The organism is Armatimonadota bacterium (assembly GCA_031081675.1).
In the GTDB taxonomy this organism is placed as follows: domain Bacteria; phylum Sysuimicrobiota; class Sysuimicrobiia; order Sysuimicrobiales; family Kaftiobacteriaceae; genus Calidihabitans; species Calidihabitans tengchongensis.
Map to the genome: position 1 here is coordinate 89,714 of JAVHLZ010000002.1, position 47,725 is coordinate 137,438.

Here is a 47,725-nt window from a genome sequence, read left to right on the forward strand (position 1 = left end):
GTGGTGTTTCTGGTCACCCTGCCGGTGGCGGCCCAGGCCCTGGGGCTGGAGGTGACGTCCGCCCTCCCGGTGCTGTCGGCGGTGGCGGTGGCCCAGAACGCGCTGTTCGTGGGCCTCGCCCTGTATGTCGTGCGTCGGCGCTACCGCCTGCCGGGGTCGGCCGTGGGCCTGACCCTGCGGGCGTGGCCGCAGACGGCGGCGGTGGGGCTGGCGGTGGGCGCGGCCAGCGTGTCCCTCAGCGTGGGCGCCGAGCACCTGGCGGTGTGGGCCATCGGTCTGCTGGTGGGCCGCGAGCGCGCCGAGGCGATGGCGGAGGCCGAGCACGCCCGGGACGTGCTGGCGGGCATCCTGCGCGGGCCGCTGACCGGCGTCGAGCTGGCGTGGGTGGTGGTGCTGGTGTGCGTGCTGGTGCCCGTGGGGGAAGAGCTGTACTTCCGGGGGCTCCTGTACGGAGCGCTGCGCCCCCACAGCCCGGCGCTGGCCACGGCGGTTTCCGCCGTCGTCTTCGCGGCCGTCCACCAGCAGGTGATACACTTCCTGCCCATCCTCCTGCTGGGCGTGGTGCTCGCGGTACTGTACCAGCGCACCGGCTCACTGGTCGGGCCCATGGTGGTCCACGGCATCAACAACCTCGTGGCCGTCCTGGCCATCCTGAACAACTGGAATGTGTGAGTGGCGCCCGCCGGTCGGGTGTACAATGGTGCCGGCCGTGCTAGGCGGGGAGCTAGCGGTTCCCTGTACCCGCAATCCGCTATAGCGGGGCTGAACTCCCGTCCGAGGCGGCGCCGTTCAGGGTCTGGCCGGGACACGTGGCGACGAGGACCGGGTCCTGCGCGCCGGGACCTGACCAACCCCGCCAGGTCCGGAAGGAAGCAACGGTACGTCAGATCTCCCGGGTGCCGCAGGGCAGCCCGGTCGGAGCCGGCGACCCCGATCCCGCCTGGGCGGCGGGCGTCGACGACGGGTGCACGGCCGCTCCCAATAGAAAGGGAAGAGGGAAGAGGGAAGAAGGAAGAAGGGAGAAGGGGGCGGCGGTCAGGGGCGGGAGGTCAGGAGTTGGAGGCCTTGTACCGGGCGGGTGACGGTCGCGCCCGACGGCACCGGTCACCCTGGACGGCTACCTGCCGCGGCCGCCGACCAGCAGCCGGGCTCTGGGGAAAGGCCAGTATATGAGCACGGCCTGCCCCACGATGAACTCCGACTTCAGGGGCCCGAACGCCCGGCTGTCCTCGCTGTTGTTGCGGTTGTCGCCCAGGACGAACACCGCGTCGTCGGGGATCACGACCGGACCGAAGCTGCCCTGCGGCCTGCCGTTGAGGTACGGCTCGTCGACCGGCGTCCCGTTGACGATCAGCCGGCCGTCGCGGATCTCCACCGCATCCCCCGGCAGCGCCACGATCCGCTTGATGTAGTTCCGCTGCGGGTTGAGAGGATAGCGCAGGACAATCACGTCTCCCCGATGGGGTCCGCGCAGGCGGTAGGAGATCTTGTCCACCAGGACGCGGTCGTGGGGGAGCAGGGTGGGTTCCATCGAGTACTGTTCCACCTGGAATGCCTGGGCCACCGACACCATGATCAGCTGCGCGAGGACGAAGGCGACCACCACCGTCCGGACGAACTCCCAGACGCTCCGGCGGATCTTCCGCAATCCTTCCCGGCGGTCCATGGCGCCCTTTAGAATACCGCGAAGCGGCCCGCGCGTCAGCCCGCGTCCCCGCCGGGAACGGAGCGGTCCCCTCCGCCGGCCGGCGTCCCGCCGCTTCATCGCAGCGATGAGGGTCTGACCCCAAAATTTTCGCGGTCCGCGGCTATCTGATGGCAGACACCGTATCCGCACGGCGTGTGCCTCGGATCACAGGAGGGCCGTGACCGGGGTCGTCGCCGGACTGGTCGCTTCCCGGTACAGTGGCCGTGCATCGCATTCAGAGGTCGTGAGGAGGACGGGAATGCACGGGCCATATGGTCTGAACAACATCGCCGATCAGCTCCACCAGGACGCGCAGGCGGCGGCCGACCGCCACCGACTGGCCATGGAGGCAGAGGCCGAGGGCGCCCGGGCGGCCGCCGCCAGATACGAGGGCTTGCGCAGGTTGGTGTCTCAGCTGACGGTGGCCGCCCGGTGGGCCGTCCGGACAGTTCTGGGGTAGACCGAGGAGGGATGACCGTGAATCCGGGGCGGGTAGCGGCCAGGGAATTCCGTTGCGCGTTGGCCGAGCTGTGGCGGGTGGCCGATTACGCCGCTGAGGCGGAACGGATCTTCCGCAGGCTGCGCGCCGCCGGCGGCGCGTCCGGAGGGGAGGAGAGGTCCGCCACTTACGGGAGGCCCGACTTCAGGGGGCAGTCCACTGCCGCAGTCGTGAGGGATCCGGCAGGATGATCCTCTTCCCCCGCAGATCCACCAGGCCCTGAGCCCGAAGCATGCCGAGGGCGCGGTTCACCCGCTCGCGGGTCGCCCCCACCATCGTAGCCAGGTCCGTCTGGGTCAGGTCCAGATCGATCTCCACCCCGTCCCGGCGGACTCCGTAGCGGTCGGCCATCTCCAGCAGCGTGCGCGCCAGCCGGGCGCGGATGTCCAGGAACGCCAGGCTCTCGGCGTACTCGGTCACGTGGCGGAGCCGGCTGCTCAACAGTTCCACCAGGGCGGCCGCGAGCGAAGGCGTGGTGCGGAGATGACGGAGGAATTCCTCCCGGCCGAGGGTGAGGACCACCGTGTCCTCCAGGGCTTCCGCGCTGGCGGACCGCGGGCGGCCGTCCAGCAGGGCCAGCTCTCCGAAAACGTCCCCGGGCCCGGCGATCTCCACCGTGAGCTCCTCCCCGCCCGGCGCCGGCAGAAAGATGCGCACGCGGCCGGACTCGACGATGTACAGGGCGTCGCCGGCCTGGTCCTTGTGGAACAGCATCGTCCCCCGGGAGAAGCTGCGGCGCCGCAACTGCTGGACCAGCCCCGTCAGCAGGTCGTCCCCCAGGGAGGCGAACAGGCCCACCCGTCTGAGCGCGTTCAGGTCCGCAGGCATCGTGGGGATGGCGTTCGGGGCATCCGGTTGAACTCCTCCGGTCCGGATGGCGCTTCGCATCCAGCCTCCCCCGCACCCCCCTCCGCCTCGTGGGTGCCAGACGGCGGCTCCTTGATGGCGGTGGGGGTGGGATTTGAACCCACGAGGCGGTGTTAGCCGCCTACGCGCTCTCCAGGCGCGCCGGATCAGCCACTCCCGCACCCCACCGCGAGTAGATGATAGGCGCGGCCCGCGGGGAGTGTCAAACGACGCCCGGGGTTCGTGATGTGCCCGTTACACGCGGCGGATACAGGTAGGCCATCATGCGGGCTGGCCGTTTCCGGCCTCGGGGAGGGGTCAGGGCATGTGGATGCGGCGGGTTGCGCTCTTCGCAGTGCTGGCGGCGCTGGTGCTGGCGGTCGCACCGGCGCAGGCGCAGTCCCGGCGGGTCATTGAGATCCGGATGCGGTCGTATATGTTCGTGCCGAGCCTGATCACGGTCACCCAGGGCGAGACCGTCGTTCTGGTCCTCATCAACGACGACCCCGACGGGCGCACCCACAGCTTCGCGGCTCGCTGGCTGGTGGGAAAGCAGGTCAATTTCCGCGGCACCCTGTTCCGCGAAGGGGTCGACGACGAGCGCCGTTTCTTCGCGGTGGCTCCCGGCCAGCAGGCCGAGATCGAGTTCGTGGCCGACCAGGTGGGGTCATTCCCCTTCGTGTGCGGCGTCTTCGACCACGGGGCGCGCGGGCAGGCTGGTGCGGTGAACGTGCTCCCCCGTCCGTGAGAAGGCATTGAGGGTGCGGCCGGGGACCATGTCCTGGCGGGGGAACCCGTCCCCCACTTCTGAGGGGCCCCGCCGGAATGCCCCGGCCGCCTGTCTTTTCGGTCGCGGCGCGGGCGGAGCCCGCCTCAATACGCCGGCGGGGCGTAGACGTTGACGGTCACCAGAGGCTCAGGTCCCGTGCCCCGGATCTCGTGGGCCTCCCCCGCCTCGATGAGCAGCAGGGTCCCGGGCGTCAGACGAATTCTGCGGCCCTCCACGATGGCCAGCCCCGTTCCCGAGATCACGTACAGCCACTGATCCTCGTGCGGGTGGCGGTTGTCGGTTCCTCCGGTCGTCTGGCCGGGACGCAGGACCATGGTGGCCGCCTGCGATCGGGGGGTGCCGGCCACGATTCGGAAGAACCCCCTGGCGCCTGCAACCTTCACGGCTTTCACGGCGTCGCCCTCGCCTCCGGCCGACGGTCCGAAAGGAAGTGTGCCTGGGCGTTACAGTCATGCGGACCCCGGGGAGGGTGTTCGCGCTTTCAACCGGCATCTGGCGGAGGGGGTGGGACTCGAACCCACAAGGGGCTTGCGCCCCGCCGGTTTTCGAGACCGGTCCCTTAGCCAGTTCGGGGCACCCCTCCTGCCTCCCTGATTATAGGACAGATGGGGATCGGGCGCAGGAGCGGTCTGGACCGCGGGGGCCGGGATTACTTTCCGTCGTCGGGCGGGCGTCCCCCGCCCGGGGCGGAGCCAACGGCCATGGACAGGTACTCTGCAGCCGCCGCGTGGTCTCCTCGCTCCCTGAGGAGCATCCCCAGTTCCCGGGCGGTCTCGCCCAGTTCAGCCGTCAGCCGCAGGCGCCCGAACAGGTCCACCGCCTGTCGAAGGTGGTCGACCGCCGCCTTCCACCTGCGCTGGGCCTTCGCCACCCGCCCCAGGGTAGCCAGGCATCGAGCGCGCTGGGCGGCATCCTTGTGGGCCTCGGCCAGGGCCAGAGCCTCCCGGGCGTGTCGGTGGGCCTCGGTGACCTTCCCCATGCGGATCAGCACCCGGGCCAGGTCATCCAGGACCGCCGCGCGGGTGCGGGCATCGCCCGTCCGTTCTGCCGCCGCGCGGGCGTGCGAGAGGATCTGGTGGGCCTCCTGGACTTCGCCCACCTCGGCCAGCAGGCGTCCGAGCAGTTGCAGGGCAGACGCGTGGGCGGCGCCATCCTCGACGGGAAGCAGGACCTCGCGGGCGGCGCGCAGGGCGGCCAGAGCCTGCGGCTGACGTCCGCCGGCCAGGTGCAGCCGGGCCAGGGCCAGATGGGCCCGCCCCAGTATCACCGGCAGGTCCTGGCGCCGGGCCACCTGGATCACCTCTTCGAAAATCCGCTGGGCGCGCCCGGGGCGGCCTCGCCGGCCCAGGACCTCCCCGTAGCTGAGCAAGGCCTCGCACCCTTCCAGCGAGCGGAGCGTGCGCGTGGTCCGGAAGGCCGCCAGCGCGTCTTCGAGGTTCTGGCGAGCCGCATCTTCGTCGCCCCGGCCCAGGCTCAGGGACGCCAGCCTGGACAGGATCCGGGGCTCGTAACGCGTGAGGGCCCGGCGGCGGACCCAGGCCAACCCCTCCCGGAGGATCCGCTCGGCGTCCCGGGGGCGTCCCTGGGTCGCGGCCACGTCCGCCCGGGCCAGCAGCAGTTCGGCCTGCAGGTCCGGGGTCTCGCCGGCCAGGGCCTCGGCCGCCACCAGCAGGCGTTCCGCCTGGGCCGGCGCCGTCGCGGCCGACCGGGCCAGGGCCAGCAGGTTGAGGGTAGTCTCCCGGGGGAGCTGCGAGGGGTCCAGCACCAGCAGAGCCAGGGACGTCTGCAGCCGGTCTGCGAGGGCCACCAGGGTGGAGACCGAGGGATACGTGCGCCCCGACTCCAGGAGGCTGATGAAGCTCTTGGTGAGGTTGGGCCGGGCGATGTCGGTCTGGGTCAGGCCGCTCACGCGGCGGGCCAGCCGGATGCGACTGCCCAGCCTTTTCAGCCACTGAGGAGCCCGGGGTCCGCGTGGGTCCGTCATGATGAGATGGCGTTTCTGCGCCGGATATCGCGCCCCTGCTCCTGTGCGGGCAAGGTCAAGCATCCCGCATCTTTTTGTCCACCGCCGGGATGTGAAGTTGCGCAAAGAACAACCTCGCTATCTTGACCGGGCGCCGGGGAGTGTGTTAGGGTGTGCCGCAAAGACGGCTCCTTTAAATCCCGTCCGGTGAGGCGGGTAAGGAGGTGGCAGAGATGAGCCTTTCGGCCGGCCCGGCGCTGGAGCGCCCGGGCCTTTCGGTTGCCCCCCGCGGTGTGCCCCCCGAGGATCCTGTGGCTCTGGTCCTGCTGCGGGCTGATGTGATGCGCGCAGTGCGCGACGTCCTGACTTCCCAGGGATTCGTGGAGCTGGATACCCCCGAGATCACCGCCGGCACCGGAGCCTGCGAGAGCGTGCCCACGGTGTTCGGCCTGGACTTTCTGGGCCGGCGGATGTTCCTGCGCCAGACGGCCCAGCTGGACCTGGAGGTGGCCCTGGTGCGCTGGGGGATCCCCCGCGTGTACACCGTGGGGCGGTCGTTCCGGGCCGAACCCCGCGCCGACGGCCGGCATCTGTGCGAGTTCACCCTGGTGGAGGCGGAGGCCCGGGAGTGGGACCTGGATGCGCTGGTCGCCCACCAGCAGGATCTGGTGCGGGCGGTCATCACCGCCGTCTGCGACCACCCGCTGCTGCCCCCCGGGCGCGGGGACGCCCTGGCGGCCGACCTGCAGCGCCTGACGGTGATCACCTACGACGAGGCCGTCTCCCTGCTGGGGAAGGCCTGGGGAGAGGACCTGACCGCCGCCGACGAGGCGGCCCTGACGGCCCGGTTCGGCATCACCTGGGTCGTCCGGTATCCCGCCCCGATCAAGTTCTTCAACATGCACGATACCCGGGCCAACGGCGGGCTGACCGTGGACTGCTGCGATGTGCTGCTGCCGCTGGCGGGGGAGACGTTCGGGTCGTCGGTCCGCGAGCACGACCCCCAGCGCCTGCGGGACAAGCTGTACGGCAGTCCCATGTACGCCCAGCTCCTCGCCGCCGGCGGGCAGCCGGACGTCTTCGAGCCCTACCTGGCGCTGTTCGACGGACAGCCTCAGCGGCGGGCGGGCTACGGGCTGGGGTTTGACCGCCTGATGCAGTACCTGCTGGGCGTCCCGGACGTGCGCACCGCCATTCCCTTCCCGGTGGACGCCACCTACGGGCAGAGGTGACGGGCCGCTCATCGCGTGGGGGCGACGTCTGAGGTCGCCCGGAGAAGGGGAATGCAGCCGCTGAGAGTTTGCGGCCGCTCCCGGGGGGACGGTGCCGCCGTTGCCTGTTCCCTTCTTGTCACGCTTTCCACACCCCCGGAGCACTCATCTCGACCGAGGATGGCTAACGGTTGCGCGGGATCGGGTGCGGGGGAACGCCTTCTCGCGCCCGTCGTCTATCCAGGTAGGCCCGGAGTCTCCCCAGGCTGTTCTGCCAATTGCTCTGCACTTCCCGCGCGGCCGCTGAGATATCCCTCGCCCGCAGGGCCTGCAGGATCCGTCTGTGTTCCTCCACCGAGGCTTCAGCCACCAAAGTACCGCCGAAGTACAGGACTTCCACACGGCGAATCTTCGCCTTCAACCACTCCAGGGTCTGCCTCAGTTCCGGATGGTCTGCCCGATGGATGAAAACTGCGTGGAACTCCTGGTCCGCCATGGAGGCCCCCACGGGATCTCGGCGGGCCAGCGCGCGGCGTAGCGAGGCGTTGGCTTCGTCCATGGCCTTGAGGTCGTCAGCAGTCAGGTGGGGCGCCGCCAGCCGTACGGCCAGCGCCTCCAGGGTCCACACCATGGGGTAGATCCGTTCCGCCTCAGGGATGTCTATGGGAGCTACGCGGGTCCAACGGTTGGCTGCGGTGTGGATCAACCCCTCGTCTTCCAGCCGGCGCACGGCCTCACGCAGCGGTGTCCGGCTGACCCCAAGACGAGCGGCCAGCTCGACGTCCCGGATGGTTTCGTTCGGCCGGAGAGTCCCATCGAGGATCCACGTCTTAAGCGTTGCATAGACGCGCTCCCGGATCAGCTGCCGTTCGATGCGAGGAACCCGGGGAGGGAGGGGCACGGATTCACCATCCGGCACTGGTCGTGAAACGTGACATCTGATATACTAAACCCATCTATGCGGGTTCGCAAGGGCCTTCGCTTTGGCCGGGGGTTACGGGCAGGCGACGCACCGCACGAGGAGTCGGGGAGGCCGGGTAAGCGGTCAGCGGTAGAGGAGGGGAATCCAGGTGAGCACGCCGCCCACGTCCACCGCCACCATGCGGGCGTGTGTCTACTATCAGTATGGCGGGCCCGAGGTCCTGGTCTCTGCGGAGGTTCCCCGCCCGGTCCCCGGACCCGGGCAGGCCCTCGTGCGCGTCCGGGCAGCGGGGGTTAATGCCTTCGATCTCATGGCCCGCTCCGGCCGCTACCGCCCTAACCCAGGATTTCCCCACATCCTGGGGGCGGATTTCGCCGGAGAGGTGGCGGAGGTGGGTCCGGACGCTCCATCCGCAGTCCGGCCGGGCCAGCGTGTGACTGCCTGGTGGGTCGTTTCCTGCCAGCAGTGTGAGCAGTGTCTCAGCGGCCATCCCAACAGGTGCGCTCTCAACTACAGGTACCTGGGAGCCCACCTGCCGGGGGCGTACGCTGAGTATGTTCTGGTCCCTGCGGGCAATCTCATTCCTCTTCCCGAGGATCTGACCTGGGAGGAGGGAGCGGCTATCCCCACCGTCTTCGGAACTGCCTGGCACATGCTCGTGAGCAGAGCTAACGTGCGGCCAGGGGAAATCGTTCTGGTTCACGCGGCCAGTGCGGGGGTGAGCACGGCGGCCATACAGATCGCCAAGCTCGTGGGTGCGACCGTTTTTGCCACAAGTAGTGAGGACTGGAAGCTGGACCGGGCCCGAGCCCTGGGAGCGGACGTCACCATCAACTACGCCACACACGATTTTCAGCAGGAGGTCATGCGCCTTACCAACAAGCGTGGGGTGGACGTGGTCGTGGAGCACGTCGGCGGAGAGGTATGGGAGAAGTCCATTCGCAGTCTGACCCGCGGGGGGCGGCTGGTCACCACGGGAGGTACGGCAGGTTACGACGTGACCATGAACATCGCCTACGTGTTCCATAAGGAACTGACTATCCTCGGCTCCAACAGCGCCACCAAACGGGAGCTAGAGGTCATGATGCCCCTCTTCCGTGCTGGTCGGCTGAAGCCGGTGGTAGATCGCGTCTTTCCTTTGGAGGAAGCTGCCGCAGCGCACCGGTACATGGAGTCTCGAGCCCACTTTGGGAAGGTGGTGTTGCGCGTGCCCTAGTCTGTCCTGTCTGGACGTGGTGTGCGCACGCGAGGGGCTGACGTGGACGAACAGAGGGCGGTCACTGTTTGGAGGCTCCAATCGGGAGTGGGCGCCAGCACCGGCGGGTGGTTTTCAACCATATCTTCGAGATTCGGACTTGACCACCTGGGGCGGGGCTTGCAGGTGAGTGCCTGCCCTTCTACGATCGGGAGCCGTCCCGCCAGACTGTCGCCTCACGGACCGGGGCCACGGCCATCGTTTTCAGCGCCCGGTTGGGGCCTCGAAGTACAGGTCTCGTCCGACTTGGCACCCTGAGGCGGTGCGACGATGGCCGACCTGACGTTCCGCGACCCACTTGAGGGCGTTCGCGCAACTGCCCGAACGATCCTCACTGAACCCGAGGCCAAACGGCTGCTTGCCGCGCTGGGAATTTCTGTCCCTCGCGGCGGGGTGGCGCGTACTGCGGAGGAAGCTGAGGCTGTGGCCCGGGAGCTGGGTGTGGTGGTCCTCAAAGTGGTGGCTCCGGGAGTCACGCACAAGAGTCGTCTGGGGTGGGTCGCGTGTCCGATCCCCCCTGGCTGTGTCCGGGAGTGTTTTCGGTATCTCATGGATCGTGCCGTACAGGCGGGTTCTCCGGTCCAGGGAGTGCTGGTGGAACAGTACCTCCCCGGGGACGTGGAGTGCATCGTGGGATACGCCCGTCTTCCTCGCTTCGGTCCGGTGATCATGTTTGGCCTGGGGGGCCTCACGGTGGAGGCGCGGGGAGAAGTTCGGTTCCGCTTGGCCCCGCTGGGGCCTGCGGAAGCAGATACGCTGGTCTCCGAAGTGGGAGATGGCAGCCGGGGATGGGTGAGAGCCCTCTCTCCGAAGGGGCGCGATGCGCTCATCCATACCCTGGTAACGGTGGGCGGAATCGCTGCCGATCCTCGACTCTCGGCAATACGCGAAGTGGACATCAACCCCCTGGCGGTCAGCCGAGATGGTTGCGCAGCCCTGGACGCCCTCGTAATACTCGAACCTCCGGAGGCCTAGGGGTGCGCGACCTTCGTCCCCTGCTGTCTCCGCGGTCCGTTGCCGTCGTGGGCGCTTCCACGAATCCGGCCAAGGCGGGAGGTATCCTGTTCAAGAACCTCGTGGATGGAGGATTTTCCGGACCCCTCTATCCTGTCAACCCTCGAGCCGACACTGTACTCGGGTACACAGCCTACGCCCGGGTGGGTGATCTCCCCGCTGCCCCGGATCTCGCTTTCGTCGTCCTCCCACGGGCCGCTGTCTGTCCTGTGGTGGAGGAGTGCGCCGCTGCCGGCGTGCGGGCGGTGTGTATCATCACCTCCGGGTTCGGAGAGGCGGACGCCGAGGGCCGTCGGGAGCAGGCGCGCCTCGTTGATATCATCCGCCGCAGCGGCATGCTGGCCATCGGGCCCAACACCATCGGGCTCGTCGTTCCTCATCGTCGGCTCTATGGATCCTTCGTTCCCTTCCCCTCGTGGACGCCGGGTCCCATCGCCATCTTCGCGCAGACGGGGATCTTCGCGGGCGCGGTCATGCTGCAGGAAATGTCCCGTCCCACGCAGCGGCCGGGCGTCCGCATGAGCGTAGACGCCGGCAATAAGATCGACGTCGATGAGATCGACTTCCTCCACGCAGCGGCAGGAGATCCCGAGGTAGGCGTGGTCGGTTTCTATCTCGAAGAAATTCGGGACGTCCGCGCTTTTTTGCAGACGGCCGGCCGGGTCGGTGAAACGAAGCCAGTGGTGCTGCTCAAGCCGGGCCGCACCGTCCCGGGGGCGTCGGCCTCCGCCTCGCACACAGGGGCCCTGGCGGTCGACGATCGGGTTCTGGACGGCGCCCTCCGCCAGCATGGCGTGCTGCGGGCGGAGGGCGTTGAGGACTTCCTTCTCACCCTGCGGGTTCTCGCATGGTCGTCACCTCCGGCAGGACCCCGCGTGGCTGTGGTCAGTTACAGTGGGGCCCTTGGGGTCATGGCGGTGGATGAGATCGTGTCCGCTGGCCTGGAACTCGCCGAGTTCGCCCCGGCAACGCGGGAACGCCTAGCCACTCTCCTCCCGGCCTGGCAGGTTCCCGCAAATCCTGCGGATCTCTGGGTCGCTCTTGAGGTTCACGGGAACCGCCGAGGCCACGAGGCAGCGCTGGAGGCAGTCCTGGCCGACCCCCACACCGACATGGTCCTGGCCATCCTGCTGGCTCCTCCCAACGCTGACTTTCCTGACGTGCGCGAGGTCTTTGCCGGTCTGCGCGAGCGCCATCCCCACAAGGCTTTCGTCCTGGTCATCTACGGGGGAGAGGTTCGGGAGCGCTGGCTACACGCGCTGGAAGGACTGGGCGTCCCCGTTGCGCCCAACCCCCGTGTGGCTGTGCGGTCGCTCGCGGCCCTGGCGCGCTGGGCGGCTGTTCGGCGTCGGACAAAAGCGGACATCCCCACACCCGGGAGGACTGCATGGGAACCGTGACCCGCATATCCGTTGCTCCCAGCATCCTGGAGACGGTGGGCGCCACGCCCATGGTCCAATTGAGGCGTGTGACCGCAGGGGTGCATGCCGCTGTCCTGGCCAAGCTTGAGTACTTCGGCCCCAGTGGCAGTGTCAAGGACCGGATCCTTCCCTATATGGTGGCCCAGGCGGAACGGCGCGGTGAGCTGCGTCCGGGGATGACGATCATCGAAGGGACCACCGGCAATACCGGCATCGCCACGGCTATGGTGGGGGCGGCCAGGGGATATCCGGTGGTCATCGTCATGCCCGAGGGGATGTCCGCCGAGCGCAGCGCCGTGATTCGGGCGTACGGTGCGGAGGTGATCTTCACGCCCGGAGGCGAAAGCGACGTCGACCTGGTCGTACGGAAAGTGCGGGAGATCGTCGCCGCGGCCCCAGATCGGTACTGGGTGGTCGACCAGTTCAACAACCTGGACAATCCGGAGGCGCACTACCTGACCACCGGACCGGAGATCTGGGAGCAGGCGGGCGAGGCGGTGGACGCTTTTGTTGCGGCGGTTGGCACGGGAGGAACTCTCACGGGGGTCGCCCGCTATCTCAAGGAACGTAAGCCGACCGTACGTGTCTACGCTGCCGAGCCGTCGGAGTGCGCCATCCTTTCGGGTGAAAAATGGGGTGTTCACAAAATTGAAGGCATCGGGGACGGGTTTGTGCCGCGAGTGCTGGACCTACGCCTCCTCGACGGCGTGGTGCGCGTCCGCTCGGAGGAAGCTATCGCCATGGCGCGGCGCCTGGCGCGGGAAGAGGGCATCTTCTGTGGGATCTCGGCCGGGTGCAATGTCGTTGCCGCGCTCCGCCTAGCCGGGAGGTACCCTGACCTCCGCACTGTGGTCACCCTCATTCCGGATAACGGTCTGCGCTACCTCTCCACGGAGCTTTGCGGCGTCGTCCGGACGCTGGAGGTTCCGCTCCGCGACCATGCTCTGGACGCCGAGTCGCGCGCGCGCCTGTCCCAAGTCCGCCTGGACGTCATCTGACCACACTGAGGGAAGGGAGGTGGTTCTGTGAAGAGGCTGTCGACCATGTGGTGGCCGGTCGTCCTGGGCGCGGTAGTCGTCGTGGGGACGGGTCTGCCCGCTGGCGGTCAGCCGCTCCGCAAAGTCATCTTCACCACGGACTTCGGGTTCAACGGGCGGCACGCCTACTTCTACGTGGCCCTGGATCGGGGGTATTACCGGCAGGAGGGCCTGGATGTGGAGATCGTGCGCGGCGGCGGCTCCGCCGATGCCATCAAACAGGTAGGCGCCGGGCGGGCGCTGATAGGGTTTGCCGACGCGGGGACGCTCATCCTCGCCCGGGGCAACGACGGCGTACCGGTTAAGCTCCTGGCGGTCGTCTACGCCCGACCTCCGCACGCCATTTACGCTTTGCGGGACTCGGGCATCCGATTCCCCCGCGATCTGGAAGGGCGAACCGTGGCCGATACGGCCGGGAGTGCCGTCCCTGCTCTTTTCCCTGTTTACGCCAAGTGGGCCGGCATCAACAAGGATGCCGTTCGATGGGTCTTCACGGACAGCGCGGCCCTGCCGGGCCTCCTCGCCACGGGGCGGGTGGATGCCGTGGGACAGTTCATCGTGGGAGAGCCGCTCCTGCGCAAGCGTGTGGCGCCCAAGGAGCTGGTCCGTCTGGCCTACGCCGACGTGGGGCTGGACTATTACGGTAACGGTCTGATCGCTGCGGAGGAAACCATCCGGCGACAGCCCGACGTGCTGCGTGCCTTCGTCCGCGCCACCGTCCGCGGTATGGAGGAGGCCTTCCGGGACCCCTCCGAGGCCGGACGCATCATCAACAAGTACCACCCGCAGATCGAACCGGACGTCGGCCAGGGGGAAACGGAGGCGGTCCGCGAGCTGGCCACGACACCGCTCACCCAACAGCGTGGCCTTGGATACGTTGATCGCCTGCGGGTGTGGCGGACGCTGCAAGTCATCAGCGATGTCTTCACCCTGCGCCTGCCGGTGCGGGTCGAAGACATCTATGTTCCGGGGTTCGCCGGAAGGCCGTGACGCGTCTCGTCCAGCATCAGGGTGTATCAGGGGCCGGGGTGACCAGTGAGGAACCGGTGGAGGCGCGGATGATCGTCGTCAACGGCGTCTCGAAGATCTACTTTCCCCGCCGGTCGCCCCCCATCCGGGCTCTGGAGGACGTCAGCCTCTCCATCGGCGAGCGGGAGTTCCTCACCCTCGTGGGGCCATCGGGATGCGGTAAGTCCACCCTTCTCAAGTTGATCGCGGGCCTGCAGTCCCCCACCACCGGGACGATCTTCCTCAACGGCCAGGTTGTCGCCGCTCCCTCGCGGGAGGTGGGCATCGTTTTCCAGGATCCGGTACTGTTACCGTGGCGGTCTGCGCTGGACAACGTTCTGCTGCCGGTGGAGATCCTGGGCCTTGCCCGGGCCCAGTTCGTGCCCGCTGCCCGTCGCCTCCTCGCCCTGGTGGGCCTGGGTGGTTTCGAGCGGCACTTCCCTCGAGAGCTTTCCGGGGGTATGCAGCAGCGGGTGGCCATCTGCCGATCCCTCATCTACGATCCTGCCGTTCTTCTGATGGACGAACCCTTCGGCGCGCTGGACGCCATGACGCGGGAGGAATTGGGGTTCGAGCTGTTGCGCATCTGGACAGAGTACCGTAAAACCATTCTTTTTGTCACCCACAGCATCCCGGAGGCGGTGCTGTTGGCGGACCGCGTGGCCGTCATGACCCCACGACCGGGACGGGTGGCCAAAGTCATCACAGTCCGTCTGCCCCGGCCACGCACCACGGAAATGGCTTTCTGGCCGGAGTTCCGGGAACACGTCGAGGAAATCCGCGAGCAGGTCTTCCACCGTGGGCGGGAGGCACGACCGTGAAGGTTCCGCTCCGGGAGACACCCTGGCTACCGGTCCGCTGGGCTGTTCCCGCCATCCTCCCGGTCCTGACGGTGGTGGTTGTCGTCCTTCTGTGGGAGGGTGTCGCTCGTTTGCTGCGGGTACCCGTCTGGATCCTTCCATCCCCGTTGTCTATCGTCCAGGCTACAGCCGCTTGGGGATCCCGCCTTCCCTACCACGTCGGGGTCACCCTCTACGAAACCCTGGCGGGTTTTGGCATAGCCATTGCCGTGGGCATTCCCCTGGCTGCGCTGGTGGTCCATGTCCCGATCTTGTACAGCACCTTCTATCCACTCCTGCTTGGCCTGCAGTCAGTACCCAAGGTGGCCATCGCTCCCCTCCTTCTCATCTGGCTCGGCTACGGGGAATTACCCAAGATTGTAGTGGTTTTCCTCGTCTGCTTCTTCCCCATCGTCGTGAGCACGGTCACGGGACTGACCGCGGTTCCCCCTGAACTGATGGACCTCGTTCGCTCGCTCTCTCCTTCCACCTCTCAGGTCTTCGTGAAGATCCGCTTTCCCACATCTCTGCCTTACCTTTTCGTGGGGTTGAAGGTGGCCATCACCCTGGCGGTCATCGGGGCGGTGATCGGCGAGTTCGTCAGTGCGGAGCGTGGTCTGGGCTACCTCATCCTGGCTGCAACTTCGCAGCTCAACACGTCCTTGGGGTTCGGGGCGCTCGCGCTGCTCACGATCATGAGCATCCTCCTGTACTACGGTGTGGAGGCCCTCGAGAGGCTCATCTCCCCTTGGGCTCGGAGCTGAAGGAGTGGGGAACGATGCCCGGCGCCCCTTCCCTTCGACCCCACCAGAGCGGCGGCAGCGGGGCGGTGGTGCTGCTGGTAGACCGCGCGCGGTCTGAGTACCTTCAGCTCCCCGAGGCCGTCTTCGCCGCCCTTGAGCACTTCGGAATCCCTTACTACCTCTGGGATATCGGCTCCCAAGACATCACTGCCCTGGATCTCTCCTCAGTGGCTGCGCTTGTCGTCGCCCAGGAACATCTGGGTCCCACTTTGTCGTCGACCGCCGTTGCGCATATCCTGAGCGGCGTGGAACGCGATGGGACGGGGCTCGTCATTCTCGATGGGGATCTAGCCGGTTACGATCCCCTCCTCCGTCACGCGGTGGGTCTGCGGGGCGCCGGGAGATCTGGTCAGATTCCCACATCTGATGCCGACGGGATTGTCATCACCCGATCCGATCACTTTATCACGTCCACGCAGGAGGCCGGCGTCGTCCACCGGCTGCGCACTCCCGCCCCCCTCACTCTCGCTCGGGCCGAAGAACCGGATCTTGAGGTTCTCGCGATATCCCTTACCGAGGCTCCTGCCCTCGTCGCTCGCCGGATGGGTGCCGGACGCGTCGTGCAATGGCTGGTGTCCCCCAAGATCTGGACCCGTTCCTACCTGGGCCATGCCCACGGGTTGGACGACCTCTTCTGGAAGAGCATCGTTTGGGTCGCTCGCAAACCCTTCGCTATGTTGCGGATGCCCCCGTTTGTCCGCCTGCGCATCGACGACTGCCATGGGCTGTGGCGCTCCGCTGCGGATTTGGCCTTTGTGGACGTGCTCAACGAGTTTGGCCACCGCCCGACGTTGTGTGTCTGCCTGAGAGCGCTCACGCCGGAGGGTGCCGCCCGGGCGCGGCAGCTGTTCGTCGAGGGGCGCGCCGACTTCGCTCCCCACACCCTGGCCCCGGGGACGGGCCTCTTCTACGGACCGGGCGATCGCCCATACACGGTTGAGGAAATCCGTGTTCTTATGGCGGAAATGGACGACACGTTTCGCCGATGGGGTATTGTGCCATCACGAATCCTCAGCGACCACGACCATGAGTGGACTCCCGCCGTCGTCCCCTTCCTGCGGGAGCGAGGCATCGTTTTCAAAATGAACGTGACTTTGCCGGGGGAGCGGTGGGGGGACATCCACGAGGACTGGCGCCCGGCCCCCTATGGCTCCATGTCCTATGCTATGGACTTCCTGCCGGCTCCTTATGACGACTTCTTCGTTGTATTCAACCACTACCCAACCTTCGATGCCGCCAGGGCTTATCTCCCAGGGGGGGAACGCTTCCTCTACAATCGCGCTGGCGGATTTGGGGAACAGACGTGGGACTTCCTTAACGGCCTCACCCTCCCTTTGCGTCCGGCGAACGATGTGGATGCCGCTGCCCGGCGGCTGGCGGAGCACACCCGTCTGGGGCTGAACAGTCTTTTCTTCGGAGGATCCATCACTCACTCGCACTTCACCCAGGCGCTCGCTCCCGGCGAGTGGCGCGCATTGCTGGAGCGGTACGAGGCGCTGACGTCGAGGCTGCCCAAGCGCAACGTCAGCTACGACCACATCGCCCACTACGCCCGTGCCCGGCACACCACCCGCCTGATCCGGGTGGATCGCACTCCAACGGGCGAGGTGAGTTGCATACTCGCCGGGCGGACCCCGATGCCCCTGGAGGTGGCAGTCTACGCGGACCGCAAGGGCGAGGTTGTGGAACACTGGGCGGAGGTCCCACCATTCGAGGGGGCCCTGACGGTCGTTCTATGAGGGTCCGCCAGCGGCCGTGGCGGGCCCTCTCCCTCTGGGAGGCCCCCCGGTGTCCTCGGCGCGTCCTCTGATGGCTGTGCGCGTGGTGAGCGCGTGACGTCGCTCCCGGCCCTGCTGCTCTCAGCCCGGAAAGCAGGAAGTCTTCCCGCCGCACCGTAGCAGCCCGGTGATGGCGCGTGGAGTGGTCGCCTGAAGATTGAGGGACCGGGTGCTTCCTGGAGTGGGGCGACTGCCGTCGGTGCTGGAGCGGATCCCCCGCGAGGTCCCCGCCGCCACCCGCCTCCTGAGACGGCTGCGGTCCCGCCGGCGGGATCCGCTGCTGCGGATACTGGTGGGCACGGTGCTGTCTCACCAGACCACCTCCCGCCAGGCCCGCGAGGCCACGGCCCGCCTGTGGGGGCGGCACCGAACCCTCCGAAGCCTGGCGCGCGCCCGCCCCCGGGAGATCTTCCCCATGATTGCCGGCATCGGGCTCGGCAGGCTGAAAGCCCGCCGCCTGGTGGCCCTGGCGCAGGCCATCGAGGACCGGTGGGGAAGCGTGCGCGCGCTGGGCCGGTACCTGCGGACGGCCCCCCTGCCAGACGCCTGGCGCGCGCTGCTGGAACTGCCGGGGATCGGCCCCAAGTCGGCGGCGGTGGTGCTGCTCTTCAAATTTGGCCGTCCGGTGTTCCCCGTGGACACCAACATCCTGCGGGTGGCGCGGGACCTGGGCTGGGTGGACAGGCGCGCTGGCCCGGAGCAGGTGCGCCTGCGGGTGGAGCGTGCACTCCCCCCGGATCCCCGCGTCCTGTTGAAAGCCCACGCATACCTGCTGGCGTTGGGCCGGGCGACGGCGCGGGGCCGGAGGCGTGACCTGCTGGGGCGGCTGGGCGGCGGGTAGCCCTCCCACTCCCCGCCGTCCCGCAGGAGACGGTTGCCGGGGTGGCGTAATGCCACGGGGGGATTCCCGCGCGCATATTCCCTTGGGGTAGTCACCCCGTGTGGCGGAGGCGATCATGCGTACAGGGGCTTTGCTGGCGCTGACGGTTCTGGCAGTCGCCGCCCTGTCGGCCGGCGGGCTGGCCGGGCCGGCGTTTCCCGACCGGCCGGTGGAGATCATCGCCCCGGCGGGGCCCGGCGGCGGGTGGGACACGCTGTCCCGGATGACGGCCAAGGTGCTGGCCGAGGAGAAGCTCGTCACCCAGCCCATCACCGTAACCAACATGCCCGGAGGGTCCGGGGCGGTGGCCATCGCCCACGTGGTCACCCGGCGCAAGGGGGACGCCTACACGCTCGTGGCCTTCTCGCCCGCGCTCACCCTGACCATCGTCAACCGCAACACGCCCTACACCTACCGGGACGTGACCCCTCTGGCCTCCCTCACCACGGACTACGGCGTGCTGGTGGTGCGCCGGGACTCCACCATCAACAACCTGCGGACGCTGCTGGAAGTGCTGAAGCGGAATCCCGACGCCGGCGTGGTGGCCGGGGGGTCGGCTCCGGGCAGCATGGACCACATCATCTTCGCCAAGGCCGCGCGGGCCGGGGGCGTGGACCCTCTGAAGGTGCGCTACATCCCCTATCAGGGCGGCGGGGAGGCGCTGGCGGCGCTGCTGGGCGGCAGCGCCTCGGTGCTCTCCACCGGCGCCTCGGAGGTCCTGGCCCAGGTCCAGGCGGGCACGGTGCGCGTGCTGGCCATCTTCTCCGAGCAGCGACTGGGCGGGGCCTTCCGCAACGTCCCCACGGCCGCGGAACAGGGGTTCAATGTGACGTTTCCCATCTGGCGCGGCTTTTACGGCCCCCCGGAGATGCCGGCGGCCGCCGTCCGCTTCTGGGAGGAGACGCTGGTCCGGATGACCCGGACCAAGGGCTGGGAGAAGGTGCTGGCCGACACCCAGTGGTTCCCCTTCGTCCTGACCGGCGACAGGTTCCGCCGCTTCCTGGAGGAGGACACGAAGAACTTCGAGACGCTGTTGCGTGAGCTCGGGTTTGTGAAGTAGCAGGCCATGACCTTTCAGGGCGAACCGGTCGCGCGCCCGGGGCGGGGCGGGCGCAGCGACCGGTTCGCGGCCGTCGTCATCTTCCTCGTTTCCTCCCTGTACATCCGCTACGCCCTCACGTTCCAGCCTCCGCGGTTTCGCAGCGAGGCGCTGGGCCCGGCGACATTTCCCCTCATGATCGGCGGGCTGATGGTGGTCTGCAGCGTCCTGCTCTTCGTTGAGTCGCTGCGCCGCGCGCCGGAACCTCCGGCGGCGTGGCGGCGCTCTCTGCCAGCCCTGGCGCTGTGGGGCCTTCTGCTGGCCTACAGCGTGGTGCTGGAGCGCCTCGGGTTTCCTCTGGCCACCGCCCTGTTTCTGGCGCCGAGCTTCCGGCTGCTGGGGGTACGGCCGTGGTGGCGGTGCCTGCTGTATGCGGTGGCCGTCACGGCGGCGGCCTGGTACGCCTTTGCCGCCCTGGACGTCCGCCTGCCCCGCGGGGAGTGGTGGCGCCGGTGAGCGACACCTGGCAGCACCTCCTGTTCGGCTTCCAGGTGGCCCTGCGCCCGGAGAACCTGGCCCTGGCCCTGGCCGGGGCGGTGGTGGGGACCATCGTCGGCGTGCTCCCCGGCATCGGGCCCGTGGGCGGGATCGCCCTGCTGCTCCCGCTGACGTTCAGGTTGCCTCCCGCCTCGGCCATGATCATGCTCACCGCCGTCTACTACGGGACCATGTACGGGGGATCCACCACCTCGATTCTGATGAACGTCCCGGGCGAGGCGTCCTCGGTGGTGACGACCTTTGACGGGTACGCCATGGCCCGCCAGGGCCGGGCGGGCCCCGCCCTGGCCATCGCCGCCGTCGGCTCCTTCATCGCGGGCACCCTCTCCACCATTGCGCTGACGTTCTTCTCGCCGCTGCTGGCCACCTGGGGCCTGGCGTTCGGGCCGCCCGAGTACTTCGGGCTGATGGTGTTCGGCCTGTCGGCGGTGAGCAGCCTGGCGGGAGAGTCTCTGGTCAAGGCGCTGCTGTCCATGGGCTTTGGCCTGATGCTGGCCACCGTGGGAACCGATCTGGTGACGGGCGTCCCCCGGTACACCTTTAACATCCCCTACCTCCTGGACGGGATCGATTTCGTCGTGGTGGTGATCGGCCTGTTCGCTGTCTCGGAGGTCATGGTCTCCGCGGAGGCGGCGGTCGGTGAGGTGCGGGTCCCGGTGAAGATCGAGCGCATCTGGCTCAGCCTGAAGGACTTCGTCCAGTCCTTCTGGGCCATCATCCGCGGCAGCGTCATCGGGTTCTACATCGGGATCCTGCCGGCGGCGGGGGCGACCATCGCGTCGTTTCTGGCCTACAGCGTGGAGAAACAGCTGGCCCGGGACCCCTCGACCTTCGGCCGCGGCGATATCCGCGGGGTGGCCGCGCCCGAGTCGGCCAACAACGCCGCCGCGGTGGGCAACATGATCCCCATGCTGACCCTGGGGATCCCCGGGTCCTCCACCACGGCGCTGATGATGGGCGCACTGCTGGTCCTCAACGTCGTTCCCGGGCCCATGCTGTTCCAGCAGCACCCCGATGTGGTGTGGGGTCTGGTGGCCAGCATGTACGTGAGCAACCTGGTGCTGCTGATCCTGAACCTGCCCCTGGTGGGCCTGTTCGTGCGCATCCTGTACGTGCCGGAGCGGGTGCTGCTGCCCGCGATCCTGGCCATCTGCGTGGTGGGGACCTACGCGGTGAACTTCAGCGCCTTCGACCTGCTTACCATGACGGTGCTGGGGCTGGGGGCCTACTACCTGCGCAAGAACGACTACCCTCTGGGGCCGGCGGTCCTGGGGCTGGTCCTGGGCGACCTGATGGAGCAGAACCTGCGCCGGGCGCTCATCATGAGCAAGGGCAGCCCGGCCATCTTCGTCGCCCGGCCCGTGTCCGCGGTGCTGCTGGCGCTGTCGGTGCTGTCCCTGTGCGCTCCGGCGCTGCTGCGGCTCGCGCGGCGCCGGAGGTCTGCCGAGGCGGCGGCCGGGTAAGGGCCCGGGCAGGCCGCGCCGACGGGCCGCCTCCCGCGGCGGGAACGTGCTCGCCCGGTGCAGTCCGGTGTCACGAGGCCGTTCTTCCCCTGCACCCACAGACCGGCAGACTGCAGCTCTGAGCATCGCCCCACCCCGGGCACGCCAGGCCGCGGAGCCGGTCAAATCCCGCGGCGTGTCAGAACCGCAGTCCCGCCCGGGCGATTCCCTGGACGAAGTACCGCTGCAGGGCGAAGAAGACCACCAGCACCGGCACCACCGCGAAGGTGGCGGCGGCCATCAGCAGCCGCGGCTGCGTCCCCCACTCGCTGGAGAAGGCCAGCAGGCCCACCATGATGGGCCGCATCTCGGGCGTGTTGGTGACGATCAGCGGCCAGGTGAGGGCGTTCCAGGACCCCAGGAAGGTCAGCACCGCCACCGTGATGAAGGCCGGGGTGCTCAGGGGGACCACCACCCGCCACAGGAAGGTCAGGTGGGAGGCGCCGTCGATGGTGGCGGCGTCCTGCAGCTCCTGGGGGATGGTGGCGAAGTGCTGGCGCAAAAAGAAGATGCCGAAGATGCTCGCCAGCCAGGGAACGATGAGGGCGGCGTAGGTGTTGAGCCATCCCAGCCGGGTGATGGTGATGTAGTTGGGAACCAGCTGGACCTCGCCCGGGACCATGAGGGTGCCCAGGAAGATCATGAACAGCGCTTCGCGCCCCGCAAAGCGCATGCGGGAGAAGGCGTAGGCGGCCAGGGCGGAGGTCACCAGCACGCCGGCGGTTTCGGTGACGGCGATGATGGTGCTGTTGAGGAAATACCGGGCAAAGGGCGCGTGATTCCAGGCGTCTGCGTAGTTTTCCCAGGCCAGACGCGACGGGATCCAGGTGAAGGGGTCGGTGAAGATCTCCTGCAGCGGCTTGAGAGAGGTGGCCACCATCAGGTAGTAGGGGAGCAGCATCACGGCCGAGCCGGCAAGCAGGACTCCGTGAGCCGCCAGGGTGGCCAGCGACAGGCGCCGTCGCCCGGGGGTCCGGGAGTGGATCGCCGGGGTCATAGCTCGTAGTGCACCCGCCCGGAGAGGATGCGCCGCTGCAGCAGCGTCAGCAGAAGGATGATGAGGAAGAGGGTGTAGGCCTGGGCGGCCGCGTATCCCATGCGGAAGTACTGGAACCCCTGCTGGTAGATGGAGTACACGACGGTCAGGGTGCGGTTGAGAGGGCCGCCCCCGGTGAGAAACAGCGGGAGGGCAAACACCTTAAATGCGCCGATCATGCTGATGATGAGAATGAAGTAGGTGGTCGGGGATAGCAGGGGCAGGGTGATGTGCCGGAACAGCTGCCAGCTGCTGGCTCCGTCTATCTGCGCGGCCTCGTAGTACTCGGGGGGAATGGCCTGCAGGCCCGCCAGGAAGATCACCGTGTCCCGTCCCAGGCTGCTCCACACCGCGACCGCCACCATGGCCGGCATCGCCTGAACGGGATCCAGCAGCCACCGCTGGGGAGGCAGGCCCACCTTGCCGAGCAACACGTTCAGCAGGCCGAAGTGGTCGGGGTGGTACAGCCACTGCCACACCATCGCCACCGCCGCCAGAGGCGTGACGTAGGGGATGAAGAAGGCGGTGCGATACCAGGAGATGCCCGCCAGGCGACGGTTCAGCAGCAGAGCACACCCCAGCGCCAGGGGGACCGTCACCCCCACCGAGGCCACCGCAAAGTAGGTGGTGTTGCCCAGCGCGGCGAGGAACTTCTCGTCGGCCACTAGCTGGCGGTAGTTGTCCAGTCCCACAAAGGGCCGCTGGGGGTCGATCAGGTTCCAGCGCAGCAGGCTGACGTAGAAGGCGTACCCGATGGGGAAGAAGTGGAACACCGCCAGCACGGCGGTTGCCGGCAGGAGGAACGCCGCCGCCTCCACGTGCTCGGCGACGCGCCGCACACGGCGGGTCCAGGGGGATGCGCGCAGACGGGCGGGCAACGCGCCGGTTGTCGCCACACTCTCACCCCCGCCTGCCGGTCAGGCTCCCACCCGGCCCGCCCCCAGGATCCAGTCGTCCGCTAGCGGGGGCGCTGGGCCAGCAACCGGTTCGCCCGGACGGCGGCGTCGCCCAGCGCCTGCGCCGCCGTCTTCTTGCCCAGAATGGCCTCCTCCACCGCGTCCTGGATGATGTCGCGGATCTCCTGCCACTCGGCGATGGCCGGCTCGCTGCGGGCGAAAGCCAGCGAGTCCAGTCCCGCCTTGTGCAGGGGGTTCTCGCGCAGGTAGACCTTCATGAGGGTGGACTCGACCGCAGACCGTCGCACTGGCATGTAGAAGGTGCGCAGCGACCACCGGGTGGTGCCGGTGGTGCTGGTCAGGAACTTGATGTACCGCCAGGCCGCCGCCTGCTGTTCCGGCGTGGCGCGGGCCAGGATGGCCAGGTCGGTGCCGGTGAGGATGGTGGCCCGCTTGCGGCGGTAGGGGAGGGGCGCCAGGCCGATGGTGAAGCGGTCCGCCACGGCGGCCCGGGCGAAGGCCAGACCGGGGTTGGTGGCAAAGTACATGGCCACCTTGCCCGCTCCGAAGTCTGCATCGGCGAATCCCGGCAGGACGTAGGCGACCTTGTGGGTGTTCACCAGGTCCACCAGGAACTGGAGGGCCTCCACGCCCGCCGGGCTGTTGAACGCCACCTCCCGCCCGCCGGGCGCGAGGAAGTCACCGCCGTTGGTGAGCAGCATGGTGAGGAAGTAATCGGTGGTGGGGCGCACCACGAACCCGTAGCGCACCACCCGCCCCCCTTCCTGTCGGGTCAGCGCCCTGGCGGCAGTCACCAGGTCGTCCCAGGTCTGGGGCACCGTCAGGTTGTGCTCACGCAGCAGGTCGGCGTTGTAGAACAGCAGGTACAGGCTCTTGTTGAACGGCATGGTCCACATGACGCCGTTGAAGGTATTGGCCTGCCGCAGAGCCGGGAGAATATCGTTGATCTCCTCCTCAGACAGACCCTGAGGTCCGCGCATGAACCGCTCCACGGGCACGATGGCTCCGGCCCGGATCAGCTGGTCCGTCCAGTTGCCAAACACCTGGGAGATGGTGGGTGGGTTGCCGGCCGCCACCGCGGCGATGAGTTTCTGGTTCAATGCCCCGTAAGTGCCCTGGTACTGGGCGGTGACCACGATCCCCGGATTGAGCCTGTTGAAGTCTTCGGTCAGTTCGTTGACGGCGGGCTGCAGGACGCCGCTCATGCCGTGCCAGAAGGTGATGGTCACCGGGCCGCCGGCGGCGGCCACGCCCAGGGCGAGCAGCAAGAGCCCCGCCAGTACGGCGCCATGGACGCTCCATCGGGCGCACATCTTCGGCACCCCCTTGTGCATTCGGCCTTGCCTTCGACGTCTCCGGAGGCGTTCCTCGGGTCCGGCCTGCGGCCTCCCTTCGTGTCGCCTGGTGGCAGGTGCCCTACCGAGGGACGCAGGTGATGTTGCGCTCATGGACCCGTCACCGTTCGGTACAGCAGCCGGCCGTCGACGTCATAGAGCTCCACCGCCAGTTGCGGAGGTGACGGCTCGATCCGCAGCAGACCGAAGGTGAAGCTGCGGTTGAAGCTGAACACGGTCTCGGGATACTCGGCGGCCCGGCGTCGGGTGTTGATGACGGCCGCCAGCGGCCCGGCGATGCCCTCCAGCACTCCCTCCCTGTGCCGGATCACCGCGGCGTAGTGCACGTCTCCGCTGACAAATACCACTCCCCGGATGCCCCGGGCCACGGTGTCAAGGATCACCTGCCGCTCCGCGGTGTAGCCTTCCCAGGAGTCGGCGCCGTGGAACTTGAGGGGGACGCTGGTGGCGACCACCTTGAAGTGCGCCCGGGACTCGGCCAGTCCCCGCAGCAACCACTGCCGCTGCTGTTCTCCCAGCATCGTCTTGGCCGGGGTGTCCCGGTCGTAGGCCGGTGACCGGTACTGGCGGGTGTCGAGGATGAAGATCTCCACCAGGCGGCCCCACCGGAACGACCGGTGCAGGCGGGTGGGGTCCGCCGGGGGGGTCCGTATCGGCCAGTACTCCAGAAAAGCCTGCCGGCCGATGGCCAGGCGCGGATGGGTCCGGTCGAAGTTGTTGGCCACCTCGTGGTCGTCCCAGGTTGTCCACACCGGCACCGTCCGGAGAAACCGGCGGAACGGCTCGTCGGCGCGGTTGCGCCGGTAGCACTCGCGGTACTCGGCCAGGGTCTGCGCTCCGCAGTCCAGGTCGGAGTAGATGGTGTCGCCGAGGAACAGGAAGGCGTCCGGTTGCGCCGCACGGATGGCGTCGAAGATCCGGAAAGGCCGGAAACGTTCGCTGGTGTCCGCGCCCCACGCCAGAGCGAGGGCGGCTGCGGCATCAGGTGGCGGTGCCGTCTGCAGCTCACCGACCAGGCTTGCAGTGCCCCCGGGTTCCGCAACCACCCGGTAGAAGTACCGCGCGGCCGCCTGCAGGTCGGAGAGTTCCACCTTCGCCGTGAAGTCGGTGGCCTCGGTAACGGTGACGGGCGTGGTGCTTCGGCCCAGGGCGGCCGTGGGTCCGTACTCCACCCGCACGGCCCCGGGGGTGCCGGTCCGCACCCAGATGACGGCCGAGCTGTCCGTCACGTCCCCGCTGAAGACGACCGGCGGCTCTGCCGCCCGCAGACCCGGAGCCGGGCCGACCTCCGCCGCCACGACGGTGGCGGCCAGGGCGAGGGCGAGGACGACCCTGAGAATGCGATCCATGTGCCGACGGGGGTCTTCGGGCGCGCCCTCCACCAATCCTCCGGGCGGGCTGGCCATGGTCGTCTTTTCACGCCTTCATTGCGGCGGCATACGGGTTTGCGCCGTTCCAATGAGCGACGCACTTCGGATTTTGGGGGCAGACCTCCGTTGTCGAAGGCCCCGGCACCCCGGATCTTTTGAATTTTGGGGTCAGACCCTCATCGTCGGGGAGGCGTTGCACTGTGCGCACGAAGGACGTCTGGTGTGTGCGTCTGACCGTCTGGGAGGTCGGGCGACAGACTCTCCGTGGCTGGGGATTGCACCCCTATCGGGGTGCTCCACCGGGGGCCCTCACCCTGCCCTCTCCCGGAGGGAGAGGGAAACGAGGATGGCGCCCCTGGCGGGGCGCTCCACCATCTCTGGCGGGCCCGGAGGGAATCGAACCCCCGACCAGAGGCTTAGGAGTCCCCTGCTCTGTCCACTGAGCTACGGGCCCGCGCTCACATTATACGCGACCCGTCCGGCTCCGGGCGCCCGTCCAGACGGACCCCGGGGGGCTTGCCCGCCGATGCTGGGCCTGGCCGACTGCCGCGGGACCGTCTGTCCAGCGTGCGGGCGATCGTGGTGACCCGGTCGTACCTGGTGGCACCCCTGGTGGTCCTCATCGGCTTCCTGCTGCACGGTGCCAGCCCCATGGGGCGGCGTTCTGGGGATCGTGGCGTCGGCGAGCTGGCCTCCGTCAGCCTGACCATCGCCCAGGGATTCCACATCCTGCTGCTGGCGCCGGTGGCCAACATCCAGTTCCTGGCCCGCGACGATGCCCACCTGGCGCTGGTCCAGAACGACATCGCCTACCACGCATGCAACGGCCGGGAGATGTTCGCCGAGCCCGGGTCTAACCGACCGCGTCCCATCACGGCCTTCCGCGGCGTGGCCATGCTGTACCCGGAGACCATCCAGATCGTGACCCTGCGGGACAAGGGGATCAGTCGGGTGGAGCACCTCCGGGGCAGGCGCGTGGTGGGGGGCGCCGGGCAGCAGCACCGAGGCGAACGCCCGGCAGATTCTCCAGGTGCACGACATCTACTATCGCGAGCTGCGGGTGGACTTCCTGTCCTTTGCGGCTCGCATGGACCAGCTGCGGGATGAGATCCGTGGTCTTCCTGACGGCCGGCATCCCCACCGCCGCCGTGACGGATGTCGCCGCGTCGCGGGACATCGTGATCCTGCCCATCGGCGACGAGGCCCTGCGGGCCCGCTGGCCGTTCTACACGCGCCAGGTCATTCCCCCCGGGACGTACCGCGGGATCACCGCCCTGATGCCGACCGATCGTCCGGTGGAGTGCGGGTCGCCGGGGAGGGACGGTCAGCACTGGTGGCCGTCGCTCCGGGCGCGCGGGTCGAGCTGTTGTATACCCACACCGTCGAGCGCACGCCGGTGGCGGAGGTGTTCCAGGCCGAGCGGGACGGGCTCTGGCTGGTGGAGGTGCGGTTCGTGTCCCAGGGCGCGGAGCTGCCCGCAGACGGCTATGCGCGGGAGGGCGGCCAGTACGTGCTGCGGTCGCCCCGTCGGGTGGGCGCGCTGCCCCTGCGGATCCCCGCCCGGGCCGGCCACCGCCTGCGCGTCGGCGACCGGGTCCTGGATCTGACGCAGGCCTTCGGCGATGGGGCCAGCGTGGTCATCTCTTCCGGGCCCGGCCGGTGGCGGGTATGGTGGCCCGCGCTGCCGCGGTGGTGAGAGTGCGGCGTACCCGGCGTGCTTGTCCCGTGGTCAGGTCTGGCTGCCGCCCTTCCGGGGTTGGACCTGGACGGTGAACGTCCGGCCGTCGGGGTCCCGGATCTGCATCAGGCGTGTCCCCCAGTGGCTGTCGTGCCAGCGCTGCACGACCTGCACTGGGCCGGAGGGCTCGAACTCCTCGGGCGCGCGCAGGTAGACCTCCATGGTCAGGGAGTGATGCCCGGGGACCTCCTCCAGGAAGATCGCTGTCCCTCCGGCGGGAGCTTCCAGGCGGCCTGCCCGCCCCAGGTTCAGGGCCAGCCGGAAGCCCAGCCGCTGCCAGAAGGCCAGCGACTCTTCCCAGTGGTGGGTTTCCAGGTACACGTACTCCACGCAATCCGCGCTCATGGCGCTTTCACCCCCTTCGAGGGAAATTGACTCTGCGGCCGGCCCGGCTTCTCCTTCTGTTTTTCCTCGTGCGCCCCCGCACCGGGAATTTTGGGGTCAGACCCTCACCCTGCCCTCTCCCGGCGGGAGAGGGGAACAGGGATTGCGTCCCTGACGGGGCGCTCCACCGCGCTGGGGCCCTCGCCCTGCACCCTCTCCACGGGGAGCCCGTCCACATGCCGGTGGAAGGGATGACCGGAACGATCATCGTGCGCTGATGCGAGTGCGCAGGCGGGGAGGGTCGGAGCCTTCGGCCCTCCCCGATGCGTATACGGCCGAGGAGGATGAGATGGCTATCATTACCGAGCGCCGCTTCGTTCCCCTCACCGATGCCGCGGATCCCGATGACTGGCGGCCCAACAGCCGCATCGCCGCAGTCGTGGATCCGGCGCGGCCCGACGGTGCATTCGTGCACGGGCTGGTCGTGCTGTGGGAGGTGCTGGCCCCCGGCGATCGCATTCCGCTTCATCGCCACACGATGGAGGAAATACTCGTCATCGACGAGGGCGTGGCAGAGGTCAGGCTGGGCGATGACACTCAGACGGTCGGATCCGGAGCCGTCGTCTTTGTGCCCGCCGGGACCGCCCATGGCACGCGCAACTCGAGTGGCTCACCCGTGACGTTGCACGCGATCTTCCCTTTCTCGCTGATTGATATCGAGTACCTGGAACGCAATCCGGCGCCCGGCACCGAGGGTGATCCGCCTCGCCTGCCGTTTTCCGTCGACATCCGGGCCTGGGCGGAGGGAACCGGGAGGTCCGGCGGGGCTTGAGTGCCCTCACCCTGCCCTCTCCCGGAGGGAGAGGGGAAAGAGGATGGCGTCCCTCAGGTCGTGGGTTCAAGTCCCGGGATGGCGGCTTAAAACCTTTGCGCTTCGCAGGGAGAGGATGGCGCGCCCGGCGGGACTTGAACCCACGACCTTTGGCTCCGCAGGCCAACGCTCTATCCACTGAGCTACGGGCGCGCGCAGGCTGATTATAGCACAGGCCCCGTGCCCTCCCTGTGGTACAGTGGGGATGCCGCCCCGGGCGGGCTAGGACGCCTCCGCCGGGGGCACGGTGTGGAGGGGGGCCGAAGTGAGGGTATCCCCACTGGGGTGAGGGTCGTGAGGCACCTTCTGATTGCAGGACTGCTGGTGGTGGCGCTGGCCGGCGTGCCGGCGGCGGCGCAGACGTCGTCGGCCATCGTGGCCGGCCAGTCGGCGGGCGGCATCCAGGTAGGCGGACAGGTGGATGAGGCCGTCCGGCTGCTGGGGGACCTGTACGACAAGGCCGACCGCGAGAAATACTCCATCTACGACTGGCCGCTGCGCCCGTTCCTGCTGATCGCCGAGAAGGACAGCGGCAAGGTCGTCTTCGTGCTCATCCAGCTCAGCGACGCCTACCGGACCGACAAGGGCGGGCTGACCGGCGGGTCGGAGCGGGCGGCGGTGGAGGCAGCCTACGGCAGCGAGTTCACCACCGACGAGGATTCGCGCAGCATTACCCTGATCTACGACAGCCTGGGCATCGCGTTTGACATCGGGAAGTTCGGCGTGATGCGCGGCCGGGTGATGGCCATCATGGTCTTCGTGCCCGGCCAGTGGAAGCAGATCGTGGAAGGTCTCTAGGCGCGGAACTGCGAGGTCAGGGATCAGGGATCCGGCGGGCAAGGGGGGGTACCCGGTTCCGTCTCCGGTCCGTGCTCTCTCCGGTCCCGGACCGCGAAGTTCCCGGCCTGGGAGTGGCGGAGGGGGTGGGATTCGAACCCACGGAGCGGGTGTGTGCCCGCTCAACCGCTTAGCAGGCGGCTACCTTCGGCCACTCGGTCACCCCTCCGGCCGTGCTCCATAGTAGCACAGACCCGGGCGCGCCCGCACCGCTCCGTGCTGTGACCGCGTCGCCCGCGGACGTCAGGCGACAAAGCGCAGGGCCGGGTACAGGTCCGGCCGGCGGCGGACTCCGGCCGTCCCGAAGTAGTCCCGCCAGGGCCGCAGGCCCTCGACCAGCGACCGCAGGTCCACCCCCAGGTAGGTGTCCGGGTACCGCCGCAGCCTGTCCAGCCCCTTATCCAGCAGGACCCGAGCCCCGTGCCAGTTGCCCTTCTCGAAGTGGTAGAAGGCGGCGGCCACCTGGATGAGACCGTGGTAGAAGTCCCGTTCCGGCCCGCGGGTGGCGCGCCAGACTCCCTCCAGCAGCTCGTGGCATTCGAAGTACAGGCCGGCCTCCAGCAGGGCCGCGGCCCGGCGCAGCGCGTCCCCCGCGCCCTCCTGCCGCATCCGGACCAGGGCCCGCACCAGCCGCGAGGTCTGCCGCCGGCAGTAGTCCAGGTACGGGGCGAACTCCGGGTGCAGCGACAGGACGTCCGGCCCGCGGAGGAGCAGTCCCCGCTCGGCCAGGATGGACGCATCTGTCTCCTGGGGGCTGTAGCCCACAGGCCGTCCGATCTGGCCGGCGCGCTCCAGCACCACCTCCAGCGGCACGGCGAGCCGGTCGCTGGTGGCCAGTTCGCCGTAGGCGCAGGCCACCGGCGCCCACGATGCTCCGGCGGGATCGCCCAGCGCCTCCAGCGCCAGGCCGGACAGCAGGTGCTTGAGGCGGGCGTAGGACACGGCTCAGGGGCGGGCAGTGCCGAAGGTGGCCAGGGTGTCCGCCAGCGCCTGCGGGTCGGTAACGGGCGGCGCGCAGGCCGTGCCGGCGCACACGTAGGCCGTGGGCTGCCGCGCCGCCGTGGCCATCGCCTGCACTACCGGCGGGAGAGGGACGTCCTGCCCGTCGCCGTGCACCGAGATGATCTTGTCCGGCCGATACGTCCGGCGCGCGGCGGCATGCAGGCCCGCCGTCCGCCAGTCGTCCAGCGGGCCGACGACGGTCACGTGGGCCGGCTCGGTCAGAAGGTCGTCCACCGCCAGCAGCAGGGTGGAGGCGAACACGGCGTGCGGGGCCAGGGCCGGCGCCCACGCCCGCAGCAGGTCCTCCGCCGCCTCCCGGTAGGGGAGGTGGTGGAAGAGGCGGGACAGCCGCAGCAGGACCCGCGCGGCCACCGCGTTGGCCGCCGGCGTGGGCGCGTCCTGCACCGGAATGTGGGGCAGGTCGGTCCCCGGGCCGGACGCATCGCGAGGCACATCCCGGAATCCGGTCCCCTCCCAGTAGTCGCGCAGCATCAGGTCGGCCACCAGGCGGGCCACCCGCAGGTACCGGGCCTGGCCGGTGGTTTCATAGGCGTCCAGCAGCGCCTGGGCCATCTGGGCCTGATCGTCCAGAAAGCGGATTCCCGACACGGGGTCATCCCCCAGGGCGTGCGCGAACCCGCGCGCCGGGGAGAACGCTGCCTGCAGAAAACCCTCCAGGGCCTGCAGGGCCAGCGCCCGGCAGCGGGCGTCGTCGAGGACGACGGACGCCTCCAGGAAGGCGGACACCGCCATGCCGTTCCAGGAGGCGTAGCAGGCGGGGTCGGTGATGGGCGCCTGCCGCCGGGCCCGGGCGGCGGCGAGTCTGGCGCGGCCGCTGCGGATCAGCCGGCGCACCTCGTCCGGGTCCCTGCCCAGAGAGGCGGCCACCACGTCGGGGTCCCGGTCCACGTACAGCACGTGCCGGGTGGGGTCGGTGTGCACTTCGCCCCGCCCCCGCAGATGGTAGTGCTCGGCCAGGACGGCGAACTCGTCGTCGGTGAGCACCGCGCGCGCGTCCTGCTCGGACCAGGTGAAGTAGCCTCCATCGTCGCCCGGGGCCACGTCGGCGTCCTGGCTGCCGCGGAAGGCCGCCCGCTGCGGGTCCCACAGCACCTGCGCCATGAAGTCGATCGTGTCGGCGGCCACCGCGCGGAACGCTTCCCGCCCCGTGGCCTGGTAGCCGTGCAGGTAAGCCAGCAGCAGCGCCGCGTTATCGTAGAGCATCTTCTCGAAGTGGGGCAGGATCCATCGGGCGTCGGTGGCATAGCGGTGGAAGCCTCCGCCCACCTGGTCGTGGATGCCTCCCCGGGCCATCCGGTCCAGGGTCAGGGCCGCCATCTCCAGCAGGTCCGGGGCGCGGGTGCGGAAGTGGCGCCGCAGCAGGAACTCCACGGTGGCGGGGTGGGGGAACTTGGGCGCGCTTCCGAAACCGCCGTGGGAGGGGTCGAACGCCCGCCCGATGGCGGCCTCCGCCGCCGCCAGCAGGTCCGGGTTGAGGTCGCCCTGCTGTCGCGGGCGCCCGTGGGCCGCCAGCTGCCGGTGCAGGTCCGCGGCCGCCTGCAGGACATCCGAGCGGTTGTCCCGATAGTAGCGGGCGACGCTGAGCAGAACCCGTGAGAATGCCGGCCGGCCGTAGCTGTCCGTCGGCGGGAAGTAGGTGCCGCCGAAAAAGACCTGGCCGTCGGGGGTCAGGAACGCCGTCAGCGGCCACCCGCCTTCGCCGGACAGCGCGCCCACCGCCTGCTGGTAGCGGGCATCGATGTCCGGGCGTTCGTCCCGGTCCACCTTGATGGCCACGAAGTTCTCGTTGATGATGCGGGCCACCTCCGGGTCCTCGTAGCTTTCGCGATCCATCACGTGGCACCAGTGGCACCACACCGCCCCGACATCCAGCAGGATGGGCCGGTCCTCCCGCCGGGCCCGCTGGAAGGCCTCCTCCGACCAGGGGAACCAGTCCACCGGCTGGTGGGCGGCCGCCTGCAGGTAGGCGCTGCGCTCTGCGGCCAGGCGGTTCATGGGCCGCCTACGGGCCTCCCGCCGGCCGCCCTGCGGTCTGGGCGGCCTCCGCCCGCGCCTTCTGCTCCACGAAGTTCAGGCGCAGGTCCGCCAGCAGCGCGTCCATCTCCCGGCGCTGGCGGTCGTCCAGGCGCGGGCGCAGCAGGTCCAGAACTGCCGACATGGTGTCGATGGCCAGCCGCGCGTCGTCGAAGTTCTGCTCGATCTTCTTGGTGTTCGGGTTGGGCACCAGCCCCAGGTACTGCCAGGCGCTGCCCGCCAGCACGCCCACAAACCACCGCAGCAGGTCCACCAGGGTCGCCGGCTGCTCGGGAGTCTGCGCGGTTTCCTGCTCCTCGGCCATGCGCCCGTCCCTCCTTCCCTGCGGTACGCTTGTGACACTCCTAGCATACACGTCCCGCACCCGCGGCGGGCCAGAGGGATCAGCGGGGCTGAGGGGCGGGGCGGGTGATGGCCTGCACGGCCAGGACGCCGCCGGCCAGGGCCAGGGCGAGCAGGTCCAGGGCTGTGGCCGGGTAGATGAGCAGGAGGCCGGCCGCGATGAGGATCGCCCGTTCCGGCCAGGTGGTCTGCCGCAGCGCCCACCCGCTGATGCCGGCCGCCAGGGCGGCCAGACCCAGGATGGCGGTGATGGTGACCTTGACCACCTCGGCGGCCGGCGCCTGCAGGAGCAACCCCAGCCCGGCCGGGTGGATGGTGAACATGAAGGGGACTACGAACGCCGGCAGGGTGTACTTCCACGCCATCAGCATGGTCCGGAACGGCCGGCCTCCGGTGAGCGCGGCCGCCGCCAGCGGCGACAGGCCCACCGGCGGCGACACCTCCGAGAGAATGGCGTAGTAGAAGATGAACATGTGCGCGGCCAGCTCCGAGACGCCCAGCTTGGTCAGCGCCGGGGCCACGATGACGGCGGCGATGATGTAGGTGGCGGTGATGGGCAGGGCCAGCCCCAGCACCCACAGGGCGAGGGCGGCGTACAGCAGGGTGGGCAGGAGGCGTCCGCCCGCATAGGTGATGATGATGTCCGACACCTTCAACCCCAGCCCCGTCAGGTTGACGACGCCCACGATCAACCCCGCGGCCGCGCAGGTGGCGGCGACGCTGAGGACCTGGCGGCTGCCGTTGTCCAGCGCGGCGATGAGCCGGCGAGGGTCCACCGCCACCGGCCCCAGGCGGAGGCCCTCTGCCCCCCACCCCACTCCCGGGGCCGGGGTCCGCCGGACGCTCACCAGGGCCGTCTCGGGGCGCAGCAGGCTGGTGACCACCGCCAGCCCCGTGGCCCAGATGACAGCCTTGATGGCGGTGAAGCCGATGACCATGAACAGCGGGATGACGACCAGCGACGACAGCAGGTACCAGTAACGGCCCACCAGCTCGCGGGTCTCGGCCGCCGCGATCTCCACCGGCTGCAGCTGCATGCGCCGGGCGTCCAGTTCGATCATCAGCATGATGGCAAAGTAGTACAGGACCGTGGGGATGATGGTCATCACCAGGACCTGCAGGTAGGAGATCTTCAGGATCTCGGCGATGATGAAGGCCGCCGCCCCCAGGATGGGCGGGGAGATCACAGCGCCGATCCCCCCGGCCGCCAGCAGCCCCCCGGCCGACTCCCGGTCGTAGCCGGCCCGCTTCAGCAGGGGATAGGTGATGGCGCCCACGGTGACGGTGGTGGCCACCCCGCTGCCCGACGGCCCGCCCAGCAGGAACGAGGCCACGGTGGTGGCCTGCCCCGGGGCGGTGCGGCGGCCCCGGGTGAGGCTGAGGGCCAGGTCGACGAAGAACTTTCCGGCCCCGGACGCGTCCAGGACCGCGCCGTAGATGGTGAACAGGATGATGAAGGTGGCCGAGACTTCCAGCGGGACGCCGAAGATGCCCTCCAGGGTGATGTACAGCTGCCCGACCACCCGCGTCAGGTCGTAGCCCCGGTGGGTCCAGGGCTCGGGCAGCCACGGTCCGACAAAGGCGTAAGCCAGAAAGGCGGCCACCACCAGGACCAGGGCGTTGCCCACCGTGCGCCGGGTGGCCTCGAGGACCAGCAGGATGGTGATGATGCCGAAGGTCAGGTCCAGCCGGGTGGGGATGTAGGCCCGGTAGATGAAGGCTTCGAAGTCGACGAGGATGTATCCCAGCGACGCGATGCTCGCGGCGGCCAGGAGGAGGTCCCACCCGGTGGGTGAGGTCCGCTGCAGCGACCGCCGGGTTCCCGGATACAGCAGGAAGATGAGGACCAGGACAAAGATCAGGTGGCGGACCAGGTGGATCTGGCGGACGAAGGGAACCGTTGCGGCGTACAGGTGGTACACGGCCATGGCGACGCCCACGGCCGCGGCCAGCACCCCCCAGACCCCGCCCAGGGGGCGGGTCTTTCCCTCGTACTTCTCGACGATTTCCTTGACCTGCTGGTCAGGGGCGACAGGCGCGCCGCTCGAAGGGCCCGCGGGTGTCATGGCGTCTCCGGACGTTCTGCGAAGGGGCCGAGCTGCGCGACCGCCCACGGGCGGCGGACCACCCGGATCCGGACCGCCTCCCCCACCCCTACCCGGTACAGGGGCAGGAGCCGGTCGCCGACCTCCAGCCACTGGCGGCCGGTCTGGCCGATGCGGGTGACCAGCGCCGGTACTGTCGGCCCGGAGGTGGCGGCCGCCAGCCGTCCGTGGACCATGCGGTAGGGTGGATCGATGCGCAGGTACTCCATCACCGCCTCCGCGGTGGTCGTCACCTCTACCAGGCGGAGCGCGCCTTCTCTCACCACAAACTCCTCGGTGGTGGGGGCGTGATACAGGGAGTTGACATAGTGGAGTCTGACCCGGGAGCCATTGCGGACGGGAAGGCGCCACAGCAGACGCCCGCTGTCCTCGCGTGCGACCTCCAGGACAGGTACGGGTGCCAGTGCCGCCAGGGCGGCGGCCGCCAGAACAGCGGCCGCCGCCCCGATCCCGGCGGGGCCGGCTTTAAAACCCTTCGACGCCACGCTCCTTATAGTACCGGATGGCTCCGGGGTGGAACGGCACCGGCGAGCGGCCGGCCACGCCGATGAGGGTGATGTTGGCCGCCTCCCGGTGGACCCGCGCCAGCTCGTCGCGCTTCTCAAACAGCAGCTTGGTGATCCGGTAGGCCAGCTCGGCGTCGAAGTCCCGGTGGACGACCAGCAGGTTCGCCACGCCGATGGTGGCCACGTCGGCCGTCATCCCCGGGTAAAACTCCTTGCGGATGACGGCGCGGAAATACAGGTTCCCCCACCGGCGCTGCATGGCCGGCAGCACGTCGTCCAGGGGGATCAGCTTGATCCGCACGCCGGGGGACACGGCCAGGTCCAGGACAGACGAGGTGGGCAGGCCGCCGCTCCAGAAGAAGGCGACGATCTTGCGGTCCTTGATGGCGTCGGCCGAGGGCGCCGGGCCCAGGCGCTCCTTGCGGATGTCGCGGTCGGGGTCGATCCCGGCCGCCTGGAGGATGCGCAGGGCCGTCAGCTCGGTGCCGCTGCCCGGCGGGCCCACCGACACGGGCTTGCCCCGCAGGTCCTGGATGGTGTTGACGCCGGTGCCCTCGATGGTCACCAGGTGGTTGAAGTTGTTGTACAGAGGGGCCAGGGTACGGATGGGCACCGGCGAGCCCCGGAAGATGTCCAGCCCGTGGTAGGCGTCATACGCGGTGTCGGCCAGGGTGAAGGCCAGGTCGGCGCGCTTGGCGGCGATCAGGCGCATGTTGTCCACCGACGCCGGGGTGACCTCCGCGGTGGCCGTCACGCCGGGGATCTCCTTGGAGATCAGCGACGCCAGCCCGCCCCCCAGCGGGAAGTACACACCGCCCGTGGTGCCGGTGGCGATGGACAGGCGCACCGCCGGCGCCGACAGGACTGCCGGCACCCATGCGGCGGCCACGGTGGCACCCACAAGCACGATGAGCAGCCGTCTCACCACTCCGTCCACCTCCCTGGAGACGCGCTTCTTCGTCGGGATTCTGTTCTCCCCAAACGATGTCCTGGCATCGTGGCGGCGGGGCGGACGTACGTCACCCCGGCCGCCCCGACCCGGTCGGAGAACTGGCCTGACCACTTGACAGCCTGACAATCCCTGTCTAGGTTTTTAGTCAAACTCAGCCGATACCCTGCTATGCCCTTTCAGCGGATTGAGACGAAGAGGAAAAGCGCCTACGTGGCCGAGCAGATCCTCGAGGCGATCCGGACCGGCGTCTACCGGCTTGGTGACCGTCTTCCCCCTGAGCGGGTTCTGGCCGACCAGATGGGCGTGAGCAGGCCGTCGGTACGGGAAGCCCTCAGCGCGCTCCAGCTGGTGGGCGTCGTGGACAGCCGCGCCGGGGACGGCACGTACGTGACCGGCCTCCCGGAGGGAGCCGGGTACAAAGCCCTGTCGTGGCTGGAGGAGAGCGACAGCCCCGTGGAGGCCCTGGAAGCCCGCCGGGTCCTGGAGCGGGCCGTCGCCGCGTGGGCGGCCGGGCGCGCGACGGACCGGGCTCTGCAGGAGGTCCGGCGCGCCCTGGACGGCATGCGGGAGGCCGCCGTCCGGGCGAGCTTTGAGGAGTTCAACGCAGCCAACGCCGTCTTTCACCTCGCCATCGCCCGGGCCACCGGCAACTCACTCCTGGAGCGGGCCGTCCGGCCGCTGGTGGAGATCATGGGACAGCAGCTGGCGGTGGCGCTCCGGGCCCGGGATTACACTCCGGACAGCACCTTCTTTGCCACCGCCTGCCGTGCCCACGAGGAGATCTACGCGGCCCTGGCGGATCGGGATGCACCTCGGGCCGCAGCGGCCATGGACGCCCACTTCGACATGATCGAGGACGCGCTCAAGCGCGAGTAGTCTGTGGGGTGAACGTCCGTTCAGAGGGGGAGGGATCCGTTGTGGACGAGCGCCGTATCCCGCAGTGGGAGGCGGACCTTCGGTGGGCGCTGGACTACGATCCCGCCGATCCCCGGCTGGGGCTGGACTGGTCTGACCTGAGCAGCGGCCGGATCACCCGCCGCGTGTTCCTGCGGCTGGCGGTCGCCGCCGGAGCGCTGCACTACCTGTCCCCGCTCCTGCGGCCGCTTCCGGCGTTCGCCCAGGGGCGACCCGGGGGCGAACTCAAGGCTGCCTGGAACGTCCGGGAGTTCACCAACCTGGACCCGGCCTTCATCAACCAGGTGGTGCAGTTCCAGGTGACCAGCAACGTGCTGGGCGGGCTCACCCACATCGACGAGGGGCTGGTGCCCCGGCCCGACCTGGCGGAAAGCTGGGAGGTGAGCTCCGACGGGCTGGTGTGGACCTTCCGCCTGCGCCGGGGAGTGAAGTGGCACAACGGGGACGACTTCACGGCCGACGACGTCATCTACACCTTCAACCGGACCCGGGATCCGGCCGTGGGGTCCCTGCACCGCAGCATCCTGGACCCCTTTGAGAAGGCGGAGAAACTGGATGCGCACACGGTGCGCTTCACCCTCAGGCAACCCCGGGCCTCCATGCTGGTCAAGATCACCGAGCGCAGCAGCGGCCGCGCCCTGACCATCGTCAACCGCCGGGCCATCGAGCAGATGGGGCGCGAATACACCCGCCGGCCGGTGGGCACCGGGCCGTTCCGCATCGTGGAACACCGTCTGGGCGAGCGGATCGTTCTCGAGAAGTTCCCCGACTACTACCTGAAGGATCGGCCGCGGGTCGACCGGGTGACCATCTTCAACATCGAGGAGCCGGCCACGCTGGTGGCGGCGCTGGAGTCGGGCCAGGTGGAGTTCATCAACGTGGTCCCCGAGGCCCTGCTGCCGCGGGTGCGGGCCAACCGCGACGTGGTCATCTCCCAGGCCGACGACCCGGGGTTTCAGGCCGTCTTCTTCAACCTGCGCGCCGACAAGCAGCAGAAAATCGGCAAGGCCTCCCTGCCCACCGACGACGTGCGGGTGCGGCTGGCCCTGGCCAAGGGGATGGACCGGGACGACCTCATCCGCCGGGCGCTGTTCGGTCTGGGGGTTCCCGCCTTCGGCCCCATCCCCAGGGCCCAGAAGACATACTTCCGCGATCTGGCCGCCACCAGCCCCCAGCGCTTTGACCCGGACCAGGCGCGGCGGCTGCTGGCCGAGGCCGGCTACCGGAGCGGGTTCAGCATCAAGATGCTGGTCAGCCCCGGGGTGCGGCGGCGGGGGGAGGTCATCGCCGACATCTACAAGCGCACTCTGGGCATCACCATCGAGCTGGAGGTGGTGGACTTCCCGGTCCAGGTCCAGCGCTTCGACCAGGGCCAGTTCGAACTGTGCCAGATCGGGTCGGGCGGGGACCCTGACCCTGACGACTCCATCGACGACTGGTTCTGGAGCGGGGCCAAGTTCAACACCTTCGGCTACGCCAATCGGGACGTGGACGCCCTGAACGCGGCCCAGCGGGAAACGGTGGACACCGCCAGGCGCGTCCGCTGGGTGCAGGCCGCCGTGGACCTCATTGCCAAGGACGCGCCCTGCGTCTTTCTCTTCCACGGGGTGGACGTGGCCGCGTACCGGCGCAACGTGCGGGGCTTTGTGCACATTCCCGGCCTGCGGGACCTGGACACGCTGACCGTGCGGTAGCCGGACGTGAAGGCGTACATCGCGCGCCGGGTCGCCTACTCGCTGCTGGTCATGTGGGCAGTGGCGACCCTGGTGTTCTTCATGATGCGGGCGATCCCCGGCGACCCGGTGCGCGCGCTGGCCGGGTTTGAGGCCGACCCGGCCACGGTGGAGCAGATCCGCCGCAACCTGGGGCTGGACCAGCCGTTTCCCGTCCAGTACGTCCGGTGGATGGGGCGCCTGCTGCGGGGGGACCTGGGGGCGTCCATCTGGAACCAGCAGCGGGTGTCGGTGCTGATCCGGGAAGCCCTGCCGCGCACCCTCTCGCTGGCCCTGCTGTCCTTCGGGGTGGCCGTCGGTCTCGCCCTGCCGGCGGGGGTTGTGTCCGCCGTCCGGAGGTACTCGCCGGCCGACCACGCCCTGACGGTCCTGGCGTTTCTGGGACTGTCCATGCCGGACTTCTGGCTGGGCATTGTTCTGATCATCATCTTTGCCGTCAAGTTGCAGCTGCTGCCGGCTTTCGGGTACGAGCCGCTGTCGGCGGGGGTGGGGGTGTGGCTGTCACACCTGATCCTGCCCGCGGTGACCACAGGGACGACCTTTGCGGCGATCCTGGCCCGCATGACCCGGTCCGCGCTCCTGGAGGTGCTGCGGGAGGACTACATCCGCACCGCCCGGGCCAAGGGCCTGGCGGCCCGGGTGGTCGTCCTGCGCCATGCCCTGCGGAATGCCCTGATCCCCGTGCTCACGGTGATGGGGATCGCCTTCGCCCTGCTGCTGGCGGGAGCGGTGATTGCCGAGAACGTCTTCGCCATCAAGGGCGTGGGGCGGTTGCTCATTGAGGCCATCCTCAACCGCGACTTTCCCATTGTCCAGGGCATGATCCTGGTCATCGCCGGGATCTTCGTGTTCACGAACCTGCTGGTGGACGTCCTGTATGCTCTGGTGAACCCCAAGATCCGCTACGTGGAGTGAACCAGCGTGGGCGTGGCCGAGCTGGTGTATCCGGCCGTCGTCCCCCGGCGCCGCGGGGTCCGGGCCATCGCCCGACGCCTGGCGCGGGACCGACGGGCGGCGGTGGGGGTCGTCCTCCTGGCCGTGGCCGCCGCGACCGCGCTGGCCGCGCCGTGGGTGGCTCCCTACGATCCCGCCCTCCAGACCGCCGACATCCTGGTCGGCCCCGGGCGGACCCACCTGCTGGGGACCGATGACCTGGGCCGCGACCTGCTGTCCCGGATCATCTTCGGGGGGCGGGTGTCCCTGATGGTGGGGCTGGTGACGGTGGCGCTGGCGGCCGCCGGGGGGTCGCTGCTGGGGCTGGTGGCCGGCTACTACGGCCGCTGGGTGGATACCCTGGTGATGCGCTATATCGACCTGCAGTGGGCCTTTCCCAACTTCATCATCGCCGTGGGCCTGGTGGCCATCTTCGGCACGGGCCTGGCCAACGTCATTGTGGCCATCACCCTGGCCTTCGTGGACGACTTCGCCCGGATCGCCCGGGCCATGGTGCTGGCCATCCGCAACGAGGAGTACGTGGCGGCGGCGCGGGCGCTGGGAGCCTCAGACCGGCGCGTCATCTTCCGCCACATCCTGCCCAACGCCGGCGCGCCGATCATCGTCCAGGGGACGGTCAGCATCTCCTACGCCATCCTGGGAGAGGCCGGGCTGTCCTTCCTGGGGCTGGGCGTCAAGCCGACCACGCCCACCTGGGGCCTGATCCTCAACGACGCGCGGCCGTTCTTCCTCAGCGCCTGGTGGCTGGGGGTGTTTCCGGGGCTGGCGATCATGCTGGTGGTCCTGAGCATCAACTTCGTGGGGGACGCCCTGCGGGATCTGCTGGACGTGCGGGAGTACGTGGGCCGGTGACGGCGTGCCGCCCGCGGGCGGGCACCGGCTGAGGTGCCGGGTCGGTCAGGTCCCGGACCGCTGCCGGGCGTGGGCCAGCCGGCCGCCGGCCAGCAGGTAGGCCCGCTCCCGGGGCGTGAGGGTCACGGTGACGGTGACGGTGCCGCCCCGGGTGAGATTGCGCACCGTGAAGGTGCTGGCGCCGGCCGCGATACCCTCCCGTACCCCGGGGATCTCCAGTTCGTCGTCCCGCTGCACCCGCTCGTAGTCGGCGGGGTCGGCAAAGGTGAAGGGTACCACACCCCAGTTGACCAGGTTGGCGTGGTGGATGCGGGCGAAGGACTTGGCCAGCACGGCCCGGACCCCCAGGAACATCGGGGCCAGGGCCGCGTGTTCCCGGGACGAGCCCTGCCCGTAATTCTCCCCGCCCACGATGAACCCCCCGCCCCGGCTGCGGGCGCGGGCGCTGAAGTCGGGGTCCAGGCGGTGGAAGACGTACTCGGCCAGCCGGGGGATGTTGGAGCGGAAGGCCACGATCTCGGCTCCGGCGGGCATGATGTGGTCGGTGCTGATGTCGTCGCCCACCTTGATCAGCACCGACCCCCTCAGACCCTCCTCCAGAGGAGGCTTGACCGGCGCGGGGCGGATGTTCTCGCCCCGGTGCACCTCGATGGCCGCGGCCTCCTCCTCGGATGCCGGCGGGATCAGGTTGGGGTTGTCCTGGGGGATGGCCTCCGGCAGCAGCGGCTCCGGGGCGGAGATGCCCAGCTCCTTTTCCAGGTCTTGGGGGTCGGTGAGGACGCCCCGCAGGGCGGTGGCGGCGGCGGTCTCGGGGCTGGCCAGGTACACCTGGTCGTCGGCCAGGCCGCTGCGGCCCTTGAAGTTGCGGTTGATGGCCCGCAGGCTGCGCGTGCCGGGGGCCGGCACATGGCCGAAGCCGATGCACGCCCCGCACGTGGGCTCGGCCACGTTGACGCCCGCGGCCAGCAGGTCGGCCACGTACCCTTCCCGGGCCAGCAGCTCCAGGTCGGCGCGGCTGCTGGGGTGGACGAAGACGTACACCTCGGGATGGACGCGGCGGCCGCGCAGGATGCGCGCCACTGCCTGGATGTCGGTGTACGAGCCGTTGGTGCACGAGCCGACCATCACCTGATGGATCCGGATCCCGGCCACCTCCCGGACCGGCACCACGTTGTCGGGCTGGCTGGGCAGGGCCACCAGCGGCTCGACGGCACTCAGGTCCAGCTCCAGGGTGTCGTCGTAGTCGGCGTCCGGGTCGGGCAGCATCTCCCGCCAGTCGCGCAGGCGCCCCAGGCGGCGGAAGTAGTCCCGGGTGACGTCGTCGGAGGGGAAGACGGAGGTGGTCGCCCCCAGCTCGTAGCTCATGTTGGCGATGGTGACCCGCTGCTGGGCGTTGAGGGTCCGCAGGCCCGGGCCGGTGAACTCGAAGATCCGCCCCCGCCCTCCCCGCACCGTCAGGCGGCGCAACAGCTCCAGGATCACGTCCTTGGCAGTCGCCCAGGGCCGCAGCTGGCCCACCAGGCGCACCTGGACCACGTGCGGCATGGTGAAGAAGTACGGCCCCCCGGCCATGGCCACCGCCACGTCCATGCCGCCCGCGCCGATGGCCAGCATCCCCACGCCCCCGCAGTGGGGCGTGTGGCTGTCGGCGCCCAGAACCGTCTCGCCGGGCACGGCGAAATGCTCCAGGTGGATCTGGTGGCCGATGCCGGTGGCCGGCTTGCCGAACCACACGCCGTACTTGCGGGACGCCGTCTGCAGGTACAGGTGGTCTTCCATGTTCTCGGGCCGGATGTGCAGCACGTTGTGGTCCGCGTAGCAGGCGGCCAGCCGGCAGCGCACCCGCGGGAGGCCCAGGGCCTCAAAGTGCAGGAAGGCCTGGGTGGCCGTGAGGTCCTGGCAGAGGACCTGGTCGATGCGGATGCCGATCTCTTCGCCGGGAACCAGGCGGCCCTCCGTCAGGTGGGCCTGGAGAATTTTGCGGGTGAGGTTGGCGCCCATGGCCGGGGTTCGCCTTCCACTATAGCGCAAAAGCGGGCGATGAGCGCGAAGGCGGCGGACGCGCCGGGCGCGCCGCCGGCGGGCCGGCCCCTACGGGGGGCGCTCCACAGCCCGCCGGACGGCCAGGAGCCTTTCGGGCGGCAGGTCGACGGGGACCACGCACCCGGCGGTGACCAGCAGCCCGCGGCCGCCGGCCTGGGCGATGGCGTCGGCGACCTGGGCGGCGATCTCCTCGGTGGTGCCGGTGGACAGCGTGCCCCACTCGTCCACGCCGCCCGCCAGGCAGCCCGAGTAGCGCCGCCGGGCCTCGGCCAGGGTGGGCGGGGTGCGGCGGTCGTGCCAGTTGATGATGTCCACCGGGTAGTCGGCCAGCTGGTCGAACATCACCGCGGTCCCGTGCAGGTGCAGCATCCGCACCTCGGCTCCCGCCGCCGCCTCCAGAACCCGCAGGTCGTAGGGGCGCCCGAACTCCTCGTACTCCTCCACCGTCAGGTAGTCGGTGGTGGCGCACTGGGTGGCGAAGAAGATCCCGTCGGCTCCGGCGGCCAGCGCCTCGGACGCAAACCGCGCCGTGACCTCGGAGATGACCTCCAGCCCCGCCACGAGGTCGTCGGGGGACTCCCGCAGGTAGCGCACCAGGGCCTGGTCCCCGCACAGGGTGCGGGCCACCGTCAGGGGGCTGAAGACGGTGGCCAGGATCAGGTCGTCGGCCAGGTCGCCGCGGATGAGGCCGAGGGCGTGCAGCTCGCGGCCGTAGGCCCCGGCGGTGACATCCAGAACCCGCAGCCGCCTCCAGTCGGCCGCCCTCTTGACGGGGCGGTCGGTGTAGTGGCGCACTCCCTCCCGGTTGGGCCGGTACCCCGCCCGCAGCCCCCAGTCGTCGCCGTAGTAGCCGCTGGCCGGGGTGACCTTCAGCAGGTCCCATCCGAACTGCCGCTGGAAGGCGATGTGGGCCCGGGCGAGCGTCTCCGCTTTCTGGTCGTCGGTGGGGAAGTGCCGCCACAGGGCCACCGGCACCCGGTCCACCGGCGCGCCCCTGATGGCGGCGAGGACCCGCTCCCGGCCGGTCATCGCTGCGGGTCCGCGGGCGCCCCGAAACGCCGCCGCATGAACTGCAGGATCTCCCCGTCCACCAGGTCGTCCTCGCGCCAGCGCTCCTCGAAGTTCTCGATGGCGCAGAAGCGGCGGAACGCCTCCCGGGTGGCGTCGTCGTAGACGCCGGTGATCTCCCCGCGGTAGTAGCCCAGGCGGCGGAGGATCTGCTGCACCTCCCGGGCGACGGCGCCGGTGAGGGGGGTGAGGCGGGCGGGGTCGGTGGTCCCGAAGTACAGCCGGTGCAGCTCCAGCAGCGTGCGCAGCTCCACCAGAGGCGTGGGATGATCGTCCACCCGCAGGTCGATGTAGCGGTCCAGGTAGCCTCCGTAACTGCCCTTCTCCTTGGCCACGTACAGCGCCGCCGACTGCTGGCCCCGGCTGTCACCTCCCGCGGCCTGCCCGGCCTCCAGGGCGGCGAGCAGCCGCTCGGGCAGCGGGCCCGTGGATCCCTCAAACGCCTCCGCCATGCGGTCCACCACGGCGGCCCCGGCCAGGATGTTGCCCTGGCACGTATAGCCCCGCCCGGTGCGGTGGCCGGCCCAGGCCAGACACTCGCGCCCTGTCCAGGCGGCGGCGTTGCCGCGGCAGTCCACCACGCCCACCTGGCGGTGGTCCCGCTGCGGGTCGGGTTCGGTGAGCAGCCGCACCACGTCCTCGGCGCTGTGGCCGCGCGCCAGCAGGTCCAGCCCCTGGGGGCCGTAGCCGAGGTTGGCCCACGCCTGGGTGGCCACGGCCCCGGCGCCGGCCCGCGCCCAGGGGACCACGGCGCCGACGGCCAGGAACTTGCTGGCCACGGCAACCCCCACCTCGCCCGTGGACGGGTCCAGGGCCACGATGGAGAAGGTGGACGGGACGATGGCAGAACACCTCATCGGATCCCCCCTGATCTCACGGCCGGCTCAGCTCGTCGAGGGATTTGGGGAAGCGGGTCAGGATCTCACAGCCCTCCTCGGTGACCACCACCGTGTCCGAGTGGCGGAACCCCCCCACGCCCTCCACGTAGATGCCGGGCTCCACCGACATCACCATGCCGGGGGCCAGCACGGTGTGGTCGCCGGGCGCGAAGAAGGGCAGCTCGTGAATGTCGATGCCCAGGCCGTGGCCGGTGCGGTGGATGAACGCGTGCCCGTACCCGGCCTCGTCGATCACCCGGCGGGCGGCCCGGTCCACCGCGCTGCAGGGCACGCCGGGCCGGATCGCCTCCAGGGCCGCCTGCTGGGCGCGCACCATCAGCTCGTATAGCTGCCGCTGGGCGGCGGTGGGCGGCCCCACGATCATGGTGCGCTCGTCTTCGGCGTGATAGCCCTCGGTGGCGCACCCGGTCCCGTGGATGACCACGTCGCCTCGCCGCAGGCGGCGGCCCGAGGGCAGCGAGTGGGGCAGGACGGTCTTGTCGCCCGAGACCGGCCGCGAGCCGGCGGTGACGTGGTGCTCGGGGTAGCGGCGGGCCGCCTCCACCAGCATGGCGGCATCGCCCCGGGCCATGATCTCGATCTCGCTGACCCCGGGCCGGCTGCTCTCCACCTCCACCCGCATGCCCAGCTCCGCCAGCTCCGCGCTGATCCGGATCAGCCGGATCTCGTCCCGGTCCTTGACCATCCGGCGGCGCTCCACCACCCCGCGCGCCGGCTGCAGCGGGTGTCCCCACCTCTCCGCCAGGTAGGCGTGGCCCTCGGCGGTGAGGCCGCCGGGCTCGAACCCCACCCGCCGTCCGTGCAGTTCCAGCTCGCGCAGGGCGTCCATCGCGCAGTCCAGGGCCAGATGCAGCGGCGACCGCCCCTCCAGGCCTCCCAGGTCGGCGTCCGAATAGGCACGGACGTCGGCGATGCGCGAGCGCTGGCGGGCGTGGGCCAGCTCCAGTTCGGGGACGATGAGCACCGGGTGGTCGGTCACCACCACCAGGACCGGCCGCGAGTAGATGACGGCCCGGAACCCGGAGACGTAGTAGGTGTTGGCGGGGGTGCTGACCAGCAGGGCGTCCAGCCCGGCGTCGCGCACGTCGCGGAGGACTGCGTCCAGGCGCACGGCCGTCTCACCCCCTGCGGGGCGGTTCCCGCCTCTGGAGCAGGTCCAGCTTCATCTGGTGCATGTACACCCGGAACCCCAGGCGCTCCCAGAACGGGATGGCCTCGTTGGCGGCCGCGACGGTGAGCTCCACCAGGGTGACCCCGCGCCGGCGCAGCCAGGCCAGGATCTCCTCCACCAGGCGCCGGCCGATGCCGCGGCGGCGGTACTCGGGCCGCACGTACACGTCGTGGATGTAGCCGCGCTGCCGCTGGGCGAAGAAGGCCGGCATGGTGGTGATGCGCCCCACCGCGTAGCCGATGATCTCCTCGCCGTCCCGGGCCACCACCGCCAGAGCGTCGTCCCGGGCCAGCAGGGCCCGCAGGTACGCCCCGTACTCCCGCTCCCAGTCAGGCGCCGGCCGGAACGCCGGGTCCAGAGCCGAGTGGAACTCGGCCAGCTGGCCCCAGATGGGCAGGATCCCTCCGATATCCCGCGATGTGGCGCGGCGGATCTCGACGGTCGCAGCCACAGGTCCTTCCTTCCGTGCGCGCGGGGGCGGCCCCTCCTGGCGGGTTCCCTCCCCCGCAACCGGACAGGGGGGACCGCCGCCGCCGCAGAACGCCATCCACCGTGCGCGGCCCGCGGGAGATCCGGCCAGGCGCGCGGTCCGACAGGAGGTGGTCTGTGGAGGCAGAGTTCGTGGCGGCGGCCGCCGACGCGGCGGTGCAGGCGGGCCGGCTGCTGAACGGCATGCTGGCGGCGCCCCGGGAGGCCAAGGCCGTGACCACCAAGCGGGGGCCCGCCGACCTGGTGACCCGGGCGGACCGGATGGCCGAAGACCTCATCGTGGGCCTGCTGGCCCGGCGCTTCCCCGACCACGGCATCCTGGCCGAGGAGGGAACCGTCCGCTCCGGAGGGCCGTACCGGTGGATCGTAGACCCTCTGGACGGCACCACCAACTTCGCCCACGGCGTGCCCCTGTTTGCCGTCTCCATCGCCCTGGCGCGGGACGGCGAGCTGGTGGCCGGGGTGGTCTACCATCCCCCCCTGGACGAACTGTTCGTGGCCCGGCGGGGCGGCGGGGCCGTCGTGCGGCGGGGGAATGACGAGCGGCCCCTGGGGGTGTCGGACATCGCGGCCGTGGCCGAGGCCGTGGTGGCCACCGGGCTGCCCTACGAGATCCGCGAGACGGGGCTGAACATCGCGCAGATCCGGCGGCTGATGCGCACGGCCATCGAGGTGCGCATCCTGGGCGCGGCGGCCCTGCACCTGGCCTATGTGGCGGCTGGCCGGCTGGACGCCTTCTGGGAGCCCGGCCTCAACCCGTGGGACGTGGCCGCCGGGGCTCTGCTGGTCCAGGAAGCCGGGGGCCGGATCACCGACATGCGCGGAGCCCCCTACCACCTGGACTGCCGCGACGTCCTGGCCAGCAACGGGCGCGTCCACGGCGAGATGGTCCGCCTGCTGGCCGCGTGAGCGCGTCCTGCCGGCGGGCGGGTCTCCAGGGCCCGGCCCGCCGCACCGCGGGGCCTGGCCCGGTGCGGACGTTCCGTCCCTGCCCGGGGCGTCAGGCGGCGGAGGCTGTGGAGAGCCGGCGATCCCGCACGTGCTCCCACGTGAGAACGAGCAGGACCAGGACGGCGAAGTTGAAGGCGAAGTGCAGCCAGATCAGGGGGATCACGAAGCCGAGGATCCCCTTGGGGCTT

Annotated in this window: 46 protein-coding genes, 5 tRNA genes and 1 other RNA gene (1 of these 52 only partly in view); 26 read left to right on the plus strand and 26 right to left on the minus strand. The window is 69.6% G+C overall.

The annotated features are described in order from the left end of the window. Together RB150_01270 and ffs are read left to right on the plus strand one after the other, a co-directional pair. On the plus strand, positions 1-672 hold the 3' portion of the coding sequence (locus RB150_01270; protein MDQ7819174.1) for a CPBP family glutamic-type intramembrane protease. 342 nt of this gene lie to the left of the window's left edge; only the last 672 of its 1,014 coding nucleotides appear in the window; the start codon falls outside the window, past its left edge; its stop codon occupies positions 670-672. Between the two features lie 35 nt (positions 673-707). Further along, positions 708-972, plus strand: an RNA gene (gene ffs, locus RB150_01275) — signal recognition particle sRNA large type. Positions 973-1,117: 145 nt separating this feature from the next. On the opposite strand, the gene lepB is transcribed toward ffs, so the two are convergent. Continuing rightward, positions 1,118-1,666 (minus strand): signal peptidase I, encoded by a 549-nt coding sequence (lepB, locus tag RB150_01280; protein ID MDQ7819175.1) that lies wholly within the window; start codon positions 1,664-1,666, stop codon positions 1,118-1,120. Between the two features lie 280 nt (positions 1,667-1,946). Between lepB and RB150_01285 the strand changes: the two genes are divergently transcribed. Continuing rightward, positions 1,947-2,147, plus strand: coding sequence for a hypothetical protein (locus RB150_01285; GenBank protein ID MDQ7819176.1), 201 nt, complete (start codon positions 1,947-1,949; stop codon positions 2,145-2,147). Between the two features lie 183 nt (positions 2,148-2,330). Here the strand turns inward: RB150_01285 and RB150_01290 are convergent, their stop codons facing one another. Together RB150_01290 and RB150_01295 are read right to left on the minus strand one after the other, a co-directional pair. Then, positions 2,331-3,014, minus strand: a complete 684-nt coding sequence (locus RB150_01290) for a Crp/Fnr family transcriptional regulator (protein MDQ7819177.1) — start codon at positions 3,012-3,014, stop codon at positions 2,331-2,333. Positions 3,015-3,129: 115 nt separating this feature from the next. After that, positions 3,130-3,221, minus strand: a tRNA-Ser gene (locus RB150_01295). 142 nt (positions 3,222-3,363) lie between these two features. On the opposite strand from RB150_01295, the gene RB150_01300 reads away from it, so the two are divergent. After that, positions 3,364-3,780, plus strand: coding sequence for a cupredoxin domain-containing protein (locus RB150_01300; protein ID MDQ7819178.1), 417 nt, complete (start codon positions 3,364-3,366; stop codon positions 3,778-3,780). Between the two features lie 125 nt (positions 3,781-3,905). Here RB150_01300 and RB150_01305 read toward each other — a convergent pair whose 3' ends face one another. The 3 genes from RB150_01305 to RB150_01315 all read right to left on the minus strand — a co-directional run bounded on the left by RB150_01305 (position 3,906) and on the right by RB150_01315 (position 5,731). Further along, positions 3,906-4,214: a cupin domain-containing protein gene (locus tag RB150_01305; protein ID MDQ7819179.1), complete on the minus strand. Its 309-nt coding sequence runs from the start codon at positions 4,212-4,214 to the stop codon at positions 3,906-3,908. Positions 4,215-4,315: 101 nt separating this feature from the next. Continuing rightward, positions 4,316-4,405, minus strand: a tRNA-Ser gene (locus RB150_01310). Between the two features lie 66 nt (positions 4,406-4,471). Next, entirely contained in the window at positions 4,472-5,731 is a 1,260-nt protein-coding gene (locus tag RB150_01315; protein MDQ7819180.1) for a tetratricopeptide repeat protein, read from the minus strand. A 365-nt stretch (positions 5,732-6,096) separates the two neighbouring features. Here RB150_01315 and RB150_01320 point away from each other — a divergent pair, with 365 nt between their 5' ends. Beyond that, positions 6,097-7,017, plus strand: a complete 921-nt coding sequence (locus RB150_01320) for an amino acid--tRNA ligase-related protein (GenBank protein MDQ7819181.1) — start codon at positions 6,097-6,099, stop codon at positions 7,015-7,017. Between the two features lie 163 nt (positions 7,018-7,180). Here RB150_01320 and RB150_01325 read toward each other — a convergent pair whose 3' ends face one another. Beyond that, positions 7,181-7,915: a GntR family transcriptional regulator gene (locus RB150_01325; protein ID MDQ7819182.1), complete on the minus strand. Its 735-nt coding sequence runs from the start codon at positions 7,913-7,915 to the stop codon at positions 7,181-7,183. A 151-nt stretch (positions 7,916-8,066) separates the two neighbouring features. Between RB150_01325 and RB150_01330 the strand changes: the two genes are divergently transcribed. The 12 genes from RB150_01330 to RB150_01385 all read left to right on the plus strand — a co-directional run bounded on the left by RB150_01330 (position 8,067) and on the right by RB150_01385 (position 21,013). Continuing rightward, positions 8,067-9,134 carry a zinc-binding dehydrogenase gene (locus RB150_01330; GenBank protein ID MDQ7819183.1) on the plus strand — a complete coding sequence of 356 codons (1,068 nt, stop codon included), beginning with the start codon at positions 8,067-8,069 and terminating at the stop codon, positions 9,132-9,134. 309 nt (positions 9,135-9,443) lie between these two features. Beyond that, on the plus strand, positions 9,444-10,148 hold the full coding sequence (locus RB150_01335; protein ID MDQ7819184.1) for an acetate--CoA ligase family protein: 705 nt from the start codon (positions 9,444-9,446) through the stop codon (positions 10,146-10,148). A 2-nt stretch (positions 10,149-10,150) separates the two neighbouring features. After that, on the plus strand, positions 10,151-11,587 hold the full coding sequence (locus tag RB150_01340; protein MDQ7819185.1) for a CoA-binding protein: 1,437 nt from the start codon (positions 10,151-10,153) through the stop codon (positions 11,585-11,587). Continuing rightward, entirely contained in the window at positions 11,575-12,606 is a 1,032-nt protein-coding gene (gene cysK / locus RB150_01345; GenBank protein ID MDQ7819186.1) for a cysteine synthase A, read from the plus strand. The genes RB150_01340 and cysK overlap by 13 nt, the downstream gene beginning before the upstream one ends. A gap of 27 nt (positions 12,607-12,633) precedes the next feature. Further along, complete coding sequence (locus RB150_01350) at positions 12,634-13,635, plus strand: ABC transporter substrate-binding protein (protein MDQ7819187.1); 1,002 nt, start codon at positions 12,634-12,636, stop codon at positions 13,633-13,635. 38 nt (positions 13,636-13,673) lie between these two features. Further along, complete coding sequence (locus RB150_01355) at positions 13,674-14,474, plus strand: ABC transporter ATP-binding protein (protein MDQ7819188.1); 801 nt, start codon at positions 13,674-13,676, stop codon at positions 14,472-14,474. Continuing rightward, positions 14,471-15,256, plus strand: a complete 786-nt coding sequence (locus RB150_01360) for an ABC transporter permease (GenBank protein ID MDQ7819189.1) — start codon at positions 14,471-14,473, stop codon at positions 15,254-15,256. The genes RB150_01355 and RB150_01360 overlap by 4 nt, the downstream gene beginning before the upstream one ends. A 65-nt stretch (positions 15,257-15,321) precedes the next feature. Next, complete coding sequence (locus tag RB150_01365) at positions 15,322-17,034, plus strand: hypothetical protein (GenBank protein MDQ7819190.1); 1,713 nt, start codon at positions 15,322-15,324, stop codon at positions 17,032-17,034. A 220-nt stretch (positions 17,035-17,254) separates the two neighbouring features. Further along, a complete protein-coding gene (locus tag RB150_01370; protein ID MDQ7819191.1) occupies positions 17,255-17,914 on the plus strand; it encodes a hypothetical protein in 660 nt (219 codons plus the stop codon). A gap of 115 nt (positions 17,915-18,029) precedes the next feature. Next, positions 18,030-19,013 carry a tripartite tricarboxylate transporter substrate binding protein gene (locus tag RB150_01375; GenBank protein MDQ7819192.1) on the plus strand — a complete coding sequence of 328 codons (984 nt, stop codon included), beginning with the start codon at positions 18,030-18,032 and terminating at the stop codon, positions 19,011-19,013. 6 nt (positions 19,014-19,019) lie between these two features. After that, positions 19,020-19,508, plus strand: a complete 489-nt coding sequence (locus RB150_01380; GenBank protein ID MDQ7819193.1) for a tripartite tricarboxylate transporter TctB family protein — start codon at positions 19,020-19,022, stop codon at positions 19,506-19,508. Next, on the plus strand, positions 19,505-21,013 hold the full coding sequence (locus RB150_01385; GenBank protein MDQ7819194.1) for a tripartite tricarboxylate transporter permease: 1,509 nt from the start codon (positions 19,505-19,507) through the stop codon (positions 21,011-21,013). Before RB150_01380 ends, RB150_01385 begins: the two co-directional genes overlap by 4 nt. Before the next feature lie 178 nt (positions 21,014-21,191). On the opposite strand, the gene RB150_01390 is transcribed toward RB150_01385, so the two are convergent. The 5 genes from RB150_01390 to RB150_01410 all read right to left on the minus strand — a co-directional run bounded on the left by RB150_01390 (position 21,192) and on the right by RB150_01410 (position 26,184). After that, positions 21,192-21,953: a carbohydrate ABC transporter permease gene (locus tag RB150_01390; protein MDQ7819195.1), complete on the minus strand. Its 762-nt coding sequence runs from the start codon at positions 21,951-21,953 to the stop codon at positions 21,192-21,194. 92 nt (positions 21,954-22,045) lie between these two features. Beyond that, a complete protein-coding gene (locus RB150_01395) occupies positions 22,046-22,927 on the minus strand; it encodes a sugar ABC transporter permease (protein ID MDQ7819196.1) in 882 nt (293 codons plus the stop codon). 119 nt (positions 22,928-23,046) lie between these two features. Beyond that, entirely contained in the window at positions 23,047-24,318 is a 1,272-nt protein-coding gene (locus RB150_01400; GenBank protein MDQ7819197.1) for an ABC transporter substrate-binding protein, read from the minus strand. A gap of 131 nt (positions 24,319-24,449) precedes the next feature. Continuing rightward, entirely contained in the window at positions 24,450-25,709 is a 1,260-nt protein-coding gene (locus tag RB150_01405; protein MDQ7819198.1) for an alkaline phosphatase D family protein, read from the minus strand. A 399-nt stretch (positions 25,710-26,108) separates the two neighbouring features. Beyond that, positions 26,109-26,184: transfer RNA gene (locus RB150_01410), tRNA-Arg, on the minus strand. Positions 26,185-26,297: 113 nt separating this feature from the next. Here RB150_01410 and RB150_01415 point away from each other — a divergent pair. Next, a complete protein-coding gene (locus tag RB150_01415) occupies positions 26,298-26,837 on the plus strand; it encodes a TAXI family TRAP transporter solute-binding subunit (GenBank protein MDQ7819199.1) in 540 nt (179 codons plus the stop codon). A gap of 226 nt (positions 26,838-27,063) precedes the next feature. Next, entirely contained in the window at positions 27,064-27,426 is a 363-nt protein-coding gene (locus RB150_01420; GenBank protein MDQ7819200.1) for a DUF1850 domain-containing protein, read from the plus strand. A 33-nt stretch (positions 27,427-27,459) separates the two neighbouring features. Here RB150_01420 and RB150_01425 read toward each other — a convergent pair whose 3' ends face one another. Then, positions 27,460-27,813 (minus strand): VOC family protein, encoded by a 354-nt coding sequence (locus RB150_01425; protein ID MDQ7819201.1) that lies wholly within the window; start codon positions 27,811-27,813, stop codon positions 27,460-27,462. 328 nt (positions 27,814-28,141) lie between these two features. Between RB150_01425 and RB150_01430 the strand changes: the two genes are divergently transcribed. Beyond that, a complete protein-coding gene (locus RB150_01430; GenBank protein ID MDQ7819202.1) occupies positions 28,142-28,624 on the plus strand; it encodes a cupin domain-containing protein in 483 nt (160 codons plus the stop codon). A 116-nt stretch (positions 28,625-28,740) separates the two neighbouring features. On the opposite strand, the gene RB150_01435 is transcribed toward RB150_01430, so the two are convergent. Continuing rightward, positions 28,741-28,816: transfer RNA gene (locus tag RB150_01435), tRNA-Arg, on the minus strand. Between the two features lie 141 nt (positions 28,817-28,957). Between RB150_01435 and RB150_01440 the strand changes: the two genes are divergently transcribed. Continuing rightward, complete coding sequence (locus tag RB150_01440; GenBank protein MDQ7819203.1) at positions 28,958-29,461, plus strand: hypothetical protein; 504 nt, start codon at positions 28,958-28,960, stop codon at positions 29,459-29,461. Positions 29,462-29,575: 114 nt separating this feature from the next. Here RB150_01440 and RB150_01445 read toward each other — a convergent pair. The 7 genes from RB150_01445 to RB150_01475 form a co-directional block, all read right to left on the minus strand. Continuing rightward, positions 29,576-29,669: transfer RNA gene (locus RB150_01445), tRNA-Ser, on the minus strand. Between the two features lie 74 nt (positions 29,670-29,743). Next, the gene (locus RB150_01450; protein ID MDQ7819204.1) at positions 29,744-30,442 is read right to left on the minus strand and encodes a DUF309 domain-containing protein; all 699 of its coding nucleotides are present in this window, start codon (positions 30,440-30,442) and stop codon (positions 29,744-29,746) included. Between the two features lie 3 nt (positions 30,443-30,445). Next, complete coding sequence (locus RB150_01455; GenBank protein MDQ7819205.1) at positions 30,446-32,518, minus strand: thioredoxin domain-containing protein; 2,073 nt, start codon at positions 32,516-32,518, stop codon at positions 30,446-30,448. 7 nt (positions 32,519-32,525) lie between these two features. Then, positions 32,526-32,861, minus strand: a complete 336-nt coding sequence (locus RB150_01460; GenBank protein ID MDQ7819206.1) for a DUF1844 domain-containing protein — start codon at positions 32,859-32,861, stop codon at positions 32,526-32,528. A gap of 79 nt (positions 32,862-32,940) precedes the next feature. Beyond that, positions 32,941-34,965, minus strand: a complete 2,025-nt coding sequence (locus RB150_01465; protein ID MDQ7819207.1) for a TRAP transporter fused permease subunit — start codon at positions 34,963-34,965, stop codon at positions 32,941-32,943. Then, entirely contained in the window at positions 34,962-35,489 is a 528-nt protein-coding gene (locus RB150_01470; protein ID MDQ7819208.1) for a hypothetical protein, read from the minus strand. The genes RB150_01465 and RB150_01470 overlap by 4 nt, the downstream gene beginning before the upstream one ends. Continuing rightward, positions 35,470-36,435 (minus strand): TAXI family TRAP transporter solute-binding subunit, encoded by a 966-nt coding sequence (locus RB150_01475; protein ID MDQ7819209.1) that lies wholly within the window; start codon positions 36,433-36,435, stop codon positions 35,470-35,472. The genes RB150_01470 and RB150_01475 overlap by 20 nt, the downstream gene beginning before the upstream one ends. A 195-nt stretch (positions 36,436-36,630) precedes the next feature. Here RB150_01475 and RB150_01480 point away from each other — a divergent pair, with 195 nt between their 5' ends. Genes RB150_01480 through RB150_01495 form a run of 4 tightly spaced genes read left to right on the plus strand, consistent with a single transcriptional unit; the run spans position 36,631 to position 40,916 of the window. Then, the gene (locus RB150_01480) at positions 36,631-37,338 is read left to right on the plus strand and encodes an FCD domain-containing protein (protein ID MDQ7819210.1); all 708 of its coding nucleotides are present in this window, start codon (positions 36,631-36,633) and stop codon (positions 37,336-37,338) included. A 41-nt stretch (positions 37,339-37,379) separates the two neighbouring features. Continuing rightward, entirely contained in the window at positions 37,380-39,071 is a 1,692-nt protein-coding gene (locus tag RB150_01485; protein MDQ7819211.1) for an ABC transporter substrate-binding protein, read from the plus strand. Between the two features lie 6 nt (positions 39,072-39,077). Continuing rightward, entirely contained in the window at positions 39,078-40,025 is a 948-nt protein-coding gene (locus RB150_01490; protein MDQ7819212.1) for an ABC transporter permease, read from the plus strand. A 6-nt stretch (positions 40,026-40,031) separates the two neighbouring features. After that, positions 40,032-40,916: an ABC transporter permease gene (locus tag RB150_01495; GenBank protein ID MDQ7819213.1), complete on the plus strand. Its 885-nt coding sequence runs from the start codon at positions 40,032-40,034 to the stop codon at positions 40,914-40,916. Between the two features lie 45 nt (positions 40,917-40,961). On the opposite strand, the gene RB150_01500 is transcribed toward RB150_01495, so the two are convergent. The 5 genes from RB150_01500 to RB150_01520 form a co-directional block, all read right to left on the minus strand. Then, positions 40,962-42,917 (minus strand): aconitate hydratase, encoded by a 1,956-nt coding sequence (locus RB150_01500; GenBank protein MDQ7819214.1) that lies wholly within the window; start codon positions 42,915-42,917, stop codon positions 40,962-40,964. A gap of 90 nt (positions 42,918-43,007) precedes the next feature. Next, positions 43,008-43,988, minus strand: coding sequence for a uroporphyrinogen decarboxylase family protein (locus RB150_01505; GenBank protein ID MDQ7819215.1), 981 nt, complete (start codon positions 43,986-43,988; stop codon positions 43,008-43,010). Then, positions 43,985-44,884 carry a DUF1028 domain-containing protein gene (locus RB150_01510; GenBank protein MDQ7819216.1) on the minus strand — a complete coding sequence of 300 codons (900 nt, stop codon included), beginning with the start codon at positions 44,882-44,884 and terminating at the stop codon, positions 43,985-43,987. The genes RB150_01505 and RB150_01510 overlap by 4 nt, the downstream gene beginning before the upstream one ends. A gap of 16 nt (positions 44,885-44,900) precedes the next feature. Then, on the minus strand, positions 44,901-46,037 hold the full coding sequence (locus RB150_01515) for a Xaa-Pro peptidase family protein (protein MDQ7819217.1): 1,137 nt from the start codon (positions 46,035-46,037) through the stop codon (positions 44,901-44,903). Between the two features lie 7 nt (positions 46,038-46,044). Continuing rightward, positions 46,045-46,644: a GNAT family N-acetyltransferase gene (locus RB150_01520; GenBank protein ID MDQ7819218.1), complete on the minus strand. Its 600-nt coding sequence runs from the start codon at positions 46,642-46,644 to the stop codon at positions 46,045-46,047. Positions 46,645-46,703: 59 nt separating this feature from the next. Here RB150_01520 and RB150_01525 point away from each other — a divergent pair, with 59 nt between their 5' ends. Then, the gene (locus RB150_01525; GenBank protein ID MDQ7819219.1) at positions 46,704-47,495 is read left to right on the plus strand and encodes an inositol monophosphatase family protein; all 792 of its coding nucleotides are present in this window, start codon (positions 46,704-46,706) and stop codon (positions 47,493-47,495) included. The last annotated feature ends 230 nt before the right edge of the window (positions 47,496-47,725 follow it).

Bases quoted from the DNA above. Each gene is read 5' to 3' on its own strand.
- RB150_01460 (MDQ7819206.1), bottom strand. From the start codon at position 32,861: ATGGCCGAGGAGCAGGAAACCGCGCAGACTCCCGAGCAGCCGGCGACC.
- RB150_01375 (MDQ7819192.1), top strand. From the start codon at position 18,030: ATGCGTACAGGGGCTTTGCTGGCGCTGACGGTTCTGGCAGTCGCCGCC.
- RB150_01430 (MDQ7819202.1), top strand. From the start codon at position 28,142: ATGGCTATCATTACCGAGCGCCGCTTCGTTCCCCTCACCGATGCCGCG.
- RB150_01510 (MDQ7819216.1), bottom strand. From the start codon at position 44,884: ATGAGGTGTTCTGCCATCGTCCCGTCCACCTTCTCCATCGTGGCCCTG.
- RB150_01425 (MDQ7819201.1), bottom strand. From the start codon at position 27,813: ATGAGCGCGGATTGCGTGGAGTACGTGTACCTGGAAACCCACCACTGG.
- RB150_01465 (MDQ7819207.1), bottom strand. From the start codon at position 34,965: ATGACACCCGCGGGCCCTTCGAGCGGCGCGCCTGTCGCCCCTGACCAG.
- RB150_01380 (MDQ7819193.1), top strand. From the start codon at position 19,020: ATGACCTTTCAGGGCGAACCGGTCGCGCGCCCGGGGCGGGGCGGGCGC.
- RB150_01285 (MDQ7819176.1), top strand. From the start codon at position 1,947: ATGCACGGGCCATATGGTCTGAACAACATCGCCGATCAGCTCCACCAG.
- RB150_01335 (MDQ7819184.1), top strand. From the start codon at position 9,444: ATGGCCGACCTGACGTTCCGCGACCCACTTGAGGGCGTTCGCGCAACT.
- cysK (MDQ7819186.1), top strand. From the start codon at position 11,575: ATGGGAACCGTGACCCGCATATCCGTTGCTCCCAGCATCCTGGAGACG.
- lepB (MDQ7819175.1), bottom strand. From the start codon at position 1,666: ATGGACCGCCGGGAAGGATTGCGGAAGATCCGCCGGAGCGTCTGGGAG.
- RB150_01290 (MDQ7819177.1), bottom strand. From the start codon at position 3,014: ATGCCTGCGGACCTGAACGCGCTCAGACGGGTGGGCCTGTTCGCCTCC.
- RB150_01300 (MDQ7819178.1), top strand. From the start codon at position 3,364: ATGCGGCGGGTTGCGCTCTTCGCAGTGCTGGCGGCGCTGGTGCTGGCG.
- RB150_01520 (MDQ7819218.1), bottom strand. From the start codon at position 46,644: ATGGCGTTCTGCGGCGGCGGCGGTCCCCCCTGTCCGGTTGCGGGGGAG.
- RB150_01505 (MDQ7819215.1), bottom strand. From the start codon at position 43,988: ATGACCGGCCGGGAGCGGGTCCTCGCCGCCATCAGGGGCGCGCCGGTG.
- RB150_01405 (MDQ7819198.1), bottom strand. From the start codon at position 25,709: ATGGATCGCATTCTCAGGGTCGTCCTCGCCCTCGCCCTGGCCGCCACC.
- RB150_01400 (MDQ7819197.1), bottom strand. From the start codon at position 24,318: ATGTGCGCCCGATGGAGCGTCCATGGCGCCGTACTGGCGGGGCTCTTG.
- RB150_01480 (MDQ7819210.1), top strand. From the start codon at position 36,631: ATGCCCTTTCAGCGGATTGAGACGAAGAGGAAAAGCGCCTACGTGGCC.
- RB150_01390 (MDQ7819195.1), bottom strand. From the start codon at position 21,953: ATGCTGCTCCCCTACTACCTGATGGTGGCCACCTCTCTCAAGCCGCTG.
- RB150_01500 (MDQ7819214.1), bottom strand. From the start codon at position 42,917: ATGGGCGCCAACCTCACCCGCAAAATTCTCCAGGCCCACCTGACGGAG.
- RB150_01455 (MDQ7819205.1), bottom strand. From the start codon at position 32,518: ATGAACCGCCTGGCCGCAGAGCGCAGCGCCTACCTGCAGGCGGCCGCC.